General features: G+C 71.0%; 53 protein-coding genes and 2 pseudogenes (1 of these 55 running past the window's edge). 25 read left to right on the forward strand and 30 right to left on the reverse strand.

The features are described from left to right. From prpR to RTA_RS19305, 3 genes are all read left to right on the forward strand, one after another. Positions 1 to 1762: the 3' portion of a propionate catabolism operon regulatory protein PrpR gene (prpR, locus tag RTA_RS19295; protein WP_013903116.1), read on the forward strand. It extends 176 nt beyond the left edge of the window; the window shows 1762 of its 1938 coding nt (coding positions 177-1938); its start codon lies off the left edge, out of view; the stop codon is at positions 1760 to 1762. Positions 1763 to 2101: 339 nt separating this feature from the next. Beyond that, positions 2102 to 2671, forward strand: a complete 570-nt coding sequence (locus RTA_RS19300) for a hypothetical protein (protein WP_013903117.1) — start codon at positions 2102 to 2104, stop codon at positions 2669 to 2671. Between the two features lie 25 nt (positions 2672 to 2696). Further along, positions 2697 to 3278 carry a hypothetical protein gene (locus RTA_RS19305; RefSeq protein WP_013903118.1) on the forward strand — a complete coding sequence of 194 codons (582 nt, stop codon included), beginning with the start codon at positions 2697 to 2699 and terminating at the stop codon, positions 3276 to 3278. Between the two features lie 64 nt (positions 3279 to 3342). On the opposite strand, the gene gap is transcribed toward RTA_RS19305, so the two are convergent. Further along, complete coding sequence (gene gap, locus RTA_RS19310; RefSeq protein ID WP_013903119.1) at positions 3343 to 4344, reverse strand: type I glyceraldehyde-3-phosphate dehydrogenase; 1002 nt, start codon at positions 4342 to 4344, stop codon at positions 3343 to 3345. Between the two features lie 34 nt (positions 4345 to 4378). Next, complete coding sequence (gene tkt, locus RTA_RS19315; protein WP_013903120.1) at positions 4379 to 6409, reverse strand: transketolase; 2031 nt, start codon at positions 6407 to 6409, stop codon at positions 4379 to 4381. A 142-nt stretch (positions 6410 to 6551) separates the two neighbouring features. On the opposite strand from tkt, the gene RTA_RS19320 reads away from it, so the two are divergent. The 3 genes from RTA_RS19320 to RTA_RS19330 are packed head-to-tail and all read left to right on the forward strand — an operon-like array spanning position 6552 to position 9006. After that, positions 6552 to 6926, forward strand: coding sequence for an S-adenosylmethionine decarboxylase family protein (locus RTA_RS19320; protein ID WP_041675779.1), 375 nt, complete (start codon positions 6552 to 6554; stop codon positions 6924 to 6926). Beyond that, on the forward strand, positions 6923 to 7624 hold the full coding sequence (gene murU / locus RTA_RS19325; RefSeq protein ID WP_013903122.1) for an N-acetylmuramate alpha-1-phosphate uridylyltransferase MurU: 702 nt from the start codon (positions 6923 to 6925) through the stop codon (positions 7622 to 7624). The genes RTA_RS19320 and murU overlap by 4 nt, the downstream gene beginning before the upstream one ends. Next, on the forward strand, positions 7621 to 9006 hold the full coding sequence (locus tag RTA_RS19330) for an aminopeptidase P N-terminal domain-containing protein (protein ID WP_013903123.1): 1386 nt from the start codon (positions 7621 to 7623) through the stop codon (positions 9004 to 9006). Before murU ends, RTA_RS19330 begins: the two co-directional genes overlap by 4 nt. 7 nt (positions 9007 to 9013) lie before the next feature. On the opposite strand, the gene RTA_RS19335 is transcribed toward RTA_RS19330, so the two are convergent. Together RTA_RS19335 and RTA_RS19340 are read right to left on the reverse strand one after the other, a co-directional pair. Further along, on the reverse strand, positions 9014 to 9607 hold the full coding sequence (locus tag RTA_RS19335) for an ATPase (protein ID WP_013903124.1): 594 nt from the start codon (positions 9605 to 9607) through the stop codon (positions 9014 to 9016). 58 nt (positions 9608 to 9665) lie between these two features. Continuing rightward, positions 9666 to 10031: a TA system antitoxin ParD family protein gene (locus tag RTA_RS19340; protein ID WP_013903125.1), complete on the reverse strand. Its 366-nt coding sequence runs from the start codon at positions 10029 to 10031 to the stop codon at positions 9666 to 9668. Positions 10032 to 10199: 168 nt separating this feature from the next. On the opposite strand from RTA_RS19340, the gene RTA_RS19345 reads away from it, so the two are divergent. Both RTA_RS19345 and RTA_RS19350 read left to right on the forward strand, forming a co-directional pair. Continuing rightward, positions 10200 to 11711 carry a PglL family O-oligosaccharyltransferase gene (locus RTA_RS19345; protein WP_226986095.1) on the forward strand — a complete coding sequence of 504 codons (1512 nt, stop codon included), beginning with the start codon at positions 10200 to 10202 and terminating at the stop codon, positions 11709 to 11711. A gap of 93 nt (positions 11712 to 11804) precedes the next feature. After that, positions 11805 to 12077: a DUF2061 domain-containing protein gene (locus RTA_RS19350; protein WP_041675781.1), complete on the forward strand. Its 273-nt coding sequence runs from the start codon at positions 11805 to 11807 to the stop codon at positions 12075 to 12077. Here RTA_RS19350 and RTA_RS19355 read toward each other — a convergent pair. After that, a complete protein-coding gene (locus RTA_RS19355; protein ID WP_013903127.1) occupies positions 12050 to 12709 on the reverse strand; it encodes a hypothetical protein in 660 nt (219 codons plus the stop codon). The genes RTA_RS19350 and RTA_RS19355 overlap by 28 nt on opposite strands. A gap of 196 nt (positions 12710 to 12905) precedes the next feature. Here RTA_RS19355 and RTA_RS19360 point away from each other — a divergent pair, with 196 nt between their 5' ends. From RTA_RS19360 to RTA_RS20865, 4 genes are all read left to right on the forward strand, one after another. After that, positions 12906 to 15221 carry an NADP-dependent malic enzyme gene (locus RTA_RS19360; protein WP_013903128.1) on the forward strand — a complete coding sequence of 772 codons (2316 nt, stop codon included), beginning with the start codon at positions 12906 to 12908 and terminating at the stop codon, positions 15219 to 15221. A gap of 187 nt (positions 15222 to 15408) precedes the next feature. Continuing rightward, positions 15409 to 15804 carry a guanyl-specific ribonuclease gene (locus RTA_RS19365; protein WP_013903129.1) on the forward strand — a complete coding sequence of 132 codons (396 nt, stop codon included), beginning with the start codon at positions 15409 to 15411 and terminating at the stop codon, positions 15802 to 15804. A gap of 50 nt (positions 15805 to 15854) precedes the next feature. Further along, positions 15855 to 16289, forward strand: coding sequence for a barstar family protein (locus tag RTA_RS19370; RefSeq protein WP_041675783.1), 435 nt, complete (start codon positions 15855 to 15857; stop codon positions 16287 to 16289). After that, positions 16268 to 16492, forward strand: coding sequence for a hypothetical protein (locus RTA_RS20865; RefSeq protein WP_143763012.1), 225 nt, complete (start codon positions 16268 to 16270; stop codon positions 16490 to 16492). Before RTA_RS19370 ends, RTA_RS20865 begins: the two co-directional genes overlap by 22 nt. A gap of 89 nt (positions 16493 to 16581) precedes the next feature. On the opposite strand, the gene rsmA is transcribed toward RTA_RS20865, so the two are convergent. The 3 genes from rsmA to RTA_RS19385 are packed head-to-tail and all read right to left on the reverse strand — an operon-like array spanning position 16582 to position 21216. Next, complete coding sequence (rsmA, locus tag RTA_RS19375; protein ID WP_013903131.1) at positions 16582 to 17445, reverse strand: 16S rRNA (adenine(1518)-N(6)/adenine(1519)-N(6))-dimethyltransferase RsmA; 864 nt, start codon at positions 17443 to 17445, stop codon at positions 16582 to 16584. After that, complete coding sequence (locus RTA_RS19380; protein ID WP_013903132.1) at positions 17426 to 18832, reverse strand: peptidylprolyl isomerase; 1407 nt, start codon at positions 18830 to 18832, stop codon at positions 17426 to 17428. The genes rsmA and RTA_RS19380 overlap by 20 nt, the downstream gene beginning before the upstream one ends. 11 nt (positions 18833 to 18843) lie before the next feature. After that, positions 18844 to 21216, reverse strand: a complete 2373-nt coding sequence (locus RTA_RS19385; RefSeq protein WP_041675785.1) for an LPS-assembly protein LptD — start codon at positions 21214 to 21216, stop codon at positions 18844 to 18846. Between the two features lie 66 nt (positions 21217 to 21282). Here RTA_RS19385 and RTA_RS19390 point away from each other — a divergent pair, with 66 nt between their 5' ends. Genes RTA_RS19390 through RTA_RS19400 form a run of 3 tightly spaced genes read left to right on the forward strand, consistent with a single transcriptional unit; the run spans position 21283 to position 24332 of the window. Continuing rightward, on the forward strand, positions 21283 to 22404 hold the full coding sequence (locus RTA_RS19390) for an aminoglycoside phosphotransferase family protein (protein WP_013903134.1): 1122 nt from the start codon (positions 21283 to 21285) through the stop codon (positions 22402 to 22404). A gap of 45 nt (positions 22405 to 22449) precedes the next feature. Further along, positions 22450 to 23160, forward strand: a complete 711-nt coding sequence (locus tag RTA_RS19395) for a 16S rRNA (uracil(1498)-N(3))-methyltransferase (RefSeq protein WP_041675786.1) — start codon at positions 22450 to 22452, stop codon at positions 23158 to 23160. Next, positions 23157 to 24332 (forward strand): MFS transporter, encoded by a 1176-nt coding sequence (locus RTA_RS19400; protein ID WP_013903136.1) that lies wholly within the window; start codon positions 23157 to 23159, stop codon positions 24330 to 24332. Before RTA_RS19395 ends, RTA_RS19400 begins: the two co-directional genes overlap by 4 nt. Here RTA_RS19400 and RTA_RS19405 read toward each other — a convergent pair. Together RTA_RS19405 and RTA_RS19410 are read right to left on the reverse strand one after the other, a co-directional pair. Further along, the gene (locus RTA_RS19405) at positions 24298 to 25158 is read right to left on the reverse strand and encodes an alpha/beta hydrolase (protein WP_013903137.1); all 861 of its coding nucleotides are present in this window, start codon (positions 25156 to 25158) and stop codon (positions 24298 to 24300) included. The two genes, RTA_RS19400 and RTA_RS19405, sit on opposite strands and share 35 nt — an antisense overlap. Positions 25159 to 25218: 60 nt before the next feature. After that, positions 25219 to 26691: a M20 family metallopeptidase gene (locus RTA_RS19410; protein WP_013903138.1), complete on the reverse strand. Its 1473-nt coding sequence runs from the start codon at positions 26689 to 26691 to the stop codon at positions 25219 to 25221. Between the two features lie 89 nt (positions 26692 to 26780). Here RTA_RS19410 and RTA_RS19415 point away from each other — a divergent pair. From RTA_RS19415 to RTA_RS19425, 3 genes and pseudogenes are all read left to right on the forward strand, one after another. Further along, positions 26781 to 27583 (forward strand): annotated as a pseudogene (locus tag RTA_RS19415) (DUF72 domain-containing protein). Positions 27584 to 27756: 173 nt separating this feature from the next. Then, positions 27757 to 27951 carry a DUF3606 domain-containing protein gene (locus RTA_RS19420; RefSeq protein WP_013903141.1) on the forward strand — a complete coding sequence of 65 codons (195 nt, stop codon included), beginning with the start codon at positions 27757 to 27759 and terminating at the stop codon, positions 27949 to 27951. 11 nt (positions 27952 to 27962) lie between these two features. After that, positions 27963 to 28427: a DUF421 domain-containing protein gene (locus RTA_RS19425; RefSeq protein ID WP_013903142.1), complete on the forward strand. Its 465-nt coding sequence runs from the start codon at positions 27963 to 27965 to the stop codon at positions 28425 to 28427. Here RTA_RS19425 and otnI read toward each other — a convergent pair. The 9 genes from otnI to RTA_RS19470 form a co-directional block, all read right to left on the reverse strand. Then, positions 28408 to 29268, reverse strand: coding sequence for a 2-oxo-tetronate isomerase (gene otnI, locus RTA_RS19430; RefSeq protein ID WP_013903143.1), 861 nt, complete (start codon positions 29266 to 29268; stop codon positions 28408 to 28410). The two genes, RTA_RS19425 and otnI, sit on opposite strands and share 20 nt — an antisense overlap. A 10-nt stretch (positions 29269 to 29278) precedes the next feature. Beyond that, positions 29279 to 29941 carry a class II aldolase/adducin family protein gene (locus tag RTA_RS19435; protein ID WP_013903144.1) on the reverse strand — a complete coding sequence of 221 codons (663 nt, stop codon included), beginning with the start codon at positions 29939 to 29941 and terminating at the stop codon, positions 29279 to 29281. Then, positions 29938 to 31215, reverse strand: coding sequence for a 3-oxo-tetronate kinase (gene otnK / locus RTA_RS19440; protein ID WP_013903145.1), 1278 nt, complete (start codon positions 31213 to 31215; stop codon positions 29938 to 29940). The genes RTA_RS19435 and otnK overlap by 4 nt, the downstream gene beginning before the upstream one ends. Beyond that, on the reverse strand, positions 31212 to 32222 hold the full coding sequence (gene denD / locus RTA_RS19445; protein ID WP_041676618.1) for a D-erythronate dehydrogenase: 1011 nt from the start codon (positions 32220 to 32222) through the stop codon (positions 31212 to 31214). Before denD ends, otnK begins: the two co-directional genes overlap by 4 nt. Before the next feature lie 26 nt (positions 32223 to 32248). Then, positions 32249 to 33622, reverse strand: coding sequence for a chromate efflux transporter (gene chrA / locus RTA_RS19450; protein ID WP_013903147.1), 1374 nt, complete (start codon positions 33620 to 33622; stop codon positions 32249 to 32251). Then, complete coding sequence (locus RTA_RS19455) at positions 33619 to 34491, reverse strand: chromate resistance protein ChrB domain-containing protein (protein ID WP_013903148.1); 873 nt, start codon at positions 34489 to 34491, stop codon at positions 33619 to 33621. The genes chrA and RTA_RS19455 overlap by 4 nt, the downstream gene beginning before the upstream one ends. Positions 34492 to 34587: 96 nt before the next feature. Beyond that, a complete protein-coding gene (gene metW, locus RTA_RS19460; RefSeq protein ID WP_013903149.1) occupies positions 34588 to 35172 on the reverse strand; it encodes a methionine biosynthesis protein MetW in 585 nt (194 codons plus the stop codon). Then, positions 35169 to 36299, reverse strand: coding sequence for a homoserine O-succinyltransferase MetX (gene metX, locus RTA_RS19465; RefSeq protein WP_013903150.1), 1131 nt, complete (start codon positions 36297 to 36299; stop codon positions 35169 to 35171). Before metX ends, metW begins: the two co-directional genes overlap by 4 nt. Before the next feature lie 149 nt (positions 36300 to 36448). After that, positions 36449 to 37012, reverse strand: a complete 564-nt coding sequence (locus tag RTA_RS19470) for a TMEM165/GDT1 family protein (protein WP_041675788.1) — start codon at positions 37010 to 37012, stop codon at positions 36449 to 36451. A 221-nt stretch (positions 37013 to 37233) separates the two neighbouring features. On the opposite strand from RTA_RS19470, the gene rbp (RTA_RS21395) reads away from it, so the two are divergent. From rbp (RTA_RS21395) to RTA_RS19500, 6 genes are all read left to right on the forward strand, one after another. After that, a complete protein-coding gene (gene rbp / locus RTA_RS21395; protein WP_013903152.1) occupies positions 37234 to 37620 on the forward strand; it encodes an RNA-binding regulator in 387 nt (128 codons plus the stop codon). A gap of 250 nt (positions 37621 to 37870) precedes the next feature. After that, on the forward strand, positions 37871 to 38350 hold the full coding sequence (gene rbp / locus RTA_RS19480; RefSeq protein WP_013903153.1) for an RNA-binding regulator: 480 nt from the start codon (positions 37871 to 37873) through the stop codon (positions 38348 to 38350). A 282-nt stretch (positions 38351 to 38632) separates the two neighbouring features. Further along, positions 38633 to 40216, forward strand: a complete 1584-nt coding sequence (locus tag RTA_RS19485; protein ID WP_013903154.1) for a hypothetical protein — start codon at positions 38633 to 38635, stop codon at positions 40214 to 40216. Further along, complete coding sequence (locus tag RTA_RS19490) at positions 40213 to 41211, forward strand: UbiA prenyltransferase family protein (RefSeq protein ID WP_013903155.1); 999 nt, start codon at positions 40213 to 40215, stop codon at positions 41209 to 41211. The genes RTA_RS19485 and RTA_RS19490 overlap by 4 nt, the downstream gene beginning before the upstream one ends. Then, positions 41211 to 41954 (forward strand): HAD family hydrolase, encoded by a 744-nt coding sequence (locus RTA_RS19495; protein WP_013903156.1) that lies wholly within the window; start codon positions 41211 to 41213, stop codon positions 41952 to 41954. Before RTA_RS19490 ends, RTA_RS19495 begins: the two co-directional genes overlap by 1 nt. Further along, positions 41951 to 42397 (forward strand): GtrA family protein, encoded by a 447-nt coding sequence (locus RTA_RS19500; RefSeq protein ID WP_049871345.1) that lies wholly within the window; start codon positions 41951 to 41953, stop codon positions 42395 to 42397. The genes RTA_RS19495 and RTA_RS19500 overlap by 4 nt, the downstream gene beginning before the upstream one ends. A gap of 25 nt (positions 42398 to 42422) precedes the next feature. Here the strand turns inward: RTA_RS19500 and RTA_RS19505 are convergent, their stop codons facing one another. The 4 genes and pseudogenes from RTA_RS19505 to RTA_RS19515 all read right to left on the reverse strand — a co-directional run bounded on the left by RTA_RS19505 (position 42423) and on the right by RTA_RS19515 (position 45462). Beyond that, on the reverse strand, positions 42423 to 43202 hold the full coding sequence (locus tag RTA_RS19505; RefSeq protein WP_013903158.1) for an SDR family oxidoreductase: 780 nt from the start codon (positions 43200 to 43202) through the stop codon (positions 42423 to 42425). Between the two features lie 24 nt (positions 43203 to 43226). Beyond that, positions 43227 to 43862, reverse strand: a complete 636-nt coding sequence (gene lptC, locus RTA_RS20870; protein WP_041676620.1) for an LPS export ABC transporter periplasmic protein LptC — start codon at positions 43860 to 43862, stop codon at positions 43227 to 43229. Between the two features lie 23 nt (positions 43863 to 43885). Next, positions 43886 to 44429 (reverse strand): annotated as a pseudogene (locus RTA_RS20875) (KdsC family phosphatase). A 4-nt stretch (positions 44430 to 44433) separates the two neighbouring features. Further along, the gene (locus RTA_RS19515) at positions 44434 to 45462 is read right to left on the reverse strand and encodes a KpsF/GutQ family sugar-phosphate isomerase (protein WP_013903160.1); all 1029 of its coding nucleotides are present in this window, start codon (positions 45460 to 45462) and stop codon (positions 44434 to 44436) included. 42 nt (positions 45463 to 45504) lie between these two features. On the opposite strand from RTA_RS19515, the gene RTA_RS19520 reads away from it, so the two are divergent. Next, on the forward strand, positions 45505 to 47490 hold the full coding sequence (locus tag RTA_RS19520) for a monovalent cation:proton antiporter family protein (RefSeq protein ID WP_013903161.1): 1986 nt from the start codon (positions 45505 to 45507) through the stop codon (positions 47488 to 47490). On the opposite strand, the gene RTA_RS19525 is transcribed toward RTA_RS19520, so the two are convergent. The 7 genes from RTA_RS19525 to rpmH form a co-directional block, all read right to left on the reverse strand. Then, positions 47487 to 48203 carry a hypothetical protein gene (locus RTA_RS19525; RefSeq protein ID WP_013903162.1) on the reverse strand — a complete coding sequence of 239 codons (717 nt, stop codon included), beginning with the start codon at positions 48201 to 48203 and terminating at the stop codon, positions 47487 to 47489. The two genes, RTA_RS19520 and RTA_RS19525, sit on opposite strands and share 4 nt — an antisense overlap. A 141-nt stretch (positions 48204 to 48344) precedes the next feature. Beyond that, entirely contained in the window at positions 48345 to 48836 is a 492-nt protein-coding gene (locus tag RTA_RS19530) for a Crp/Fnr family transcriptional regulator (RefSeq protein ID WP_041675789.1), read from the reverse strand. 98 nt (positions 48837 to 48934) lie between these two features. Then, the gene (mnmE, locus tag RTA_RS19535) at positions 48935 to 50320 is read right to left on the reverse strand and encodes a tRNA uridine-5-carboxymethylaminomethyl(34) synthesis GTPase MnmE (RefSeq protein ID WP_041675791.1); all 1386 of its coding nucleotides are present in this window, start codon (positions 50318 to 50320) and stop codon (positions 48935 to 48937) included. Positions 50321 to 50323: 3 nt separating this feature from the next. After that, a complete protein-coding gene (gene yidC / locus RTA_RS19540; protein ID WP_013903165.1) occupies positions 50324 to 52036 on the reverse strand; it encodes a membrane protein insertase YidC in 1713 nt (570 codons plus the stop codon). After that, entirely contained in the window at positions 52033 to 52308 is a 276-nt protein-coding gene (gene yidD / locus RTA_RS19545) for a membrane protein insertion efficiency factor YidD (RefSeq protein WP_013903166.1), read from the reverse strand. Before yidD ends, yidC begins: the two co-directional genes overlap by 4 nt. Then, on the reverse strand, positions 52305 to 52709 hold the full coding sequence (locus RTA_RS19550) for a ribonuclease P protein component (protein WP_013903167.1): 405 nt from the start codon (positions 52707 to 52709) through the stop codon (positions 52305 to 52307). The genes yidD and RTA_RS19550 overlap by 4 nt, the downstream gene beginning before the upstream one ends. Positions 52710 to 52737: 28 nt before the next feature. Next, entirely contained in the window at positions 52738 to 52872 is a 135-nt protein-coding gene (gene rpmH, locus RTA_RS19555; RefSeq protein ID WP_013903168.1) for a 50S ribosomal protein L34, read from the reverse strand. Between the last annotated feature and the right edge of the window lie 130 nt (positions 52873 to 53002).

A 53002-nucleotide genomic window follows, 5' to 3' on the forward strand; every position in this document is an offset into this window, starting at 1 on the left:
GGGCCTGGTGGACGTGTTCGTCAGCGCCGGCTCCAACGCCAGCCTGCTGCGCGCGGGGCTGAACGTGCCGGTGGCCACCATCAAGCTCGGCGGCTTCGACCTGCTGCAGGCGCTGATCCGGGCGCGCGAGGTCTCGCCCCGCGTGGGCATCGTGACCTACGGCCAGACCATCCCGGAGCTCGACGCCGTCAAGGCGCTGCTGAACGTCGACATCCGCCAGTACGCCTACACCACGCCCGAGGTGGCGCGGCGGTGCGTGGCCGCCCTGCGCGCCGATGGCGTGGCGGTGGTCGTGGGCTCCAGCGTGGTGGTGGAGCTGGCGCAGAACGCCGGCCTGCACGGCCTGCTGGCCTACTCGCTGGCCAGCGTCCGCCAGGGCTTCGAGGATGCGCTCGAGCTGGCCCGCGTGGCCCGCCTGGAAGCCGGCCGCTACGAGCAGCTGAGCAGCGTGGTGCACCACCTGCGCCAAGCCGTGCTCGCGGTCAACACCGAAGCCCGGGTGATCGCCGCCAATCCGGCGATGCAGGCCATCCTGGGCCTGCAGCCGCTGGTGGGCCGGCCGCTCGCGGAACTGCCGCCCGAGCTGGCCCTGCAGCCCACGCTGGCGACCGGGCAGGGCGAACACGACACCGTGCTGCGGCTGGCCGGCCGCGACTGGCTGGCGCGCCGCACGCCCATCCTCGAGCAGGGGCTGGTCGCCGGCGCGGCGCTCACCCTGGACGATCCGCGCCAGATCCACGAGGCGGACAACCTGCTGCGCATCCAGCGGCGGCGCCAGCAGGCTACCACCCGCTACAGCTTCGGCAGCCTGCTGGGCCAGGCGCCCGCCTTCCTGGCGGCGGTGCAGACGGCGCGGCGCTACGCGCGCAGCGGCCAGGGCATCCTCATCACTGGCGAGAGCGGCGTGGGCAAGGAGCTGTTCGCCCAGGCCATCCACGACGCCGGGCCGCAGGCCAAGCGGCCGTTCGTCGCGGTGAACTGCGCCGCCTTCCCCGAGAGCCTGCTGGAGAGCGAGCTGTTCGGCCACGAGGAGGGCGCCTTCACCGGCGCGCGGCGCGGCGGCCGGCGCGGGCTGTTCGAGGCGGCCCACACCGGCACGCTGTTCCTGGACGAGATCGGCGACATGCCGCTGGCGCTGCAGTCGCGCCTGCTGCGGGTGCTGCAGGAGCGGGAGGTCACCCGCCTGGGCGGCACCGCCGCCATCCCGGTGGATGTCTGCGTCATCGCGGCGACCCACCGCGACCTGGCCGCGCTGGTGGCCGAAGGCCGCTTCCGCCAGGACCTGTATTACCGTATCAACACCCTGCCGCTGGCGCTGCCGGCGCTGCGCGAGCGCCGCCAGGACATCCTGCCGCTGGCCGAGGCCCTGCTGCGCCGCGGCCTGGGCCGGCTCGGCTCGACGGTGGAGCCGCGGCAGGTGCTGGCGCCGCTGCGCGGCGCGCTGGAGTCGCACCCCTGGCCGGGCAATATCCGCGAACTGGAGAACGCGATGGAGCGGCTGGCCGTGCACCTGCTGCAATGGTCCTCGGCCGGCGCCATCGATGCCGCGCGGCTGCGTGCCGACTTCGCCGCGCTGCTCGATGGCGTGCCGGTCCCGGCCGCGGGGACGCCACCGGGGCCGCTCTCAGGCACCCGCAGCGCGCGCGCCCGGCAGGCCCTGGCCCGCAGCAGCGGCCGGCACGGCGAGGCCGCCCGCGCGCTGGGCGTGAGCCGCTCCACCCTGTGGCGCTGGCTGCGCGAGGGCGGGGACGCGCCCGCCTAGCACACCCCGGCGGTCCCGCTGCCCACAGTGTTCGTGGAGAAGGTTGTGGACAAACCTGTGGAACCCGGCGCGCAGCGGCTCCTGCACTGGCCTGGCGCCGGGTGATGCTTTCCTGGGCAGTCGCTTGCAGAAGCTTGACGCCTGAGCGGTGGCGTGGCGCGTCGGTGACGGGGCGAGGACGAATTGCTAAATGCGCTCATCGAGGGCGAGCACGACCTTTGCTGCGCGCGCCCTTACAGCGTGGCTTCCGACACACACCTGGACTTCATCCGAGGAACTCATGCGCTTGGAAACGAATTGATACGTGCTACGCTCATGCATAAAAGAGGAGAGGTGGTCATGGCTACCAACCACGTCCGTCTATGGGCGCTCGGCGCGTTTGCCGCGCTTGCAACCGGCTGCGCTCAGTTCAAGGCTGGCCCGTACGGCAGCGACTACCAGGCACTGGACCGGCTCAAGGCGTCCAAACCGGCGACAGTCGCCATCGGTGCCGTCCAGCCCACCGACCCGCAGCACAAGGTCAACAACCTGTCGCTGCGCGGCGCGGCCCTTGTCTCGCCGAGCGGCACTTTCTCCAAGTACCTGGAGGACGCACTGGCCAGCGATCTCAAGGAAATCTCCGTGCTGGATCCTGCTTCGAAGACCCGGCTGGACGCGACCATCGCCCACAACGAGATCAATGTGGCGGGTTTCACGGTCGGCACCGGCGCCATGGAAGTCGAACTGACCGTGGCGCGCGACGGCCGCCAGCGGCTGCGCAAGAAGTACCAGGCCAACACCACCTTCGAGTCCAGCTTCGCCGGCAATGTCGCCATCCCGGCAGGCCAGGCGGCCTACGGTGGCCTGGTGCGAGAACTGCTGAAGACCGTGTATTCAGACCCGCAGTTCATCGCCGCCATCGGCAAATAAGCAATCAACAGCACAGGAGCGCCCCATGAGAGTCTTGAAAACGGCAGCTGCATTGGTGATGGCCGCCTTGGTGGGTGCCTGCGCGCACCCCATCTCGATGAGCACCCAGAACGTGCCCGAGCGTGTCGAATCCCGCCTGGTGCAGAAGAAGGTGGCTTACGTGATGAGCGATGCTGACCGCGCCAAGCAGGTCACCACGCCCGGCGGCGGCGGTGACAAGGTCAGCTACTTCCCCTACCGCGACTTGGAAAAGTCGATCCGTGACGTCCTGCGGTCGGTCTACCAGGAGGTGGTGGTGCTGAATTCGGCAGCCGACGCAAACGCGGTGAAGGAATCCGGCGCCTCTTTCGTCTTCACGCCGGAGATCAAGACGACCTCGAGTTCACCGTCCCCATTCACCTGGCCGCCTACCGTCTTCACCACGGACCTGTCATGCGTCGTGACGAATGGCAGCGGCGTCGAGGTGACGAAGCTGCGCGCGTCCGGCAACGGCGCAGCTGAGTTCAATGAATTCAAGAGCGACTTCAGCCTCGCTGCACGGCGCGCGACCGATGACCTGGCCAAGAAGCTGGCACAGGAAATCCGCAGCAACGGGCAGCTGCGATAAGAACGCCGAGTCACGGCAAAGAAAAAGCGCGCCGCGGCGCGCTTTTTCTTTGGTCAGGCCCGGCTTACCTGGCGGCCACCACGCGCGCCATCTCCAGCACCTTGTTGGAGTAGCCCCACTCGTTGTCGTACCAGCTCACCAGCTTGACGAAGGTGCCGTCCAGCGCGATGCCGGCCTCGGCGTCGAAGATCGAGGTGCGCGGGTCGCCGCGGAAATCGGTGGCCACCACCTTGTCCTCGGTGTAGCCCAGCACGCCCTTGAGCGCGCCTTCGCTCTGGGCCTTGAACTCGGCGCAGATCTCCTTGTAGCTGGCTTCCTTGTTCAGCTCTACCGTCAGGTCGACCACCGACACGTCGGAGGTCGGCACGCGGAAGGCCATGCCGGTGAGCTTCTTGTTCAGCTCGGGGATGACCACGCCCACCGCCTTGGCCGCGCCGGTGCTGGAGGGGATGATGTTCTCCAGGATGCCGCGGCCGCCGCGCCAGTCCTTGTTGCTGGGGCCGTCGACGGTCTTCTGGGTGGCGGTGGCCGCGTGCACCGTGGTCATCAGGCCGCGCTTGATGCCCCACTTGTCGTTGAGCACCTTGGCCAGCGGCGCCAGGCAGTTGGTGGTGCACGAGGCGTTGGAGATGATGGCCTCGCCCTTGTAGGTCTTGTGGTTGACGCCGAAGACGAACATGGGCGTGTCGTCCTTGCTGGGCGCCGAGATGATGACCTTCTTGGCGCCGGCGGCCAGGTGCTTGGCGGCCGAGTCCTTGTCCAGGAACAGGCCGGTGGACTCGACCACCACCTCGGCGCCGATCTCGCCCCACTTCAGGTTGGCGGGGTCGCGCTCCTGCGTCAGGCGGATCTTCTTGCCGTTGACGAGCAGGGTGTTGCCGTCCACCGCGATCTCGCCCTTGAACCGCCCGTGCACGCTGTCGTACTGCAGCATGTAGGCCAGGTAGTTCGGCTCCAGCAGGTCGTTGATGCCCACCACCTCGATGTCGCCGAAGTTCTGGACGGCGGACCTGAGGACGTTGCGGCCGATGCGGCCAAAGCCATTGATGCCGATCTTGAGGGTCATGCGTTTGCTCCCGATGCGAAGTTGATGAAACCAGTCAATGCCCGAGCACCGCGCGGACGGTGTCCGCGACGTTCTCCGGCGTGAACCCGAAATGCTTGAACAGCACGCTGGCCGGCGCCGACTCGCCGTAGCTGTCGATGCCCACCACCGCGGCGCAGCCGTACTTCCACCAGAAGTCGGTCACGCCCATCTCCACCGCCACACGCGGCACGCCGCGCGGCAGCACCTCGTTCTTGTAGGCGGCGTCCTGGCGGTCGAAGGTGGTGGTGCTGGGCATGGAGACCACGCGCACCGCCACGCCCTGGGCCGCCAGCTGCTCCTGCGCCTTGAGCGCGAGCTGCACCTCGGAGCCGGTGGCGATGATCACGGCCTGCGGCTTGCGCGCCAGGCCGACCTCGGCCGCCTCGGCCAGCACGTAGGCGCCGCGGCTGATGTCCTCCAGACCGGCCTTGGGTGCATACGGCAGGTTCTGGCGCGACAGCAGCAGCGCCGTGGGACGGTTGGCGTTCTGCAGCGCCACGGCCCAGGCCACGGCGGTCTCGGCCGTGTCGCAGGGCCGCCAGACGTCCAGCTGCGGGATCAGCCGCAGGCTGGACGCATGCTCGATGGACTGGTGCGTGGGCCCGTCCTCGCCCAGGCCGATGGAGTCGTGGGTGAACACGTGGATCACGCGCTGCTTCATCAGCGCCGCCATGCGGATGGCGTTGCGGCTGTAGTCGCTGAAGGTGAGGAAGGTGCCGCCATAGGGGATGTAGCCGCCGTGCAGCGCCACGCCGTTCATGATCGCCGCCATGCCGAACTCGCGCACGCCGTAGTTGATGTGTCGACCAATCTTGCCGTCTTCGGTCAGGACCACCTCGCCGGCCAGGTCGAAGCGCAGCGGCGGCGTCGACCTGGTGTTGGTGAGGTTGGAGCCGGTCAGGTCGGCGCTGCCGCCCAGCAGCTCGGGCAGCTGCGCGGTGAAGGCCTCCAGCGCGATCTGGGAGGCCTTGCGCGAGGCCACGGTCTCGGCCTTGGCATGGGCCGCCACGGCGGCGTCCACCGCCACCTGGGCGAAGTTCCGGGGCAGCTCGCCCCTCATGCGCCGCTCGAATTCGGCGGCCAGCCCGGGTTGCGCCTGGCGGTAGGTGGCGAAGCGGTCCTCCCACCGGGCCTGCAGCTCGCGGCCGCGCGCCCTGGCGTCCCAGTCGGCATACACCTCGGGCGGCACGGTGAAGGGCTCGTGCGGCCAGCCCAGCGCCTCGCGCGTGAGCTTGACCTCCTCCAGCCCCAGCGCCTCGCCGTGCGCCTTGGCGCTGCCGGCGCGGTTGGGGCTGCCCTTGCCGATTTCGGTCTTGGCCACGATCAGCGTGGGCTTGTCGGCGCAGCGCCGGGCGTCGGCGATGGCGCGGTCCACCGCGTCGATGTCGTGGCCGTCCACCGGACCGATCACGTTCCAGCCGTAGGCCTTGAAGCGCGCAGGCGTGTCGTCGATGAACCAGGGCGTGACCTGGCCGTCGATGGAGATGCCGTTGTCGTCGTAGATCGCGATCAGCTTGTTCAGCTTCCAGGCGCCGGCCAGCGCGCAGGCCTCGTGGCTGATGCCTTCCATCAGGCAGCCGTCGCCCATGAACACGTAGGTGAAGTGGTCCACCAGGTCCAGGCCGTCGCGGTTGAACTCGGCCGCCAGCAGCTTCTCGGCCAGCGCCATGCCTACCGCGTTGGTGACGCCCTGGCCCAGCGGGCCGGTGGTGGTCTCCACCCCGGGCGTGATGCCGACCTCGGGATGGCCGGCCGTCCTGCTGTGCAGCTGGCGGAAGTTTTTCAGCTCCTCCAGCGGCAGGTCGTAGCCCGTGAGGTGCAGCAGCGAGTAGACCAGCATGGACCCGTGCCCGTTGGACAGCACGAAGCGGTCGCGGTCGAACCACTTGGGGTCCGTGGGGTTGTGCCTCAGGTGCCGGCTCCACAGCGCCACGGCGATGTCGGCCATGCCCATGGGCGCCCCGGGGTGTCCGGAGTTGGCTTGTTGCACGGCATCCATGGACAACGCGCGGATCGCGTCGGCCATCTGTTGGGGGTTCGCCATCGAGGGCTGCTCCGGGAAAGAAAGAGAGGGGACCTAAAAAGGCGAGGGAAACCCCGGATTTTAGCGACCGTGCCCGCCGCGGCCGCGCCGGCTGGCCCCATCGGGCCATGGAAGGGTGTGGTGATGGTCTACAGTGCACCGCATGCAAGGGCTCCACCTGACCGCCGACCTCTACCGCTGCCGCTGCGACGCGGCCTGGCTGACCGACCCGCAACGTCTGGCCCCGTGGTGCGTCGAGGCCACCCGGGCCGCCGGGCTCCACCCCGTCGATCAACTCTTCCATGTCCTGCCGGCCGACGGTCCCGGCGCCGGCGGCGTCACCGCCACCGTGCTGCTGGCCGAATCGCACGTGTGCCTGCACACCTGGCCGCTCGAGCGCGCCGCCACGCTGGACGTCTACGTGTCCGATGCGGCCGCCCACGCCGCCCAGGCACGGGCGCTGATGGATGCGCTGGTGCAGCGCTTCGCCCCGGAATGGACCGAGCAGCGCTCGCTGGACCGGGGGGACGGGGAATGAGCTTCCAGGGACAGGCCATGGTGCTGGCCGCCGGCCGCGGCGAACGCATGCGGCCGCTGACCGACACCTGCCCCAAGCCGCTGCTGGCCGTGCAGGGCAAGCCGCTGATGCAGCACCACCTGGAGGCGCTGGACCGCGCGGGTTGCCGCCGGGTGGTGGTCAACACCGCCTGGCTGGGCGAGCAGATCGAGGACCGTTTTGGCACCGGACAGGAGCACCTGCGGATCGCCTACTCGCACGAAGGCCGCGATTTCGGCGGCGCGCTGGAGACCGCGGGCGGCATCGCGCGCGCGCTGCCCCTGCTTCAGGAGGTATTCTGGGTGGTGGCAGGCGACGTGTACGTGCCCGGCTTCGAGTTCAGCCGCGCGGCCAGCGAGCGCTTCGCCGCCGGCGGCGCGCTGGCCCACCTGTGGCTGGTGCCGAACCCGCCGCACAACCCCGCAGGCGACTTCGGCCTGGCGCCCGACGGCCGCGCGCTGAACGTGGCGGCCACGCGCTATACCTACTCCACCATCGGCCTGTACCGCAAGGCCCTGTTCGACGGCCTGCCGGCCGGCAACCCGCAAGGCCTGAAGGCCCCGCTGGCGCCGCTGCTGCGCGCCGCGATGGACAATGGCCAGGTTACCGCCGAGATCCATACCGGGCCGTGGACGGACGTCGGCACGCCGGAACGCCTGGCCCAACTGAACGCACCATGAGCAACACCCTGTACGCCCAGCGCCGCGCCCGCGTCGCCCAGCAGATCGGCCCCAACGGCATCGCGCTGATCCCCACCGCGCCGGAGCGGCCGCGCAACCGCGACACCGACTACATCTACCGGCACGACAGCTACTTCTACTACCTCACCGGCTTCGCCGAGCCGAACGCCTGGCTGGTGGTCGCCGGCGACGGCACCAGCACCCTGTTCTGCGCGCCCAAGGACCTGGAACGCGAGATCTGGGACGGCTTTCGCCTGGGCCCGGAGGCCGCGCCGGCGGCGCTGGAGGTGGATGCCGCGGTGTCGGTGGGCGAGCTGGAGGCGCAGCTGCCGCGCCTGCTGGAGAACCGCGACGCGGTCTGGTACCCGTTCGCCATCCACGAGGGGCTGGAGGCGCGCGTGGGCGGCTGGCTGAACAAGGTGCGCGCGCGCGTGCGCTACGGCGCGCTGTGCCCGCAGCAGCAGCGCGACCTGTGCGCCGTGCTGGACGAGATGCGCCTGGTCAAGGACGTGCACGAGCAGGACATCATGCGCCGCGCCGCGGCCATCAGCGCCCGCGCCCACGTGCGCGCCATGCAGACCAGCGCCCGCATGCTGCGCGAGGGCCGCGACGTGCGCGAGTACCACCTGGACGCCGAGCTGCTGCACGAGTTCCGCCTGGGCGGCTCGCAGTACCCGGCCTACGGCTCCATCGTCGCGGCGGGCCCCAACGCCTGCGTGCTGCACTACCGCGCCGACGCCGCCCCGGTGAAGGCCGGCGAGCTGGTGCTGATCGACGCCGGCTGCGAACTGGACGGCTATGCCAGCGACATCACCCGCACCTTCCCGGCCGACGGCCGCTTCAGCGGGCCGCAGCGCGCGCTGTACGACCTGGTGCTGGCCTCGCAGGATGCGGCCGTGGCGGCCACCCGCGCCGGCGCGCGCTTCAACGACCCGCACGACGCCACCGTGAAGGTGCTGGCCCAGGGCATGCTGGACCTGGGCCTGCTGGACCGCGACAAGGTCGGCGGCGTCGACGACGTGATCGAATCGCGCGCCTATTTCCAGTTCTACATGCACCGCACCGGCCACTGGCTGGGCATGGACGTGCACGACTGCGGCAGCTACGTGGAGCCCGGCGAGGTCGGCAGCGTCAGCGAGCGCAGGGACCCGCTGTCGGGCGAGACCATCAAGAACCGCCCCAGCCGCCTGCTGCAGCCGGGCATGGTGCTGACCATCGAGCCGGGCCTGTACGTGCGCCCGGCCGAGGGCGTGCCGGAGCGCTTCCACCACATCGGCATCCGCATCGAGGACGACGCCATCGTCACCGCCACCGGCTGCGAGCTGATCACCCGCGGCGTGCCGGTCAAGGCCGACGAGATCGAAGCGCTGATGCGCGGGTGAGCCGGCTTCAGTTTTCCGCGAAGCCCAGCACCTTCTCGGCCCAGCGCGGCCGCAGCACGGTGTGCAGCTGCATCTGGCCGGAGGTGAGGGTCGCCACCAGGCGCGGCCCGCCGTCGGCCGCGTCGCAGGCATCCAGCAAAAAGGCCAGGTCGGCCAGGAACACGGCCTGGCGCAGGTTCTCCAGGCAGCGGGCGTAGCGCTCCAGCACCTTGTGCGTGGGCACGGCGTGGCCGCCCTCGCGCACGCGCTGGCTGACGCGCTGCAGCAGGCGCCGCGGCTCGTCCAGCGCCAGGGCGTACAGCACCACCTCGAAGCCCAGGGTGCGCGCCTGCGCCATGAGGGCCAGGCGGGACGGGTGGGAGAACACGGTCTCGGTGGCGAAGGAGCGGCCCTGGCGCAGCAGCGCCTGGCGCTGCTCCTCGGCCCAGGCCCGGGCCGCCTGCGCCTGCGCCACCGGGTCCGTCACATGCTGCAGGTGGGCCGCCGCGTGGGCCTGCGCGTCGATGAAGGGCAGGCCGGGATGGCGCGGCGCGATCAGCACCTGGTGCAGCGTGGTCTTGCCCGCGCCGTTGGGCCCGGCGATCAGGTGCAGGACCGGCATGCGGCGCCGCGCGGCGTGACGGGATCCCGGTGCCGCGCACCTCGGGAGCGGCCGCCCTTCATGCGGCCTTGCGGGTCTTGCTGCGCGTGCCCTTGGCCTTGCCGGCCGCCACCGCGTCCTGGGTGCGGGCGGACAGGGCACCGGACTTGGCAAGCGCCAGGACATGCGCCTGCAGCTCGTCCAGCTCGGGCGACAAGGCCTGCGGCGCCGGCGGCGTGACGCGGTAGGCGGCCCGCTCTTGGCGCGCGATCAGGGCCTGGCTGTCCTGCGTGGTCAGGCCGGCCTGCTCCAGCGCCTTGCCCAGCGTGGCCCAGTACTCGATCTGGCTGGCGACCGAACGGCGCATGGTCTGGGCCGACTCGCGGGCCTGGTTCACCAGGGCGGCGGGCAGCTTGACGGAAACGAAGGGTGGGGCGTCGGACATGGCGGCGGCCTCCTGGTGACGCATTTTGCGCCATGGGGCGCCATTCGGTCAAACACGGCGGCAGCCGCCGTCGTCGGCCGGTGCCGCCGCGGCCGTCCTATGATGCGCGGCTCCGCCCGGGCTCATCCGCGCCGTCCAACCTCCCGATCACCTGCTTTGCCTGCCGCCGTGCCCGAGGCCTCCCTTCCGCCGCCCAGCGGCCGCTTTGCTACCACCCTCTGGCCGCCGGCCCTGTTCGGGCTGCTGATCGTCGTTCCCTGGCTCTGGCCCTGGGCGCCGGGCCCTTCGGTCCATGCCGTGCCGCTGATGGCCTCGGGGGCCTGCATGGCGGCGGCCGGCACGCTGTGGCTGCTGTCGGGCCGTGTGCGTGGCACCCTGGCGCCCACGGCCGCCGGGGCCTGGCTGGCGGCGGCGGCAGCCAGCAGCGTCATCGCCCTGCTGCAGTGGTTCGGCTGGGCCGACGGCCTGCCGGGCGTGCCGCCCTCGCGCCTGGGCGAGGCCTATGCCAACCTGCGCCAGCGCAACCTGTTCGCCAGCCTGACCAGCATCGGCCTGGTCGCCGCGCTGTGGCTGCACGCGCGCATTGGCGCAGCGGGCCGCCCCGCCGCCCTTTTCCATGCGATGGGGCTGCTGCTGGGGCTGGGCTGCGCGGCCTCGCTCTCGCGCACCGGCGCGCTGCAGTGGTGGCTGATCTGCGGCATCGCCTGGATGCGGCCGGGCTCGCGGCGGCTGGCCGGCGTGGCCCTGGGCAGCTACCTGGCCGCCCTGGCGGTGCTGCCCTGGGCCCTGTCCGCGCTGCAGGGCATGGACGCGCCCAGCCTGCTCGGCCGCCTGCAGGACGGCCCGGCCTGCGGCAGTCGCCGGGTGCTGTGGTCCAACGTGCTGCATCTGATCAGCCTGAAGCCCTGGCTGGGCTGGGGCCTGGGCGAGCTGGACTATGCCCATTACGCCACCCTCTACCCCGGTGCCAGGTTCTGCGACATCCTCGACAACGCCCACAACCTGCCCCTGCACCTGGCGGTGGAGACCGGCCTGCCGCTGGCCTTGGCAGCCTGCGGCCTGCTGGCCGGATGGGTGTGGCGGCGGCGGCCCTGGCGCGAGCGCGAGCCGGCGCGGGTGCTGGCCTGGGGCGTGCTGGGCGTGATCGCGCTGCACAGCCTGCTGGAATACCCGCTGTGGTACGGCCCGTTCCAGTTCGCGACGTTGCTGGCCCTGGTGCTGCTGGGCCGGCCGGAGGCCGCGGGCGCACAGACGCCCCCGCAGGCCCGCGTGGTCGCGCTGGTTCTGGCCGCCGGCATGGCGGCAGGCTTGGCCTGGGCCGGCGCCGCCTATGGCCGGGTCAGCCAGGCCTACCTGACGCCGGAGGCACGGCGGCCGGCGTACCGCGCCGACCCGCTGCGGGACGTGCGGCCCGGGCCTTTCGGCGGGCATGCGGCATTCGCCCGGTTGTCCCTGACGCCGCTCGGCCGGGCCTCGGCGGTACAGGTCTACGGCCTGGCCTTGCGGCTGCTGCATTTCTCGCCCGAGCCCAAGGTGATCGAGGCTGCCATCGAAAGCGCCGTGCTGCTGGGCCAGGACGAGGAGGCGATGTGGCACCTGGCGCGCTATCGGGCGGCTTTCCCGGCCGAGCACGCCGCCTGGGCCCGGCGCAACGCCGCGCCCATGCCGCAACGGCCTTGACGGCGCCGCGCTATCCATTGAGTAGATAAATCCAATTAGCGAACTCGATTGAGAATCACTATCATTTCTCCCATCGCTTGAAGGAGCTACGACATGGCCAACATCGCCCGCGCCCACCTGCCCACGCTGAAGAAGACCGCCAGCTACTACGTCATGCACGTTGCCGTGGCCGCCCTGGTGGCCTACGCCGTGACGGGCAGCCTGATGATGTCCCTCACGCTCAGCCTGCTGGAGCCCACCATCCAGGCCGTGGCCTTCTTCTTCCACGAGAAAGCCTGGGACCGCATCGGCCGGCGCAACGCCGCCGCGGCCGTCCCCGCGCTTGCCGTCGCCACGCCTCAGGTGGCCAGCAGCAGCGCCGCGTAGGCCGCCGCCCCCAGCGCGAAGGCACTGAAGCGGCTCTCGCGCTGCTCCGGCAGTTCCTCCTTCATCACGTTCAGGACCACCCCGCCGGCGAGCAGCGAGGCGGCCAGCAGCCAGCGGCCCACCCGGTCGTAGCGGGCCTTGTGGTGCTCGCGCAGGCCATGGTCGTTGACCAGGAAGTGCAGGCCCATGGCCAGACCGTAGGTCAGCAGCGGGCGCAGACCCGCGCCTTCGCGCTCGGTCAGCAGGTAGCCGATGAGGAAGTTGTAGGCCGCGAACGAGGCGATGTGCAGGGTGAACACGCCGCCGCCGGTCGCGTCGGCCTGCACCGCCCGCCGCCGCTGGTGGCGCGAGCGCAGGGCCAGGCGCTCCAGGCCGTAGAAGACGGCCAGTCCCAGCAGCGCCAGCATCCAGACGTGGTGCTCCAGGGAGGGCAGCACGCCTTCCACGCTGCGCTCCAGCAGCGCCTGTCCCTCGGCCAGCTCGGGCAGCAGGTGCATGAACACGTAGGCCACCGACACGCCGCCGGCCACCGACAGCCAGGTGCTGCGCGGGGTGACCGCGAGGAACGTCAGCCGCCGCCCCAGCAGATGCGCCAGGGCCAGGACCACCACCACGATCGCCGTCCGCCACATGCCTGAAAGTTCCTTCCCGAGAGCCTGCCGGGCCGGCCTGCCCGGCCACCGGATGATGGGCCTGAGCCACACCCCGGGCCTGTAGTCCGCCACCCAAGCCGGGGGTTTTGGAGGGCCAGGTCTACAATCGCCTCCCCGCAGAACCGAGCAGGGCCGGCCCGTCGGCCGCAGCCGTGCTCCCCGGAGACTTCCACCCATGCCCACCGTTCCCCCGAAGGCCAACCCGGAAGAAAAACGCGCCCAGCTGCGCCAGGCCGCGCTGGAGTACCACGAGTTCCCCACCCCCGGCAAGGTGGCCATCGCCGCCACCAAGCAGCTGATCAACCAGCACGACCTGGCCCTGGCCTACTCGCCCGGCGTCGCCGCGCCGTGCGAGGAGATCGTCAAGGACCCGAACAACGCCTTCCGCTACACCAGCCGCGGCAACCTGGTGGCGGTGATCACCAACGGCACGGCGGTGCTGGGCCTGGGCGACATCGGCCCGCTGGCCGCCAAGCCGGTAATGGAAGGCAAGGGCGTGCTGTTCAAGAAGTTCGCCGGCATCGACGTGTTCGACATCGAGATCAACGAGAAGGACAACCTCGACAAGCTGGTCGACGTGATCGCCGCGCTGGAGCCCACCTTCGGCGGCATCAACCTGGAGGACATCAAGGCGCCCGACTGCTTCTACGTGGAGCGCAAGCTGCGCGAACGCATGAAGATCCCGGTCTTTCACGACGACCAGCACGGCACGGCCATCGTGGTGGGCGCGGCCATCATCAACGGCCTGAAGGTGGTGGGCAAGGAGCTGTCCAAGGTCAAGCTGGTGACCTCGGGCGCCGGCGCCGCGGCGCTGGCCTGCCTGAACCTGCTGCTCAAGCTGGGCCTGCCGCGCGAGAACATCTTCGCCACCGACCTGGCCGGCGTGGTCTACAAGGGCCGCCAGGAGCTGATGGACGAGGACAAGATCCAGTTCGCGCAGGACACGCCGGCGCGCACGCTGTCCGAGGTGATCGAGGGCGCGGACATCTTCCTGGGCCTGTCGGCCGGCGGGGTGCTCAAGCCCGAGATGGTCAAGAAGATGGGCAAGAAGCCGCTGATCCTGGCGCTGGCCAACCCGAACCCGGAGATCGTGCCCGACGAGGCCAAGGCGGTGCGGCCCGACTGCGTGATCGCCACCGGCCGCACCGACTACCCGAACCAGGTCAACAACGTCCTGTGCTTCCCCTACATCTTCCGCGGCGCGCTGGACTCCGGCGCGACCACCATCACGGTGGAGATGGAGATCGCGGCGGTGCACGCCATCGCCGACCTGGCGCAGGCCGAGCAGAGCGAGGTGGTGGCCGCGGCCTACGCGGGCCAGCACCTGGCCTTCGGGCCCGAGTACCTGATCCCCAAGCCCTTCGATCCGCGGCTGATGATGAAGATCGCGCCGGCCGTGGCCCAGGCCGCGGTCGACAGCGGCGTGGCCCTGCGTCCCATCAAGGACATGGACGCCTACCGCGAGAAGCTGCAGACCTTCGTCTATGCCTCGGGCACCACGATGAAGCCCATCATCGCGGCGGCCAAGGTGGCGCCCAAGAAGCGGGTGGCCTACTGCGAAGGCGAGGAGGAGCGGGTGCTGCGCGCCGCGCAGATCGTGGTGGACGAGGGCATCGCCCGGCCTACGCTGATCGGCCGGCCGGCCATCATCGCCCAGCGCATCGAGAAGTTCGGCCTGCGCCTGCGCAGCGACATGGACTACGACGTGGTCAACGTCGAACAGGACCTGCGCTACCGCGACTTCTGGCAGACCTACCACCGCATGACCGACCGCAAGGGCGTCACGGCGCAGATGGCCAAGATCGAGATGCGCCGGCGCCTGACCCTGATCGGCGCCATGCTGCTGTACAAGGACGAGGTCGACGGCATGATCTGCGGCACATGGGGCACGACCGACATCCATCTGCGCTACCTGGACCAGGTGATCGGCCGGCGCGAGGGCGTCAACACCTACGCCTGCATGAACGGCCTGGTGCTGCCGAACCGCCAGGTGTTCCTGGTCGACACCCACGTCAACTACGATCCCACGGCCGAACAGCTGGCCGAGATCACCGTGATGGCGGCCGAGGAGATGATGCGCTTCGGCTTCAAGCCCAAAGCGGCCCTGCTGTCGCATTCCAACTTCGGCTCCAGCAACCAGGCCAGCGCCGTCAAGATGCGCCAGACGCTGGAACTGCTGCGGGCGCAGGCGCCCTGGCTGGAAGTGGACGGCGAAATGCACGGCGACGTGGCGCTGGACGGCGCCGCCCGCGCCCAGCTCATGCCCCACAGCACGCTGTCCGGCGACGCCAACCTGCTGGTGCTGCCCAACATCGACGCCGCCAACATTTCCTACAACCTGCTCAAGACGGCCGCCGGCGGCAACATCGCCATCGGGCCGGTGCTGCTGGGAGCGGCCAAACCGGTGCATATCCTGACAGCCAGCACGACCGTCCGCCGCATCGTGAACATGACGGCCTTGACGGTGGCCGATGCGAACGCTGCCCGGTAAGCGCCGGGCGACATAGCTGGCACTAACTTAGCCGGCTGTCAAACCGGCCGGCAATCCCCTTGCGGCTGCCCAAAAATTGGGCAGCCGCTTGCGTTTACGGGGTGGATCGTTCACACTAGCGGCCTTGAACTTTCCGGGTTTTCCCGGAAAGTGGCGTCCCCAAGGTCACCCCAGAAGGTCCGTTTTCATGGCGCGCATGGCAGCCATCAAGCTTGCACTCACCAGCTTCTTGTTGGCAGCCGCGCTCGGTGGTCCGGCGCAAGCCAGGACCCCGGCGGACCCGGCGCCCGGCGGTTCGGCGGCGATTTCGCTGGCCGAGCTGCCACGGCAGGGTCGTGACACCTACGAGCTGATCCGCCAGGGCGGACCGTTCCCGTATGACAAGGACGGCACGGTTTTCGGCAACCGGGAAAGGCTGCTGCCGCTGAACAAGCGCGGCTACTACCGGGAGTACACCGTCAAGACGCCGGGAGCGCGCAACCGTGGCGCCCGGCGCATCGTATGCGGCGGTCCGGTTCGGGCACCCAGTGCCTGCTACTACACCGCCGACCACTACGCCAGTTTTCGCAAGATTGTGGAGTGAGCCCTGAAATGAAGCGGGACCTGTTTTTGAACATGGAAAGACCAGCGGAGATGGACACATCCCTTCGCCCTGAAATCAACATCAACGACACGTCGCTCAAGGGCGTGCGCAGCAACATCGTGCAGTCCATCCGCGCCCACCGGGTGCAGGACCTGCAGGACGCCGCGCGCGGCCTGGGGCACCACTTCCTGTACGCCAACCTGGCCAATGCCCAGAGCAAGCAGGACGTGCTGGAGATGATCGCGCAGCAGTTCATCCTGCCGACGCATTTCGGCAAGAACTTCGACGCGCTGTACGACTGCATGACCGACCCGGTGCACAAATCGGGCCCGCAGCCGGGCTTCGTGGTGGTGCTGGAGCAGATCCCGGCCCATGCCAAGTTCGACAAGGAGGCGCGCGAGCAGCTGCTCGACATCTTCCGCGACACGGCCGACTACTGGGCCGACCGGAAGATACCGTTCCGGTGCTTCTATTCTTTTCTGTAGCCCGTTCTGCACAAGCCAGCCAAGCAGAACGGGCGAACGAGGCTACCCCGGGCACCGTCGAGGAAGGCGCCCCCACCACCGGCGCCGCGGCGCTGACCGAATCCGGCGAGAAGATGCCCACCGACAAGCTGGTGGACGTGTCGCCGCTGGCGCTGCGAATGAGCAGCCCTTTCAACGCCGGCTACTGGCTCGCTGCCGCGTAACTCACAAAACACGGCGTGTTTTGTGAGTTGTTCAGCCAGGTAAAAAAGCCCGGGAAACCCGGGCTTTTTTGTTGGTGGCGCCCTGCATGTTATTCCGGGCGAGGGGACGGGGTCCGCTCCCCCTCCTTCTGGGAGAGGGCTGGGGTGAGGGCCAGCGCCAGGTACTCGTCCACCGGCACTTCCTCCGCGCGGCGCTGCAGATCGAACGAGCCTGCGAACCCGCGCTGCTCCAGCCACTTGCCCAGCGTGTGCCGCAGCAGCTTGCGGCGCTGGCTGAAGGCGACCTGCACGATCTCCGACAGCAGGGCCGGGTCGACGGCCGCCGGCGCGGCGCGCGGGGCCATGCGCACCACGGCGCTGTCCACCCGCGGCGGTGGCTCGAAGGCTTCGGGCGGTACGAACAGGATGTCCTCCATCTCGTAGCGCCACTGCAGCATCACCGACAGGCGTCCGTAGTCCGACGTGGCCGGCGCAGCCACCATGCGGTCGATCACCTCCTTTTGCAGCATGAAGTGCTGGTCCTCGATCCGCTGCGCGAACGGCAGCAGATGGAACAGGATGGGGCTGGAGATGTTGTAGGGCAGGTTGCCCACCACCCGCAGCTTCCCCGCGCCCGGCGCGGGCGCCAGGCCGGCGAAGTCCACCTTCAGCACGTCGGCTTCGATCACCTCCAGCTGCGGATGGCGGCGCAGCCGGGCCGCCAGGTCGCGGTCCAGCTCGATCACCGTCAGGCGGCCCAGCCGCTCGGCCAGCGGCTGCGTCAGTGCCGCCAGGCCGGGGCCGATCTCCACCATCGCCTGCCCCGGGCGCGGATCGATGGCCCGCACGATGGCGTCGATGACGGACACGTCGGCCAGGAAATGCTGGCCGAAGCGCTTGCGCGGTACATGGGTGCCCCCACGCTCCCCGCTGCGCGTGGTGGTTCGCGGCCCGTCAGAGCTGCGGTGGCTCACGGTATTCGACGAAGGCGCGGCCCCGCACGTCCTGGGCCCAGCGGGTGTACGCCTCCTCCAGCTTCTTCTCGCGCAGCACGTTGCGCGCGACGTCGCGCTGCTCGCGCTGGCTCAGCTGCGCCTGGCGGCGTTCGACCAGCTGGATCAGGTGCACGCCGAAGCGCGAGACGATGGGCTCGGCGATCTGGCCGGGCGCCAGGGTGTTCATGGTTTCCTCGAACTCGGGCACGAACATGCCGGGGTTGGCCCAGCCGAGGTCGCCGCCGTTGCGGGCGCTGCCGTCCTGCGAATGCTGGCGCGCCAGCTGGGCGAACTCGGCCTGGCCGGCCTCGACCCGCCGCTTGAACTCGGCCAGCTGCGCCCGCGCCGCGCCTTCGCTCAGCTGAGGGCCGGGACGCAGCAGGATGTGCCGGGCGCGGCTTTGCACCACCGTCGCGCCGGGCAATCCGCCCTGGCGCTTTTCCACCACCTTGATGACGTGGAAGCCGGCACCCGAGCGCACCACCTCGCTGATGCCGCCCACCGGCAGGCGCTGCGTGGCCTGCACGAACAGGGGCGGGTAGCGGTCGGCGGTGCGCAGGCCCACCAGGCCGCCGTTGGTGCCGGCGCCGGGCGCGTCCGACAGCTCGCGCGCCAGCGCGGCGAAGTCGGCCCCGCTGCGCGCGCGCTCCTGCACGGCCAGCGCCTTGGCGCGCAGCTGCTGCACCTGGGCGTCGCCGGCGTTCTCGGGCACGGCCACCAGGATGTGCGCCAGGTTGAGCTCCAGCGACGACGGGTCGGCGCTGTTCTGCTGCTGTTCGCGGATGAACTGGTCCACGTCCAGGTCGGACAGGCGGACCTTGGGCTCGATCTCGCGATCCCGCAGGCGGCCCAGCAGCAGCTGGTTGCGCAGGTCCTCGCGGAACGCGGCCCGGCTGATGCCGTCCGCCTCCAGCTGGCGACGCAGCTCGGCCACGGTGAGCTGGTTCTGCCGCGCCACGTTCTGTTCGGCCTGGTCGATGATGGCCTCGTCGATGCGGATGCCCAGCTCGCGCGCCAGCTGCAGCTGGGCGCGCTCGCTGATCAGCCGCTCGAGCACCTGGCGCGCCAGCTCGGCGCGCGGCGGCATGGCCACGCCCTGCTGTGCCAGCTGCTGCTCCACGCGCGCCAGGCGGGCGCGCACCTCGTTGTTGGTGATGGGCTCGGAGTTGACCACCGCGACGATGAAGTCGGCCGCGCGCGGCGACGAGGAGGCGGCCGGCGCGGAGCCCGCAGCCGGGCCGCCGGCGCCCGGCTGCGGCGGGACGCGCAGGCCCTGGGCCGCCGCCGGCGCGGCCAGGCCCAGGGCCAGCAGGGCCAGGCCCAGCACCCGGGCGGCGGGCGAAAGGAGGTCGCTTTCGAGGGACATGTGCGTGCGCTCTAGTCGTAGTTCGTGAAGCGGCTGGGCGGGTCGACCTGCTCGCGCAGGAACTGGTAGCGCGGGATATTGTCCCTGAGCGTTCCCAGCGCATTGGTGCCCAGCCGGGTGAAGCCTATGAATTCGATCTGGAACAGGATGCGTTTGTTCGAGCTGTTCGGGCTGTACTGCAGCCGCTCCAGCAGCACGCGGCCGATCCAGCAGCAGGCGTCGTATTCCACGCCGATGATGGTGTCCACCACGCGGCGCTCGCGCAGGCTCACGTTGACGCGGCCCACGCTGTACCAGCGCCCGCCGCCCTGGCCGCGGCCGGGCCCGAGGTCGCGGCCCCGGTCGCCCCACAGGTCGTTGATCGGCCACTGCCAGCCGATGTCGACCTGCTCGCTGAAGCCGCGCTGCAGGCGGTAGGCGGCGCTGACCACGCGGTAGTTGCCGGGGTTGTAGCGCGCGCCGATGGTCGAGCGGATCGAACGGCTGGTCTTGGGGTTGTACTGCACCGTCGAATCGAACGCCCAGCGCGGGTCCCAGTTGAGGGACGCGCCCAGCAGCACGTCGGACAGCCGCTCGGTCACGGGCGGGGTGCCGGGCAGCACCACGCGCTGGTCCTTGAAGCGCAGCCGCTGGGCGATGCCGAAGCGCGCCAGCTCGGCGCCGGTCTCCTGCGCCAGGAAACGGGTGCTCACGCCCAGGGTGAGCAGGTTGTTGTCCGCGATGCGGTCGTTGCCGCCGAACGCGTTTTCCGTGTAGATGGTCGCGAAGTTGAAGTCGTTGTAGGCCGAGTCGTAGTTGGGCAGGAAGTTCTGCTCGCGAAACGGCGTGTACACGTAGAAGGCGCGCGGCTCCAGCGTCTGGATCAGGTTGCGTCCCAGCAGGGCGGTGTCGCGCTCGAACACCAGGCCGCCGTCCAGGCTGGCCGTGGGCACGCTGCGGTCGGCCGAGGTGCGGCCATTGGCCAGCAGCGGCGCGTCGAACTCGTACTGCGTGGCATGCAGCTGCAGCTTGGGGATGACGAACCAGCCCGGCGCCTGCCAGGGCCTGGACAGCTGGGCCAGGGTGTAGGCGCGCTGGGCATTGGGCTGGTTGTTGAGGACCCGGTCGGAGCGGAAATGCGTGTAGTCGGTCTCCGCATAGGCCGCGAAGCCCCCCGGCAGCTCCTGCCGCGTGTAGCGGCCCACCAGCTGCGGCAGCCGGTCGTACGGCGGCACGATCAGCGCCTGCGGATCCTGCAGGGTCTGCCACTTCAGGGCCCGCGCCGTCATGGAGAACCGTCCCGCGCCCCAGGACAGCACGCCGTCGCTGGCCAGCAGGCGCTCGGTCAGCGAGCCGGCGGTGGTGGTGCGCGAGGTGAAGTCGCGCCAGTAGTTGTCGTCGCTGACGCGGTTGAGGTTGAGGTTCAGCCCCAGGCCGGGCACGCCGGCCACGCCTGCCTGGTCGTGCCGCAGGTGGTACGACCAGCGGTCACGGTCGCGCAGCTGGTCGTCCGGCAGGTAGTTCGCATCCAGCTGGCCGCTGTAGCTGTTCTCCAGGTAGCGGAACTGGCCGCCCAGGTCCAGGCCGCGCTTGCTCATCACCGTGGGCGAGAAGGTGGCGTCGCGGTTGGGCGCGATGTTCCAGTAGTAGGGGACGGTGACCTCGGCGCCGCTGACGCTGTCCACGCCGATGGTGGGCGGCAGGAATCCGGACTTGCGCTTGTCGGTCAAAGGAAAGCTCAGCACCGGGATCGGCAGGATGGGCACGCCGAAGAAGCGCAGCGCCGCGTTGTAGGCCACCCCGGTCTCGCTCTCGTTGTCCAGGTTGAGGCGCTCCGCCGTCAGGATCCAGGCCGGGCTCCAGCCGGACTCTGGCTCGCGCTGGCAGGTGGTGTAGGTAGCGTTGCGCACCACCGACCGGTCGTTGTCGATGAAGTCGACGCGGTCGGCCTGGCCGTAGGCGCCGTTGCGCAGGAAGCGGTAGCGCGGCTGGTCGAAGAAGCCCTGGAAGGCGTCCACCTTCATCTCCAGCAGCGGCCCTTCGTAGGTGTTGCCGGCCTTGTTGATGCGCACGTTGCCGCGCGCGCGCGCCAGGTCCTCGGGCTGGTGGTACTCCAGCCGGTCGCCGCGGATGATGGTGTCGCCCCGGCGCAGCACCGCGTCGCCCTCGATGACGGTCTCCAGCCCGGTGCGCCCGCTCACGTTGCCGCCCTCGACGAAGGTGGGCAGGTCGCCGCGCACCTCGGGCGGGAAGGTCTCGCGCAGCCGCGGACTGGGCTGCAGCGCCAGCTCCGCCGGCGCCTGCTGCGCCCAGACCTGCGCCGCGGGCCCCAGGGCGCACGCGACCAGGGCCACCGGTGTCAGGGCAAAGCGGGCGCGGCGTGCCCGGGAACGAGGCGAAAGCATCAGGCGGGGGGATGGAGGCGGGCGTACGGCTGGGAAGCCTGGTTGCGTTTGTAGAATCGATTATCCATGAGCGACCGCGCGCCCTCCCCCTCGTCCACGCCCGCCTGGCCTGCGGTCAGCTGGGCCGATCCGCGGCGTGAAGCCGCCTTTGCCCAGTGGCTGGCGCAGGCGGCTCCGGCCCATGGGCTGCGGCCGGACAGCCTGCGGCCGGCCTCGGCCGATGCCAGCTTCCGCCGCTACCTGCGTCTGGACACCGGTGCCGGCGCCAGCCTGATCGTGATGGACGCGCCGCCCGACAAGGAGGACTGCCGGCCCTTCGTGAAGGTGGCGCGGCTGATGGACGAGGCCGGCCTGCTGGTGCCGCGCGTGCTGGAGTGGGACGAGGCGCAGGGCTTCATGCTGCTGCAGGACCTGGGCACGCAGACCATGATCGAGGTGGTGGACCCGGCCAATGCCGCGGCCAACCAGCCGCTGTACCTGCGCGCGATCGACGCACTGATCGCCTGGCAGCTCGCGTCCCGGCCCGGCGTGCTGCCGCCCTACGACCAGGCGCTGCTGGCGCGCGAGCTGCAGCTGTTCCCCGACTGGTACCTGGCCCGCCACAAGGGCGTGCAGGTCGAGGGCGCCGTGCGCGAGACGCTGGAGCCGGTATTCAAGCTGATCATCGAGCGCAACCTGGCAGCGCCGGCGGTCTACGTGCACCGCGACTTCATGCCGCGCAACCTGATGATGCCGGCCGACCACATCGAGCCGCGCCTGGGCGAGAAACAGGAAACACGCTTGGGCGTGTTGGATTTCCAGGACGCGGTGCACGGCCCCATCACCTACGACATCGCCAGCCTGATGCGCGATGCCTTCCTCAGCTGGGACGAGGAGTTCGTGCTCGACATCACGGTGCGCTACTGGCAGAAGGCCCGCAAGGCCGGGCTGCCGGTGCCGGCGGACTTCGGCGAGTTCTGGCGCGAGGTCGAATGGATGGGGCTGCAGCGGCACCTGAAGGTGGCGGGCATCTTCGCGCGCCTGACGCTGCGCGACGGCAAGCCCAAGTACCTGGCCGACGCGCCGCGCTTCATCGGCTACATCCGCGCCACCGCCGCGCGCTACCGCGAGCTGGCACCGCTGCTCAAGCTGGTCGACCAGGTCGAGGGCACGCAGAACGCCACCGGCTATGCCTTCGGCCGCGTCTGAGCGATCGGCGCGCGGCGGCCGCAGGCCTCCCCGTTGCTAGCTGGCATGCCGCGCTTCCACTGCCCCGAGCCGCTGGCGGCCGGGCCGCTGCTGCTGCCGCCGGGCGCGGCGCGCCATGCGCAGGTGCTCAGGCTGCAGCCCGGCGATGCGATCACGCTGTTCGACGGCCGGGGCGGCCAGTGGCAGGCGGTGATCGAACGCATGGGCCGCAGCGAGGTGGCGGTCCTGGTGGGCGCCCATCAAGCCGTCGAGCGCGAGGCGCCGCGCGAGGTGCACCTGGCGGTCGGCATCCCCGCCAACGAGCGCATGGACTGGCTGGTGGAAAAAGCCAGCGAGCTGGGGGCGGCCAGCGTGCAGCCCCTGCTGGCCGAGCGCAGCGTGCTCAAGCCCAACGGCGAGCGCGCGGCGAAGAAGCAGGCGCACTGGCAGGCCGTCGCGGTGGCGGCCTGCGAGCAGTGCGGCCGCAACCGCGTACCGGTGGTCCATGCGCCGGCGGCCCTGGAAGATTGGCAGCCCGCGGCCGGCGGCCGGCGCTGGCTGCTGTCACTGGCGGACGGCGCGCCGGGTGCCGCGACTGCCCTTTCGGCACCCGGGCCGGCCTGGGTGCTGTCGGGTCCCGAGGGCGGCCTGACCGCGCAGGAGGAGGCCCTCGCCCTGGCGCGCGGCTTCGAGCGCGTCTCGCTGGGCCAGCGGGTGCTGCGCGCCGAAACCGCGCCCCTGGCGATGCTGGCGCTGCTCACAATGGGGACAGCATGAACCGCAACCTGACCCTGCTGGCCATGTGCCAGGGCCTGTTCCTCACCAACAACGTCACCTTCATCGCCATCAACGGCCTGGTCGGCCTGGCGCTGGCGCCGCGCGGCTGGATGGCCACCCTGCCGGTGATGGGCTATGTGGTGGGCGGCGCCCTGTCCACCGGCCTCGTGGCGCGCAGCCAGCAGCGGCTGGGCCGGCAGCGCTCGTTCCAGGCCGGGCTGCTGGTGGCGCTGCTGTCGGCCCTGCTGTGCGCCTATGCGGCGGTCTCGCGCAACTTCTGGCTGCTGGTGGCGGCGACGGTGGTCGCCGGCTACTACAACGCCAACGCCGGCCTGTACCGCTTCGCCGCCGCCGAGCTCAGCGGACCGCAGGGCCGCGAGAAGGCGGTGTCGCTGGTGATGGCCGGGGGCCTGATCGGCGCCGTGCTGGGCCCCAACCTGGCGGCGCGCACGCGCGATGCGCTGGACGTGCCGTTCGCCGGCGCCTACCTGGCGTTGGCCGTCGTGGCAGCCCTGGGCATGGTGCTGATGGCCTTCCTGCGCTTTCCGCCCGTGCCGCCGCGCAGCGCCCAGGCCAGCGGCCGGCCGCTGGCGCAGATCATGCGTCAGCCGGTGTTCATCGTCGCCGCGGCGGCGGGCGCGCTCAGCTATGGCGTGATGAACCTGTTGATGGCCGCCACGCCGCTGGCCATGCAGCAGTGCGGCCTGCCCTTCTCGGACGCCGCCTTCGTGCTGGAGTGGCACGTGATCGGCATGTTCGCGCCGGGTTTCTTCACCGGCCACCTGATCAAACGCTTCGGGCCGCTGCGCATCATGGGCGCGGGCGTGCTGCTCAATGCGGGCTGCATCGCCATCGCGCTGTCGGGCGTGGCGCTGCACCAGTTCCTGGTCGCGCTGTTCCTGCTGGGAGTTGGCTGGAACTTCCTGTTCACCGGCAGCACCACGCTGTCCTTGTCGGCCTATGCGCCGGAAGAAAAGGACCGGGCCCAGGCCGCGCTCAACTTCTTCGTCTTCGCCACCCTGGCCCTGAGCTCGCTGGCTTCGGGGGTGCTGGTCACCACCCAGGGCTGGACGCTGCTGAACTGGGGTTCGCTGCTGCCGGTGGCGGCCTGCGGCGGCGCCTTGCTGTGGCTGGCGCTCAGGCGGGAAAGCGCTCGTCCAGCCACACCTTGAGCGTGGCGTAGACAGGCTCGGCCTCGCGCTCGTTGAAGATCTCGTGGTAGAGCGCGTCGAAGCGGCGCGCCGTCACAACCTCGGGGGGCGCGGTCTCGGCAAAGCGCCGGCTGCCCGTGGCGTTGACCAGCCGGTCGTCGCCGGCGTACACCAGCAGGGTCGGCAGCTTCCACTGCGGCGCGCGGGCCACCACCTGGGGACCGGCCTCGGCGACGAAACGGGCCAGGCGGCCGGAGATGCGGTCGTGCACGCGCGGGTCGGCCCGGTAGGCGGCCACCACCGCCGGGTCGTGCGACAGGAAACGGGGGTCCAGCCCATTGCCCACCGTGAGGTTGGGCGCGACGCGCGGCAGCACGGCCAGCAGCAGCTTCTGCCAGCGGGTCAGTCCGGGATCCAGCGCCGGGGAGGACAGCACCAGGCCGTCGATGGGCGGGCGGCCGCGCCGCAGCGCGAAGCAGGCGGCCACCAGCCCGCCCAGGCTGTGGCCGAACACGATCAGCGGCAGCCGCTCGGGCAGGCGGCCGCGCACGCTGCCGACGATGTCGGCCAGGTCGTCCACCAGCCGGGTGGGCGTGGGCAGGCAGCCGCGCGTGCCGCCCGACTCGCCGTGGCCGCACTGGTCGTAGCCGCGCACCGCAAAGCCCCAGGCATTGAGCCGGCGCGCCAGGCGCTCGTAGCGGCCGGCATGCTCGCCCAGGCCATGCACCAGCACCACCAGGCCGCGCACCCGCCGGCTCTCGGGCGCGGGCCAGTCCTGCACGGCCAGGTTGTCGCCGTCGGCGGCCGTGTAGGTGGACAGGGTGGAATCGCCCGGCTCGGAGCTCATGCGGCCATCATCCGTCCCGGCGCCGGGCTGCGCAAGCCCGTTGGGGACGGTGCGCCTTTTTCAGGGCATGCCGGCGATCACTTCGGCCACCGCGGCCGTCAGCCGCTTGGCGTAGGGCACGTGCAGGAACTCGTTGGGGCCGTGGGCGTTGCTGCGGGGCCCCAGCACGCCGCACACCATCATCTGCGCGGTGGGAAAGCCGCTGCTGAGCATGTTCATCAGCGGGATGGTTCCGCCCTGGCCGATGTAGCCGCAGGGCGCGCCGAAGTGCGCCTGGGAGGCACTGTTGAGCGCCTGCTCGAACCAGGGCGCCGTGGAAGGCGCATTCCAGCCGGTCGCGCCGCCGCTGCTCTCGAAGGTCACCCGGGCCTGGTAGGGGGCGTTGTCCTCCAGCAGGGCCTTGAGTTCCTGCACCGCCGCGGCCGCATCCACCAGGGGCGGCAGGCGCAGCGAGAGCTTGAAGGCGGTGTAGGGCCGCAGCACGTTGCCGGCATCCTGCAGCGCGGGAAAGCCCTCGGCGCCGGTCACCGACAGCGTGGGCGTCCACGTGCGGTTGAGCAGCGCCTGCACCGGGTCGGTGGTGGTGGGCAGGGCAAAGGCGGTGGAGCCGCCGCAGTCGTAGTGCGCCCAGGGAAAGCGCTTGTACACCTCTTCGCCCAGGATGGCGGCGGTGGCCCTGGCCTGCCCGACGCGCTCGGCCGGGATTTCGCAGTGGAAGCTTTGCGGCAGCAGGCGGCCGGTCTTGCTGTCCTCCAGCCGGTCCAGCACCTGGCGCATGATGCGGAAGCTCGAGGGCACCAGGCCGGAGGCGTCGCCCGAGTGCACGCCCTCGGTCAGGATCTGCACCTTCAGCGTGCCCGAGGCCATGCCGCGCAGCGAGGTGGTCAGCCACAGCTGGTCGTAGTTGCCGGCACCCGAATCCAGGCAGATCACCAGGCCCACTTGCCCCAGGCGCGGGCGCAGGGCGTCCACGTAGGGCAGCAGGTCGTAGGAGCCCGATTCCTCGCAGGTTTCCACCAGGCCCACGATGCGCGGGTGCGGCACCTTCTGCGCCTTGAGCGCCTGCACCGCGGCGATGCTGGCGTACACCGCGTAGCCGTCGTCGGCGCCGCCGCGGCCATACAGCTTGCCGTCCTCGTACTTGGGCGTCCAGGGACCCAGGTCGTTGCGCCAGCCGCTGAACTCGGGCTGCTTGTCCAGGTGGCCGTACATCAGGACGGTCTGCGTGCTGTCCGGCCGGGTGGCGGGCACCTCGAAGAACAGCACCGGCGTGCGGCCTTCCAGGCGCACGATCTCGAGCTTGAGGCCCTCCACCTTCTGCGCCTCCACCCACGCGGCGGCGTTGCGCAGCACGGTCTCGATGTGGCCGTGCGCCACCCAGTCCTTGTCGAAGCCGGGCGACTTGGCCGGGATGGCGATGTAGTCGGAGATCTGGCGCACGATGTCGCCGTCCCACTGGCGGCTGACCTGTTGCAGGGCCAGGGCCGCGTCCAGCGTGCCGGCGGGGAGTTCACGGTGCAGGGGAGCGTTCATGGAAGGACTTCTTTCGGGTACGCGGAGAGAGCGCCACACTTTACGCCCACGCCGATGGCCGCGCTAGAGTGGGGCATGGAGGCCGCACCATGAACCCTGCAGAAACCGCTTCCGGCGGCGCCGGCCAAGGCGGGCGCATCCACGTTGGCATCGGCGGCTGGACCTACGAGCCCTGGCGCGGCGGCAACTTCTACCCCGACGGCCTGCCGCATGCGCAGGAGCTGCACCACGCCAGCCGCCGGCTCACCGCCATCGAGGTCAACGGCACCTACTACAGCACCTTCAAGCCGGCCACCTTCGCCAGGTGGCGCGACGAGACGCCCGAGGGCTTCGTGTTCTCGCTCAAGGCCACGCGCTTCGCCACCCACCGGCGCGAGCTCGCCGGCGCGGGCGACTCGATCCGGCGCTTCGTCGACAGCGGCATCGCCGAGCTGGGCGACAAGCTGGGCCCCATCGTCTGGCAGTTCATGCCGACCCAGGTGTTCGACCCGTGGACTTCGAGGCCTTCCTGGCTTTGCTGCCGGCGGCGGTGGGCGACCGGCCCCTGCGCCACGTGCTCGACGTGCGGCACGAGAGCTTCGCCACGCCCCATTACCTGGCGCTGGCGCGGCGCCATGGCTACGTGACGGTGCACACCGATTCGCCCAAGTTCCCGGCCATCGCCGACGCGGACGCACCGTTCGCGTACCTGAGGTTGATGCGCAGCGAGGCGCATCGGGCCAGCGGCTACCCGCGCGAGGCGCTGGACGCCTGGGCGGCCGGGGCGCAGGCCTGGGCGCGCGGCGATGCGCCCCTGCCGGGTCCGCGCGACGTGTTCGTGTTCTTCATCAACGGCGCCAAGGAGCGCGCGCCGGCCGCCGCGCTGGAGCTCATCAGGCGCTTTAGCGGCTGAGCCAGCTTGTCGAAGAAAAGGGCTGCAGCCCACGCCACGGCTCGCATCTCGCTCCCGAAACAGGAGCTTGCAGTAGGAGAGGGATGACATCTGGTTTCGTCCTGTTCGGTCATGGCACGCACATGCTTTGCCTTCCAATGCGATCCATACAACGCACACCGGGAGTCATCACCATGGCCTTTGTCTTCGAATCCATCCCCGCACAGCGCAACGTCATCGAACTCGAAAACCCGCGTGAAGTGAGCTGGTGGATCAAACGGTTCGGCTGCAGCGAGGAACAGCTGCGCAACGCCGTGGCAGAGGTCGGCACCTGCGCCGCCAAGGTCGAGCAGCTTCTCGACGGCAGCGACATCATCGTCACGGTCTGATCCGGCGTCCCATGCTGGACCTGCAGCTTCCCTGGTGGGAGTTCGTGGTCCGCGCAGCCGCGGTGTATGCGGCGCTGATGGTCATGGTGCGGCTGACCGGCAAGCGCACGGTCGGGCAGTTCACGCCGTTCGACCTGCTGGTGGTGATGCTGCTGTCCGAGGCGGTGAGCGACGCGCTCAGCGGCGGCGACGAGTCCCTGCTGGGCGGCCTGATCGTCGCTGCCACGCTGGTGGTGCTGAACATGGTGATGGCGGTGGTCACCTCGCGCAGCGACAAGGCCGACCGGTTGCTGCAGGGCGCGCCGGTGCTGGTGGGCCGCGACGGGGTGATCTACGAGGACGTGCTCAAGCGCCAGCGGGTGCCGGTGGCCGACGTGGAAAAGGCGCTGCGATCGGCCGATTGCGACGTCCAGGACATGCGCATGGCCATCCTGGAGGCCGACGGCAGCATCAACGTCATGAAGAAGCCGGGCTAGCCGCCCGCGCGGCGCGCAGCCAGCCCAGCCCGGCCGTGGTGCCACCGGCGACCGCGCCGCGCGCCGGCCGGTACTCGCAGCCCACCCAGCCCTGCCAGCCGCACTGCGTGGCCACCTCGTCGATCACGCCGAACAGGTAGGGGTGGTGGAGTTCGCCCAGGTCCGGCTCGTGGCGCTGCGGCACGCCGGCGATCTGGAAATGGCCGACCCGGCCGGTGGGCAGGTACTGGCGGATCTTCATCGCCACATCGCCCTCAACGATCTGGCAGTGGTACAGGTCCATCTGCACCTGCACGTTGGGCTCGCCGATCTCCCCGATGAGCTCGTGCGCATGGTCCTGGCGGTTGAGAAAGAAGCCCGGGATGTCGCGCGTGTTGATGGGCTCGACCAGCAGCGCCACGCCGGCCTGGGCCGCCTGGCGGGCGGCCCGGCGCAGGTTGGCCACGTAGGTGGCGCGCACGCCCTCGCGCGTGTCGCCGGCCGGCACCAGCCCGGCCATGACGTGGACGCGCGGGCAGGCCAGGGCCTGGGCATAGCGCAGCGCCAGCGCCAGCCCCTCGCGGAACTCGGCTTCGCGTCCCGGCACGCAGGCCAGCCCCTTGTCGCCGGCGGCCCAGGCCTGGGCGATGGCCTCGCGCCGGCCGCCGCCGCCCGGCGGCGCGTTGAACAGCACCTGCTGCAGCCCGTGCGCCTCCAGCCGCGCCGCCAGTTCGGCCGGCTCCCAGTCGTAGGGGAACAGGTACTCCACCCCCTCGAAGCCGTCGCGCGCGGCGGCCTCGAAGCGGTCCAGGAAGGCCAGCTCGGGGTAGAGCATGGACAGGTTGGCGGCGAAGCGGGGCATGGGTCGGTCCTTACCAGCGCGCGCCAAAGCGTTGGCGCAATTCCTCGATCTGCGGCTCGTCCAGCGGCACGGTGCCGGGCGCCAGCAGCGCCAGCCGCGCGGTCTCCTCCAGCTCCTCCAGCACCGCCATGGCGGCGGCCGGGCTGGCCTGCCACACGTTGGGGCCCAGCCGCGCCAGCATCACGGCGCGCAGCGGCCGGCCGGCGCGGCCGTAGCGCTCGATCGCCCGGGCCACGGCCTCGGCCGCCTCGGGCGCACCGGGGCGATGGTAGGGGATGACCGGCACGCGGCCGACCTTCATCACGAAGTAAGGGGTCAGCGCGGGCAGCAGCTCTTCGCCCGCAGCGCGCAGGCTCAGGGCCACGCAGTGCGTGCTGTGGGTGTGGATGACGCAGCGGGTGCCGGGATCGAAGCCGCCCGCGGCCCGGTGGATGCGTGTGTGCAGCGCCGCCGTCTTGCTGGCCGGCAGGCCGCCGGTCTGCCGGCCGTCGGCGTCCAGGCGCGCCAGCTGCGCTGGGTCGAGCCAGCCCAGGCAGGCGTCGGTGGGCGTGATCAGCAGGCCGCCGTCGTCCAGCCGCATGCTGATGTTGCCGGCCGTGCCATGCACATAGCCGCGCGCGAACAGGCTCTGGCCGACACGGCAGATCTCCTCGCGCGCCAGCGACTCGTTCACCGCAGCCCCTGGAAGGCGCGGCTGAAGAAATCCTCGCCGCCGAAGTTGCCGGACTTCAGCGCCAGGTGCAGGCCCGTGTCCCGCGCGGCACCCGTCCAGGCGTGGCACCAGGGCACGCCGGTGTCGATCTGCGGGCCGATGCGCATCTGGGCCACCCCCAGCGCCTGCACGCAGGCGCCCGAGGTCTCGCCGCCCGCCACCACCAGCTGGCCCACGCCGCGCTCCACCAGGCCGCGGGCGACGGCGGCCAGCGCGCCTTCGATGCGCTCGCCGGCCTGCGCCGTGCCGAAGCGGGACTGCACCGCCCTCACCTGCTCGGCCGCGGCGGTGGAATAGACCAGCACCGGCCCCTGCGGCAGGCACGGCGCGGCCCAGGCCAGCGCCTCGCCGGCCACGTCCTCGCCGGCGGCGATGCGCAGCGGGTCGACGGCGAACGCGGGACGGCCGGCGGCGATGAAGTGCGCCACCTGCCGCTGGGTGGCCAGCGAGCAGCTGCCCGACACCACCGCCTGCAGCCCCTGCGCGGGCGGCAGCGCGCTGGCCTGGCCCGAGGGCGCCAGGCCGTGGTTGGCGGGCAGGCCGATGGCCAGGCCGGAGCCGGCGGTCACCAGCGGCAGCCCGGCCACCGCGGCGCCCAGGCGCAGCAGGTCGTCGTTGGACAGGGCGTCGGCGATGGCGATGCCCACGCCCTGGGCGCGCAGTTCGGCCATGCGATCGCGGATGGCTTGCGGGCCGCGCGCCACCACGCGGTGGTCGATCAGGCCGACCCGGCGGGGGCACTGGGCCTGCAGCACCCGCACCAGGTTGGCATCGGTCATGGGGGTGAGCGGGTGGTTCTGCATGCCGGACTCGTTCAGCAGCGCGTCGCCCACGAACAGATGCCCCTTGACCACCGTGCGGCCGTTGTCGGGGAAGGCCGGCGTGGCGATGGTGAAGCCGCAGCCCAGCGCGTCCATCAGCGCCTCGGTCACCGGGCCGATGTTGCCGGCCGGCGTGCTGTCGAAGGTGGAGCAGATCTTGAAGTAGACCTGGCCGGCGCCCTGGGCCTGCAGCCAGCGCAGCGCCGCCAGCGACTGCGCCACGGCGTCGGCGGCCGGGATGGTGCGCGACTTCAGCGCCACCACCACGGCATCGACCTCGCCTTCCAGGGGCTGCGCCGGCACGCCGTTGGCCTGCAGCACGCGCATGCCGGCGCGCACCAGGTTGTTGGCCAGGTCGGTGGCGCCGGTGAAGTCGTCGGCGATACAGCCGAGTTTCAGGGCCCCCGCGCTCATTTCACCGGCAGCTTCACGGCCTGCGGGTTCTCGCGGATGTAGTCGCGCACCACCGCCTCGAAGCTCGCGTCGGCCCGCAGACCCAGGGCGCGGGCGCGGTCCCACTGGATGTCACCGGGCCAGGTGCTGACCAGGCGCCCGATGGCGGCGTCGGGCGTCCAGTCCAGCAGCGCCGTGGCCTCGCGCCCGGCCACCGTCTCCAGCGCCGCCGCCATCTCGCCCACGCTGGTGCGCAGCGACGGCAGGTTCAGCGCGATGAGCGGGCCCCAGTCGGCGTCCGGGGCCTCGGCGGCGCGCAGCAGGCCTTCCACGGTGCGGGCCGGCGAGGCCAGGGCCACCGGCGTGGCTGCGGGCACCGGCACGGCCGCCTTCAGCCCGGCCAGCGGCTCGCGGATCATCCCGGACAGGAAGCCCGAGGCCGCGCCGTTGGGCCGGCCCGGCCGCACGCTCACCGTCATCAGCCGCACGCTGCGGCCGAAGAAGAAGCCTTTGCGCGCGTAATCGGCCACCAGCTGCTCGCAGACGAACTTCTGGATGCCGTAGCTGCTTTGCGGCGTGGGCAGGGTCTGGTCCTCGATCGGCTCGGGCAACGGCTGGCCCGGCAGCTTGCCGAACACCGCCAGCGAGCTGGCGAACACCAGCACCGGCCGGCTGCCGAGGGCGCGGCAGGCCTCCAGCAGCGCCTGGGTGGCCGCCAGGTTGCTGCGCATGCCCAGGTCGAAATCGGCCTCGCACTCGCCGCTCACGGCGGCGGCCAGGTGGAACACGGCATCCGTGCCCGCTCCAGGCAAGCGCCGCGCCGCCAGCAGCTCCAGCAGGTCGCCGCCCACGTGCGTGACGCGGGCGTCGGCCGCCAGGTCGGCCGGTGGCGGCGCGATGTCGGTCAGGGTGATGCGCTCGATGCGCCGGGCCGGCGCGCCGCGCAGGGACAGCGAGCCTTGCTGCAGCAGGGTGCGGGCGAGCCGGGCGCCCAGGAAGCCGCTGCCGCCGGTGATCAGGATGTTCATGGCGGCAAGCATAGCCGCGCACGCGCCTACGCCCAGCCCAGCAGTCGCAGCGCCAGCCCCGCCAGCGCGCAGCCCAGGATCACCGGGATGACGCCGGCCTTGAAGCGGAACAGCGCCACCGCGGCCAGCAGCGCCAGCCCCAGCGCCGCCAGGTCCACGCCCCCGCCGCCCTGCGGCCGGGCGATGTGCGCGAGGAAGAACAGGGCCAGCGTGGCGATCACGCCCACCACCGCGGCGGTGATGGCGGTCAGGGGCGCGGTGAACTTCAGCTGCCCGTGCGTGGACTCCACCAGCGGCCCGCCGGCCAGGATGAACAGGAAGGACGGCAGGAAGGTGAACCAGGTGGCCACGCAGGCGGCCAGCGCCGCGCCCAGGAACAGCGCCTCCGGCCCCAGCACCTGCTTGGCCCAGCCGCCGACGAAACCGACGAAGGCCACCACCATGATCAGCGGGCCCGGCGTGGTCTCGCCCAGTGCCAGGCCGTCGATCATCTGCGGGCCGGTCAGCCACTGGAAGTGCTCGACCGCGCCCTGGTACACGTAGGGCAGCACCGCATAGGCGCCGCCGAAGGTCAGCAGCGCGGCCTTGGTGAAGAACCAGCCCATCTGCGCCAGCGTGCCCTGCGCTCCCTGGGCCGCCACCAGCAGCCCCATCGGAGCCGCCCACAGCACGGCGCCGGCCACGACCACGGTACCTAGGCGGGCGCGGCTGAAGCGCGCATGTGGCGGCGTGGGCGTGTCGTCGTCGATCAGCGCCGGGCCCCAGGTCTTTCCCGCGGCCGGTCCGCCGTGCGCGCCGCCGATGCTGAACTGCCCGGGCGCCCAGCGCGCGCCCGCCCAGCCCGCCAGCGCCGCGCCCAGCACCACCCAGGGGAAGGGGATCCCCAGCACCGCGATGGCGAGGAAACTCAGGAGCGCGATGGCCCACAGCGCCGGCGTGCGCCGCGGCGAGCGCAGCGTGCGGCTGCCGATGCGCCACACCGCGTGCAGCACGATGGCCGCCACCGCCGGCTTGATGCCGTAGAACAGGCCGGCCACCAGCGGCACGTCGCCGAAGCGCAGGTAGACCCAGCTCAGCGCGATCAGGATGAACAGCGAGGGCAGCACGAACAGCGCGCCGGCCGCGACGCCGCCCCAGGTGCGGTGCATCAGCCAGCCGATGTAGGTGGCCAGCTGCTGCGCCTCGGGGCCGGGCAGCAGCATGCAGTAGTTGAGGGAATGCAGGAAGCGCCGCTCGGAGATCCAGCGCCGCTGCTCCACCAGCTCGCGGTGCATGATCGCGATCTGCCCGGCCGGCCCGCCGAAGCTGATGAAGCCCAGCCTGAGCCAGAAGCGCAGGGCCTGCGCGAAGGGCACCGCGGGCGGCGGTGACTGCGTTTCGGTCGCCGCGACCGCGCTCATGCCGCCGCCACCGCGTGGGCCTGCCAGCTGTGGCGCTCGTCCTGGCCGGCACGGCACCATTCGTACAAGGCGTCGTACAGCGGCTCGGCGGCCGCCCGCATCGCCTGGTCGTCCTGCGCGTGCAGGCGCGACAGGCCCAGCGACAGCGCCAGCAGGCCGGCCGACTGCGGCGCCAGCGCCGGGCGGCTGGTGTCGGCGCCGCGCACGATGGCGGCCAGCGTGTCCAGCCCCGGCGCCTGCAGCTCGAAGGCGCGCAGCAGGGCGTCGAAGCTGCAGCGTTCCCACTCGTGGCTGATGGGCGCGCCCTCGATGTCGAAGGCCACGGCGCCCAGCTGCCGCGCCTGCCCGAACACCTGGTCTTCGGGCACGTAGAAGAACTGCGCACCGGGATCGATGAAGCGCCGGATCAGCCAGGGACAGGCGGCGCGGTCGATCTTGGGCCGGGCCCGGGTGATCCAGCGCGACGGCCGCTCGCCGGTGACGCCCAGGTCGGGGCGCTTGCGCAGGCGCGGCGGCGCCTTACTGCGCCACCGGACGATGTCCTGCGGCGCGTCCACGCCGTCCTGGCCGCCTTCGAAACCGCCGGCCAGGTAGCGCGCGTTCCAGCCGGCGTCGCGCAGCGCCTGGGCGGCGTCACGGCTCACTTCGTGGCCGTACACGCAGTAGACGACCGCCTCGCGCGGCGCATGCTCCCGCGCGAACGCGGGGAGATCCACAGGGTCGCAGCGCTGCGTGCCGGCGACCAGCCGGTCGCCGGCCGCGAAGGCGGCCGCGCGGCGCACGTCCAGCACCAGCGGCGCATCGGCGCGGCCCAGCCGGGCGGCGAGTTCTGCGGGAGAAATGGATGGGTCAGGTGAAACGGTGTCCATGAGCGCAATTCCCAAGTCGAGTTGCCAGCGCTTGGACGGGACACCGTCTATCCGAGGGGACCGGGAGGCTGAATTCCCGTTGCCGCGGATGCTACCTCAACCCCGCTCGAAGCGGAACACCGCGGTGCCGGCGCGCAGGTTGGGCAGCAGGCGCACCTCGCGTCCCTCCTGCATGCCGAAGGCGTCCAGCAGCGACAGGCGGTTGCGGGTGGCCAGCACCTCGAAGTCCTTGTAGGTGCCCACGCGGATGTTGGGCGTGTCGTACCACTGGTAGGGCAGGCGCTTGGTCACCGGCATGCGGCCGCGGGCAACGGCCAGCCGGTTGGGCCAGTGGGCGAAATTGGGGAAGGCCACGATGCCCACCTTGCCCACCCGGGCCGTCTCGCGCAGCATGGTCTCGGCATTGCGCAGGTGCTGCAGGGTGTCGATCTGCAGCACCACGTCGAACGAGTCGTCGTCGAACATGGCCAGGCCCTCTTCCAGGTTCAGCTGGATCACGTCGACCCCGCGCCTGACGCAGGCCAGCACGTTGGCGTCGGCGATCTCCACGCCGTAGCCGCTGCAGCCGCGCTCGCGCTGCAGCAGATGGAGCAGGGCGCCGTCGCCGCAGCCCAGGTCCAGCACGCGCGAGCCCGGCGGCACCATGCGGGCGATGGTCTGCATCAAGGGACGGTCGCTCATGCACTGAACTCCGCGGCGATGCGGTCGAAGTACGCGCGCACCACGGCCAGGTAGCGCGCGTCCTCCAGCAGGAAGGCGTCGTGGCCGTGGGGTGCGTCGATCTCGGCGTAGCTGACGCGCCGCCGGTTGTCCAGCAGCGCCTTGGCGATCTCGCGGCTGCGCGCCGGCGGGAAGCGCCAGTCGGTGGTGAAGCTCACCAGCAGGAAGTCGGCGGTGGCGGTGGCCAGGGCCTTGGCCAGGCTGCCGCCGTGCGCGCGCGCCGGGTCGAAGTAGTCCAGCGCGCGCGTGATCAGCAGGTAGGTGTTGGCGTCGAAGTACTCGCTGAACTTGTCGCCCTGGTAGCGCAGGTAGCTCTCGATCTGGAACTCGATGTCCTGCGTGGTGTACCGCAGGTCGATGCCGTCCCTGAGCTGTCTTCCGAACTTCTCGTTCATCACGTCGTCACTCAGGTACGTGATGTGGCCGATCATGCGGGCGATGCGCAGGCCGCGCTTGGGCACCACGCCGTGCCGGTAGAAGTGGCCGCCGTGGAAATCCGGGTCGGTGACGATGGCCCGGCGCGCCACCTCGTTGAAGGCGATGTTCTCGGCCGTGAGGTTGGGCGCGCTGGCGATCACCGCCGCGTGCCGCACGCGACGCGGGTACTGCAGCGTCCAGGACAACGCCTGCATGCCGCCCAGGCTGCCGCCCATCACGGCGGCCAGGCTGGCTATGCCCAGGGCGTCCAGCAGGCGTGCCTGGGCATCGACCCAGTCCTCCACGGTCACCACCGGGAAGTCGGCGCCCCAGGGCCGGCCGGTGGCGGGGTTGGCGTGCATGGGCCCGGTGGAGCCGAAGCACGAACCCAGGTTGTTGACGCCGATGACGAAGAAGCGCTCGGTATCCAGCGGCTTGCCCGGGCCGATCATGGTGTCCCACCAGCCTTCGGAGCCGGGCTGGCCCTCGTACACCCCGGCCACATGGTGCGAGGCGTTGAGCGCGTGGCACACCAGCACCGCGTTGCTGCGGTCGGCGTTGAGCCTGCCGTAGGTCTCGTAGGCCAGGTCGTAGCCGGCCATGGACGCGCCGCTTTGCAGGGCCAGCGGCGCGTCGAAGTGCATGGACTGCGGGACGGCGTTCAGGGTCATGGGCGATGGGTCGGCGGCAACAAAAAACCCGGCTCGCTAAACACGAGGCCGGGCTGCTGCAGGCGCTTCGTCTTTAGCTGAACTTGGTTAAGCGCCCGCAAGCGGAAGCAAATCGGCGCTGGGCGGCAGTATAGCCGCGCCGCCGGGCTTCAGCTCCAGCCCAGCAGCACTCCCACGCCCAGCGCCAGGAAGATCAGGGCCGAGACCACGTGCACCGCCCGCACCGGCACGCGCCGCATCACGCGCTCGCCGAACCAGACCACCGGCGCGTTGGCCAGCATCATGCCCAGCGTGGTGCCCACCACCACCGCGGTCCAGCCGGTGTACTGCGCGGCCAGCATCACGGTGGCGATCTGCGTCTTGTCGCCCATCTCCGCCAGGAAGAACGCCACCAGGGTGGCGACGAACACGCTACCGCGCGGCGACCGCGGCGCGTCGTCGGCATCGAGCTTGTCGGGCACCAGCATCCACACCGCCATGCCGACGAAGGAGGCGGCCAGCAGCCAGCGCAGCAGCTGGGGCCCCAGCCAGGTGGTGACCCAGGCGCCGGCCGCGCCGGCCAGGGCGTGGTTGGCCAGGGTGGCGGTCAGGATGCCGCCCAGGATGGGCCAGGGGCGGCGAAAGCGGGCGGCCAGCACCAGGGACAGCAGCTGCGTCTTGTCGCCCATCTCGGCAAGGGCCACGATGCCGGTGGAAAGGAGGAAGGCTTCCATGGGGGGCGCCATGGTACCCGCGGCCCGGGCCTGCTCGGCAGCGGGTCGCCCGCCGCCGGAGCCCTGGCAGCGCGAAGCCCGCTCATGGCCCATAATCACGGGGCCGCGCAAGCGGCACCGTTTGCGGTGTTTGGTCAGTTTCGCGTCTTCGAATGAAGTTTTGAGTTTGTGATTGCGTCCCGGCTCCATCGCTATTTCCGCGTTTTTTCCTAGGAGCCTTCATGGGCAACAAACTTTACGTGGGCAACCTGCCCTATTCCTACCGCGACAGTGACATGGAGCAGGCGTTCAGCCAGTTCGGCACCGTCTCCAGCGCCAAGGTCATGATGGAGCGCGACACCGGCCGCTCCAAGGGCTTCGGCTTCGTCGAGATGAGCAGCCCGGCCGAGGCGCAGGCCGCCATCGAAGGCATGAACGGCCAGCAGATCGGCGGCCGCGGCCTGGTCGTCAACGAGGCCCGTCCGATGGAGCCGCGCACCGGCGGCGGCGGTGGTGGTTTCGGCGGCGGCGGTGGCCGCAGCGGTGGTGGCGGCGGCTATGGTGGCGGTGGTGGCCGCAGCGGCGGCGGCGGTGGCGGCGGCTACGGTGGTGGCCGCGGCGGCTACTGATCCATGGACAGGCCGCGCACCGCGCGGTGACTCAACCAAAGGGCCTACATGGCCCTTTTTTCATGGGCGCGGCGGCCGCAAAGGTCTTGCATACCCCCCGGATATCTGTTTCATAATTACCGGGCGTGGGTTAAGCAGTGTCACGCAGGATTGCGGTGAACAGGTCACTTTTCGCGTCGCTGGTTGGTCGAATGCGCTTTCGGGACTCCATCGCTTAAGGTCTTAGTGTTTCTTTAGGAGTCCCTATTTCATGGGCAACAAACTTTACGTGGGCAACCTGCCCTACTCGGTGCGCGACAGTGACCTGGAGCAGGCCTTCAGCCAGTTCGGCGCGGTGTCCAGCGCCAAGGTCATGATGGAGCGCGACACCGGCCGCTCCAAGGGCTTCGGCTTCGTCGAGATGGGCAGCGATGCCGAGGCCCAGGCCGCCATCAACGGCATGAACGGCCAGCCGCTGGGCGGCCGCAGCGTGGTGGTCAATGAAGCCCGCCCGATGGAATCGCGTCCGCGCACCGGCGGCTACGGTGGCGGTGGCAGCGGTGGTGGTTACGGCGGCGGCGGTGGTGGCGGCTACGGTGGTGGTGGTAGTGGCGGTGGCGGTGGCGGCCGCAGCGGTGGCGGCGGCGGTTACGGCGGCGGTGGCGGTGGCCGCGGTGGCAATGACGGCGGCTTCCGCAGCCCCTACGGCTCGGGTCCGCGCGGCGGCGGCCGCGGCGGCAACAGCTACTGATCAGCGACCGTACAAAGATCAGCATCAAAGCGGGGCAAAGCCCCGCTTTTTCTTTGGGAGCGTCGGGGAGCAACGGGCTCCGCCGCCCCAGAAACCGCCGCTATCAAAAGCGCAGCACAAGCAGGCGCTTCCTACGTACGTCATCCGCATCGTCTGACATCGCCGCGGCTGAGAGTGGATAGATTGTTCCAACTCGAAACAATCTGTCCCAAACCCCCTGATGTGCAGCCCTTCCTTCACGACCTCAGCACGGGCGGCTGCTAACCCACGGGTTCGCATCGCATGAGCCTGCGCCTGCACTCCCGGATCGCCGGCGGGTGGGCCGTGCTGGCGGCCGCCTGCCTGCTGTGCCTGGCGGCCGTGTGGAATGGCCAGCCCCTGCTGTATCCCGACACGCCGACTTACCTGCGCGGCGCTGAAATGGGCGCGGGCAAGGCGCTGGGCGGACGGGTGGCACCCTGGCTGCCTGCCGAGCCGGCGCCCGCCGCCGATGCGCCGGCATCCACCCCGCAGGCCGCCGACGCCGCCAGGCCCAAGGGCCTGACCTCGGTGGAGGACAAGGTGGTGCTGGCCGGCCGCTCGGTCTATTACGGCGCCCTGCTGTACGCCAGCCACCTGGCGGGCAGCCTGTGGCTGACCGTGGCGCTGCAGGCGCTGTGCGTGGCCTACCTGCTGCAGCTGCTGATGGTGCGGCTGTGGGGGCTGGGGACGCGGCACCTGCTGGGCACGGTGGCGGCCCTGGGGCTGCTCACGCCGCTGGCGGCCTACACCGGTTTCCTGATGCCGGACATCTTCGCCGGGCTGGGCATCCTGGCCATGGCCACACTGGCCGCCTACTGGCAGCGCCTGGGACGGGCCGACCGCATCGCGCTGTCGCTGCTGCTGCTGTTCGGCCTGTGCGCGCACGCCAGCCATGTCGTCATCGCCGCGGCCCTGCTGGGGGTGGGGCTGCTGGCGCGGCTGTCCACCCGCCGCTGGAAGCACCTGCCCGGGGCGGCCTTCGCGGTGGCGGGCGCCTGCATCGTCGCGGCGGTGGCGGCCGAGTGGGTGTTCAACCAGGCCGTGACCCGGGCAGTGGGTGCGCCGCCGCTGCGCATGCCGCACCCCATGGCGCGCCTGGTCGACATGGGCCCCGGCACCGATTACCTGCGGCGCAACTGCCCGCGGGCCGGCTACGAGGCCTGCGCCTTCCTGGCCAACTACCCGACCGCCTGGGACGATTTCCTGTTCTCCACCGACCCGAACAAGGGCGCCTTCGCGCTCGCCGACGCCGCCGGCAAGCGCCGCATGGCGGCCGAGCAGCTGCGCTTCGTGGCCGACGTGGTGCGCCACGACCCGGCAGGCGTGGCGGCGGGCGTGGCGGCGGACGTGCTGCGACAGCTTGCGCTGTTCCGGGTGGACATCTGGGGTTACGGCCCGCGCGAGCTGGCCATGTACGAAGGCCGCGTGCCGCCCTCGCTGTACGCCGGCATGCGCGCCAGCCGCGGCGCCTACAACCCCCGCTACAACCAGTGGCTGAGCGCGGCCACCTACCTGAGCACGGCCGCGGCCGTGCTGGCGCTGCTGTGGTGGTGGCGCCGCGCGTCCTCGGCCGGGGCGCTGTCCCCGGCAGCCGAGCCGCGGCGCTTTGCCGATTTCCTCTGGATCACGCTGGCCGGTATCGCCCTCAACGCCCTCGTGTGCGCCAGCCTGGCCTCGTCGGCGGACCGCTTCCAGGCGCGCGTGATCTGGCTGCTGCCTTTCCTGGCGCTGTCGGCGCTGGCGCTGGCCTATGCGCGCCGCCCGACCGAGACCACCGCCGCGGCTTCCCCGCCGCCTTCCCTCAACCCCTCTTCGACCACTTCACTTCAAGGATCCGCTTCATGAGCAGTGCCATCCCTTCATCCACCGCGGCGCCGGACACGCGCGCCCGCTTCAGCGACTACCTGAAGATGGCCCGGCTGGACCACATGACCAAGCACGTCTTCATCCTGCCCGGCCTGGTGCTGGCGTGGGTGCTGCGCGACCCGTCGCTGGAAGGCGTCTGGCTGAACATCCTGCTGGGCTTCGGCAGCGCGGTGCTGATCGCCTCGGCCAACTACATCATCAACGAGTGGCTGGACCGTGAGTTCGACGCCTTCCATCCCGACAAGTCCAAGCGCCCCGCGGTCAACATGGAGATGTCGGCGCTGCCGGTGTATGGCGGCTATGCCTTCTGCAGCCTCGCCGGCATCGCGCTCGGCTGGCTGGTGGGACCGGTGTTCTTCGTCACCACCCTGCTGTTCTGGCTGTCGGGCGTGATCTACAACGTCCGGCCGATCCGCTCCAAGGACAAGGCCTACCTGGACGTGCTGTCCGAGTCGCTGAACAACCCGATCCGGCTGATGCTGGGCTGGGGCATGATCGAGCATGGCTCGGTGGCGCCCGCCTCCCTGCTGCTGGCCTACTGGATGGGCGGCGCCTTCCTGATGGGCGCCAAGCGCCTGTCCGAGTACCGCGAGATCGCGGCCGGCCCCGGCGTGGGCGTGCTGCACCGCTATCGCCGCTCGTTCCAGCACTACACCGAGGAGCGGCTGACCATCTCGGTGTTCGTCTATGCGCTGCTGGCCCTGCTGCTGATCGGCTTCTTCCTGGTCAAGTACCGCATCGAGTACCTGATCGCCTGCCCGCTGATCATCGCCATGTTCGCTCACTACCTGGGCCTGTCCATGCGCAGCGGTTCGGTGGCGCAGAAGCCCGAGAAGCTGTTCCGCGAGAAGCGCCTGATGGTGATCAGCGGCGCCACCGTGGTGGCCCTGGTGGTGCTGAGCTTCGTCAACATCCCCGCGCTGCAGGGCTTCACCGAGCCGCACTACATCACCGTGACCGAGAACCGCCGCTGATGCAGGACACCGCTTCTTCTTCGCAAGGGGCGGCGCCGGCGCGCATCGACTGGTCCGGGGTGGACCTCGTCGTCTTCGACGTGGACGGCACGCTGTACGACCAGCGCCGGCTGCGCCTGGCGATGCTGCGGCGCCTGCTCGGCCACACGTTGCGCACGCGCAGCCTGCAGACGCTGCGCGTCCTGCGCAGCTTCCGCCGGGTGCGCGAGCAGCTGGGCGAGGAGGCCGGCGTCAACTTCCTGGTGGAGCAGTACAGCCGCACCGCACGGCTGCACGGCTGCGCGCCCGAGCAGGTCGAGCGGCTGGCCACCGACTGGATGGAGACGCGCCCGCTCGACCTGCTGGCCGCCGCGCGCTACCCGCACGTGGACGCCGTGTTCGCCGGCCTGCGCGCCGCGGGCAAGCAGGTGGCGGTGTTCTCGGACTACCCGGCCGTCGCCAAGCTGCAGGCGCTGGGCCTGGCGGCCCAGCCGGTGGTGAGCGCCTGCGACGCGGCGGTGGCCAGGCTCAAGCCCGACCCCACCGGACTGCTGGCCATCCTGCGCGCCACCGGCGTGGCGCCGTCGCGCACGCTGATGGTGGGCGATCGCTTCGACCGCGACGCTGCCGTGGCCGATCGGGCCGGCGTGCGCGCGCTGATCCGATCGCGCGAGCCGCACCCCACGGTCCCCACCTTCCGCCGCTACGACGATCCGGTGTTCCAGCCGCTGCTGGCGTCATCGCCGGTGCCCGCCGCGGCATGAAGGCCACGGCCCCCACCGGCGGCCCGGCGGCCATGCCCCCCATGGGCGGCGGCCTGCCGCGGCTGGCGCGCCAGGCGCTGGGCTACCTCATGACCGGCGGGCTGGCCGCCGTGGTGGACATCGGCGGCTTCCACCTGCTCGCGCCGCAGTTCTCCGGTGTGCTGTGGCCCGCCGTGCTGAGCTTCCTGGTGGCGGCGGTGGTGAACTACACGCTGTCGTCGCTGTGGGTCTACCGGCGCCAATGGCGCTCGTTGCGGCGCGCGGCGCTGTTCCTGCTGTTCGCCTGCGTGGGGCTGGCGATCAACGCCGGCGTCACCTGGGCCATCGCGGGCGCGCTGCCGGTGCACCCCACGCTGGCCAAGGTGGGCGGGGTGGGCATCGCCTTCGTCGCCAACTTCCTGATGAACACCTTCATCGTGTTCCGCGCCGGCGACGACCGCTGACGCCGCGGGGAGAGCAGCGGAGAAGTCAGCCCGCCTCGCCGCGGCGGTGCTTGCGCGGGCGGCCGGCCAGCAGCCGGTCGAACACCGGGTTGGGCAGCAGGCGCAGCAGCCGGGCCACCACGCCCATCTGCCAGGGGATGAAGCGGTGGCTGGCGCCCGCCGCGATGGCGCGGAACGCCCGGTCGGCAAAGGCGTCCGCCGGCATCAGGAAGGGCATGGCGTAGCGGTTCTGCCGCGTCAGCGGCGTGTCGATGTAGCCGGGGCTGATCGTCACCACCCGCACGCCGCTGGCGCGCAGCTCGCCGCGCAGGCTCTCGCAGTAGCTGATCACCGCGGCCTTGCTGGCGCAGTAGGCGCCATGGCCCGGCAGGCCGCGCATGCCGGCCACGCTGGCGATGCCCACCAGGGTGCCGCTGCCGCGCCGCGCCATCGGTTCGACAAAGGGGTGGAAGGTGGCGGCCAGGCCGATGTTGTTGGTGGCGTAGGTCTGGGCGATGACCTCCAGGTCCTCGCGCACCGCGGTGTCCACGCCGATGCTGATGCCGGCGTTGGCGACCACCACGTCGGGCAGGCCCTGCGCGGCGATGCAGGCCTGGCCGGCCGCCACGATGCCGGCGGTGTCGGCCACGTCCGCGCCGTAGACGGCGCAGCGGTCCGCGCCCAGCCCCTGCGCCAGGGCCCAGGCCTGCATCTCGCCGGTGCGGCGCGCCGCCAGGGCCAGCCGCCAGCCGGCCTGCGCATAGCGCGCCGCCAGCGCCTGGCCGATGCCGCTGGAGGCCCCGGTGATGAAGACCAGCCGGCTCACCGCAGGCCCTTCATCCAGGGCCCTTCACCGCGCATCGCCGCCCGCCGCCGCGCCGCCCGGCTGCAGCGTGCCGCGCACCCGGCCGCGCAGCTCCATCACGCGGTCCAGGTTGTCGTAGTCCAGGCTGTCGGCGGTGAACTGGTCGCTGCCGCGCACCAGCACCACCGGCTTGGGCGAGGTGACGCGCTCGGTATCCAGGAAGGCGTGCAGGAACTCGCCGCGCACCTGCATGCGCGGCTGCGGACTGCCGCCGGGGCCCGTGCCCGCCTCGCGCGTGACCACCGCGTCGCCGACCAGCTGCACCTCGGTGCCGTCGCCGTTGGAGATGCCGCGCCGGGCGGTGGCGGTGGTCAGCTCGCCCTGCTCGTTGAAGAAGCGGATGCGCGGCTGGTCGATCTCCAGCGTGTCGGTGTCCGGGTAGTGGCGCCCCTCGGTACCGAAGATCTCGCTCTTGAGGCGGCCGCCGGCGTCGAAGGTGCGCAGGGAGAAGCGCCGCATGAAGTAGTCGGGCTCGTGCGTGAGGGGGCGCTGCGCGGCCGGCGCCTGGAAGGTGGGCGTGTTGCGCGCCAGCCAGTAGGTGCCCAGCGCCATCATGCCCATGATCACGGCCGGCAGGTACAGCGCGGCGCGGTCCCAGGCCGTGCGCAGGCGCCCGGCCAGGCCGGCGGGGCGCAGGGCCGCCCTCACGCGTAGCGCTCCAGCAGGCCGGCATAGCGCCCGCTGGCCACCAGCAGCAGGTCGCAGAACTCGCGCGCCGCGCCGCCGCCGCCGGCGGCCGCCGTCACGTAGCGCACCGCGGCGCGGACCTCCGCGTGGGCGTTGGCCGGCGCGGCCGCGAACGCGCAGCGCCGCAGCACCGGCAGGTCGGGCCAGTGCGTCGCCGATGGCGGCCGCCTCGTGCCAGCCCAGGCTCAGCGCCGCCAGCGTCTGCTCGGCGGCTGGCGCCTTGTCCTCGGTGCCGTAGTGCACGCGGGTGATGCCCAGGGCGGCCAGCCGGGCGCGCAGCGCGGGCGAGTCGCGCCCGGTGATGACCACCGGCGTGATGCCCGCCTGCTGCAGCAGCTTGAGCCCCAGGCCGTCAAGGATGTTGAAGCGCTTGAGGGCCTCGCCCTCGGCCGACAGGTACAGGCCGCCGTCGGTCAGCACGCCGTCCACGTCGAAGAAGGCCACGCGCACGCCCTGCGCGGCGAGCAGCAGGGCCGGGTCGAACTGCAGGGCGGGGGTCATGTTCTCAAATGACTTTCGCGCGCATCAGGTCGTTGCTGCTCACGGCGCCGCACAGCCGGCCCTGGTCGTCGATCACCAGCACGCTGTTGATGCGGTGCTTTTCCATCAGTTCCGCCGCCTCCACCGCCAGCACGTCGTCGCGGATGACGCCGCGGGGGTTGGGATGCATCACCTCGCGCGCCGTCAGCCCGCGCAGGTCCCGGCCCTTCTCGACCAGGCGGCGCAGGTCGCCGTCGGTGAAGATGCCCAGCACGCGGCCCTCGCCGTCCACCACGGCCGAGGCGCCCAGGCCCTTGGCGCTCATCTCGCGCATCAGCTCGGTGAAAGGCGTGTCCGCGCCCACGCGCGGCACGGCGCCGCCCGCGCGCATCACGTCGCGCAGGTGCGTCAGCAGCTTGCGACCCAGGGCGCCTCCGGGGTGCGAGCGCGCGAAATCCTCGGTGCGAAAGCCGCGCGCGTCCAGCAGCGCGACGGCCAGCGCGTCGCCCAGCGCGAGCTGGGCGGTGGTGCTGGCCGTGGGCGCCAGGTTGAGCGGGCAGGCCTCCTTCGCGACGCCGCTGTCCAGCACGATGTCGGCGTGGCGCGCCAGGGTGGACTGCGCGTTGCCGGTCATGGCCACCAGGGGCGCGCCCAGGCGCTTGAGCACCGGCAGGATGGCGGTGATCTCGTCGCTCTCGCCGCCGTTGGAGATGGCCAGCACCAGGTCCGCCGGCTTGATCATGCCGAGGTCGCCGTGGCTGGCCTCGGCCGGGTGCACGAACATCGCCGCCGTGCCGGTGGAGGCCAGCGTGGCCGCCACCTTGCGGCCGATGTGGCCGCTCTTGCCCATGCCCATCACGACCACGCGGCCGGTCACGGCCAGCATGGCCTCGACGGCCCGGGCGAAGGCGGCGCCGGTGCGCGCCTTGAGCCCCAGCACGGCGGCGGCCTCGATGTCAAAGGTTTCCTGCGCGAGCGCGAGGGCGCGGGCGGCGTCGAAGGCCGGTGCCGTGCCCGTCGCCGCGGCCTGTCCGAAGGCTGTCGATGCGGTCATCCGCGGGATTCTACGGTTGGGGCTTCGCTTAGCATCCACCCCATGTCCACGCTGGAGCTCACGCTGCTGTACCTGCTGGCCGCGGTGCTCGGCGTGGTGGCCTGCCGCTCGCTCAGGCTGCCGCCCATGCTGGGCTACCTGGCGGTGGGGGTGCTGATCGGCCCCAACGCCCTGGGCCTGAGCCAGGACGCCGAGGCGGTGCGCCACCTGGGCGAGTTCGGCGTGGTGTTCCTGATGTTCGTGATCGGGCTGGAATTCAACCTGCCCAAGCTGCGCGCCATGCGCGGCCACGTGTTCGGGCTGGGCCTGTTCCAGGTGGTGCTGACCATCCTGCTGGGGACCGTCGGCAGCCTGGTGCTCGCATGGCTGCTGCCCTCGTTCTGGCGCATGAGCTGGCAGACGGCGCTGGCCCTGTCCGGCGCGCTGACCATGAGCAGCACCGCCATCGTGATCAAGCTCATGGCCGAGCGGCTGGAGCTGGAGTCCGAGCACGGCAAGCGCGTGATGGGCGTGCTGCTGTTCCAGGACCTGGCCGTCGTGCCGCTGCTGGTGCTGATCCCGGCCCTGGGCAGCAAGCCCGAGACGCTGCTGGCGGCGCTGGGCCTGGCCACGCTCAAGGCGGCCGGCCTGGTGCTGCTGCTGCTGGTGGGCGGGCAGCGGCTGATGCGCTGGTGGCTCACCCTGGTGGCGCGGCGCAAGAGCGAGGAGCTGTTCGTGCTGAACCTGCTGCTGATCACGCTGGGCCTGGCCTGGCTGACCGAGCTGGCGGGGCTGTCGCTGGCGCTGGGCGCCTTCATCGCCGGCATGCTGATCTCGGAGACCGAGTACAAGCACCAGGTGGAGACCGACATCCGGCCGTTCCACGACGTGCTGCTGGGCCTGTTCTTCATCACCATCGGCATGATGCTGGACTGGCGCCTGGTGGGCCAGCGCTGGGGCCTGGTGCTGCTGCTGCTGTCGGCACCGCTGCTGTTCAAGCTGGCCCTGGTGACCCTGCTGGCGCGCGGCTTCGGCGCCTCCATGGGCGTGTCGCTGCGCACCGGGCTGTACCTGGCGCAGGCCGGCGAGTTCGGCTTCGTGCTGCTGACCCTGGCGGCGCAGAACGGCCTGGTGCGGCCGGAGCTGCTCAACCCGGTGCTGGCCAGCATGGTGATCTCCATGCTGGCCACGCCCTTCATCATCATGTGGAGCAACCGCATCGTGATGAAGCTGGTGGCCGGCGAATGGCTGCAGCAGTCGCTGCAGATGACCACCATCGCGCGCAAGTCCATCAACGCCAACAAGCACGTGATCATCTGCGGCTACGGCCGCTGCGGCCAGAACCTGGCGCGCATGCTCGAGCGCGAGGGCATCCCCTACATGGCGCTGGACCTGGACCCCGACCGGGTGCGCCACGCCGCCGCCGCCGGCGACTCGGTGGTGTTCGGCGACGCGGCGCGGCTGCAGTCGCTGGCGGCCGCGGGCCTGGCGCGTGCCAGCGCGGTGGTGGTGACCTACCTGGACACCGCCGGGGCCATGAAGGTGCTGGCCCACACCCGCGCGCACGCGCCCCAGGTGCCGGTGATCGTGCGCACCAGCGACGACCACGACCTGGAGAAGCTGCAGGCCGCCGGCGCCACCGAGGTGGTGCCCGAGGCGCTGGAGGGCTCGCTGATGCTGGCCAGCCACGCGCTGGCGCTGGTGGGCGTGCCCATGCGCCGCGTCATCCGCATCGTGCAGGAGCAGCGCGACGCCCGCTACAACCTGCTGCGCGGCTACTTCCACGGCGCCGACGACGACACGGCGGACGAGCTGGAAGCCGAGCGCCTGTCCACCGTCACGCTGCCCCTGGGCGCGCGCGCGGCCGGCCGCGCGCTGGGGCATTTCGCGCTGCACGCCATGGGCGTGCGGGTGGTGAGCCTGCGCCGGCAGGAAGGCGGCACGGTGCTGCCGGAGGCCGACCCGGTGCTGGCCGACGGCGACACGCTGGTGCTGTGCGGCCGCGCCGAGTCGCTGGCGCTGGCGGAGGAGAAGCTGCTGCGCGGCTAGCGCAGGTCGCCGTACTGGGTTCCGCTCAGGGACGAGCCGAGCAGCTTGGGATCGCCCAGCTCGGTGTCCTCGAAGCCGGTGAGCAGGGTGTAGTTCTGCGCGGCCTGCCTGGGCGCGGCGGGCCGGGCGACGCCCGAGGCCAGGGCCTGCTTGAAGGCGGCGACCTCGTCTTCGGCGATGGGCTCGAAGCGCGACGAGGCCTTGCGGGCCGGCGCGGCGGCGGCGGTGGCGGCAGCAGCAGCGGGAGCAGGCGCATCGGCCTGCAGCGGGACCGGGCCCGAGGGCGGCGTCGAATCCAGCGGCATGGGCCGCGAGGACGGTTCGCGCGGCGTGCGCGGGCCCGGCGTGCCGACGCCGGCCGGCTCGCCGGCGCGCCAGTAGACCGCGGTAACGGCGATGTCGTGCCGCGTCCGGGCGCCCTGGACGATGGCGGATTCCACCTTGGCCAGCCGGGCCATGTCGTCCACGGCGCCGTGCGCCAGGTCCACCATCACCAGGAACTGCCGGCCGCGCCCGTCCAGCGACAGCACCTTGAACTTGTAGCTGGCCGAAAGCACGGCGGCGCGCATCATGGCGTCGCGCACCACCAGGTACAGCAGCTCGCGCCGGGCCGAGCGCTCGCCCTTGCGGCTGGAAGCGCGGCGGCCGTCTCCGAGCATGCTGTCGCCGGCATCGGCATTCTTGGACCTGGTCAACCAGCTGAACAAGGACATCGTGAACCTTCCCTCAGCGCACGGGGCGCAATTCGTCATCTTTTTTGTCGCGCTCGTCCTGCCAGGGCCCTGCGTCAGCAGCGAACCTGCGCAAACGGCGCGAACACCGTTGCGTGTGCAAGAAGAAGGCCTGACTGCGGCTCAGGTGACCGCCACCCGCTTGGGCTTGTTGATCAGCCGGCGCGAGATCAGCGAACCCAGCGCCATCGCGATCTCCAGCGCGATCGCGGGGTTGCGGTTGGACAGCTCGGTGAAGCGCAGGGGCGTCAGGCTCCAGATCTTGCAGGCATCGGCCGCCTGCACGGTCGCGTTGCGCGGCAGCCCGGTGAAGAAAGCGCCTTCGCCCACGGCCGAGCCGGCGCTCACTACCGCCAGGCGTACCCGGCCCTTCTCGTCCTCGAGGTGGACGGTCAGCGAGCCGCTCTCGACCATGTACAGCGTGCGGTCCACCGAGCCTTGATCGATCAGCTTCTGCGCCCGGGTCAGGCCGAAGGGCTGCAGGTAGCTGCCCAGCACCTCCCATTGCATGGGCTTGAGCGCTGGCGTGAACGCGTCGCGGGTCCCGTTGCGCATGATGGCCTGGACCAGGCCGTTCACGTCGAACCGGAGGGGACTGCGCAACGGAGCGTTCATGGGCCGACACTAAAAGACCGCTGAGACGCCCACAAGCGGCACTTACCGGCGTTTACATCTGAAACTCCGGCTGAGCAACCTGTAACCGCGCGTCCGCGCTACTTGCCGATGCAGAAGCTGGAGAAGATGACGCCCAGCAGGTCGTCCGCGGTGAATTCGCCGGTGATGGCCGCCAGCGCGCTCTGCGCCAGGCGCAGCTCCTCGGCCAGCAGCTCCAGGGCCAGGGCCTGCGGCGCCAGATGCGCCTCGGCCAGCGCCAGGTGCTGCCCGACCTGGCGCAGGGCCTGGACGTGGCGCTGGCGGGCGATGAACAGGCCTTCGGGGGCGGATTGCCAGCCGGCCACCTCGAGCAGGCGCCGGCGCAGGAGGTCCAGGCCGGCGCCGGTCTTGGCGGAGAGGGTGAGTGAGGTGGCGGGGGGGGAGGGAGGAACCGCCGCGTCGGCCTTGTTCCAGACGTCGATCACCGGCACCGCCTGCGGCAGCTTCTCGCGCAGGCTGTGCGCGATCGCCTCGTCGGCGGCCCGGTAGTCGGCGAGGGCCGTCCGCGTCAGGTCGTGCAGGAACACCACCGCGTCGGCCTGCGCGATGCGGCCCCAGGCCCGTTCGATGCCGATCCGCTCCACCGGGTCGGCGCCTTCGCCCTGGGGGCGGATGCCGGCGGTATCCACCACGTGCACCGGCACGCCCTCGATCTGGAGGGTCTGGCTGACCACGTCACGCGTGGTGCCGGGAATGGGCGTGACGATGGCCAGCTCGGCGCCGGCCAGGGCGTTGAGCAGCGAGCTCTTGCCGGCGTTGGGCTGGCCGGCGATCACCACCTGGATGCCCTCGCGCAGCAGCGCGCCCTGGCGGGTGCGCGCCAGCACCTGGTCCAGCCGGTCCCGCAGCCGGTCCAGCTGGCCCTGGGCGTCGGACTGCTTCAGGAAGTCGATCTCCTCCTCGGGGAAGTCCAGCGTCGCCTCCACCAGCATGCGCAGCTGGACCAGCGCGTCGCGCAGCTGGTGCACCTCGCGCGAGAACTCGCCGGCCAGCGAGCGGCTGGCGCTGCGCGCCGCGGCCTCGGTGCTGGCGTCGATCAGGTCGGCGATGGCCTCGGCCTGGGCCAGGTCGATCTTGTCGTTGAGGAAGGCGCGCTGGGTGAACTCGCCGGGCTCGGCCACGCGCAGGCCCATGGCCTGGCCGGCCTCCAGGCAGCGCGCCAGCAGCAGCTGCAGCACCACCGGCCCGCCGTGCGCCTGCAGCTCCAGCACGTCCTCGCCGGTGTAGGAATGCGGCGCCGGGAAGTGGATGGCCAGGCCGTGGTCGATGGGCGTGCCGTCGGCGGCGCGGAACGCCAGGTAGGTCGCCTCGCGCGGTTTCAGCGCCCGGCCGCACAGCGCGGCGATGACCGGCTGCACGCTTTGGCCCGACACGCGCACGATGCCCACCGCGCCGCGGCCGGGAGCCGTGGCGATGGCGGCGATGGGCTGGTCGCGTGGCGCCAGCGTTCAACTCCCTCCGAACTTCGGCAGGTTGAACTCCGGCGGCACCCCCATGCGCGTGTTGATCAGCCACTGCTGGGCGATCGACAGCACGTTGTTGGTGATCCAGTACAGCACCAGGCCGGCCGGGAAGAAGAAGAACATCACCGAGAAGATCAGCGGCATGAACCACATCAGCCTGGCCTGCATCGGGTCCGGCGGGGCCGGGTTCAGCGCGGTCTGCAGCAGCGTGGTCAGCGTCATCACGACCGGCAGGATGAAGTACGGGTCGGGCGAGGACAGGTCGCGGATCCAGCCGATCCAGGGCGCGTTGCGCATCTCCACCGACGACAGCAGCACCCAGTACAGCGCGATGAACACCGGGATCTGCACCAGGATGGGCAGGCAGCCGCCCAGCGGGTTGACCTTCTCCTCGCGGTAGATGCGCATCATCTCCTGCTGCATCTGCTGCGGGTTGTCCTTGTAGCGCTCGCGCAGCTGCATCACGCGCGGGTTGATGGCCTTCATCTTGGCCATGCTCTCGTAGCCCTTGGCCTGCAGCCAGTAGAAGGCGATCTTGATCACCAGCACCAGGGCGACGATGGACCAGCCCCAGTTGCCCAGGACCGAGTGCAGCTTGTCCAGCAGCCAGTACAGCGGCTTGGCCAGGATGGTGAAGATGCCGTAGTCCTTGACCAGGTCGAGCCCGGGCGCCACGCGCTCGAGCATCTTCTCCTCCTGCGGGCCGGCGAAGAACTTGGCCTCGACGACCTGCGCGGCGCCCGGCGCCACGGGCTGCGGCGGCGTGATCATGCCCACCGCGTACAGGCTGTTGTCGAGCTTGCGCACGAAGTTCTCGCGCGCGGTGCCCTCGGGCAGGATCCAGGCGCTGGCGAAGTAGTGCTGCACCATGGCCACCCAGCCGCTGGTAGCCTCCTTCTGGAACTCGGCCTTGTTCTTGTCGATCTCCTCGAACTCCACCTTCTGGTACTTCTGCGCCTCGGTGTAGACGGCCGGGCCGGTGAAGGTGCCGGCGGGGTTGGTGAGGAACGAGCCGCCCGAACTGCCGGCGCCGCGCACCAGCTGCACGTAGAGCTGCGGCGACACCGGGGCCGTGCCCTGGTTGATCACCTCGTGCCGCACCGGCACGTCGTAGTTGCCGCGCGTGAGGGTGTAGGTCTTGACCAGCTTCACGCCGCCCTGCGGGACGGATTCGAAGCGCGCCACCAGCTGGTTGGCGCCATCCTTGAGCTCGCGCTCGCCGCTGAAGGTCATGGGCGTCAGGTGGTTGGGCAGGTCGCCGCCCACCAGGCCGCTTTGCGCCACGTGCACGCGCTCGGGGCTCTGTTCCAGCAGCACGAAGTTGCCGGCCTTCTTGTCGGCCACGGAATCGGACGCGTGCTGCAGCAGCTCGGTGCGCACGATCGATCCGCCCTGGGTGTCGAAGGTGATGCGCATCACGTCGGTGGTCACGGTCACCTGCTCGCGCGGTGCGGCGGGCGCGGGCGCCGCGGCACCGGGGGGAGCGGCGCCGGCACCCGGCGCCTGGGCCGCCGCGGGTGCGGGCACGGGCACAGCACCCGGCGTGCCGCCCGCGGGTGCCGGCGCGGTGGCGGCCGGCGGCGTGGGCTTGGGGAAGAAGGTGGCCTGGCGGCCGTTGTGGACCTGCCATTGGTCCCACAGCAGCACCATGGAGAAGCCGAAGATCACCCACAGGATGGTGCGGCGAATGTCGTTCATGAAGAAGACTTGTTGTGTTGGAAGGGTGAGACCAGATGGGTGAACAGCCGCGGTTTCTCAACCGGTACTTCATCGATGCCGCCATCGCACCAGGGGTGGCAGCGTGCGATGCGGGCGGCCGCCAGATAAGTGCCGGCCAGCGCACCGTGGCGCTCCAGCGCGCCCAGCGCATAGGCCGAGCAGGTGGGCCAGAAGCGGCAGGCCGACCCCAGCCAGGGCGACAGCAGCAGCCGGTAGCCCTTGACCAGGGCGATGAGCGCGGCGCGGATCATGCCCGCGCCCCCGCCAGCAGCCGCTGGAGCTCGGCGCGCACGGCGCGCTTGAGCGCGTCGGAGGTGGCGCTCGGGTACAGGTCGCGGTCGAACGCCGCGCGCAGCCGCACCACGTGGGCGGCGGCAGGCAGTTCGCTCTGGAAATCCTGGGCCACGGTGTAGATCTGGCGTTTGATGGCGTTGCGGGTGACGGCGCGCTTGGCCCAGCGCTTGGGGATCAGCGCGCCGATCCAGGCCTGGTCGCGCACGGCAAACAGGGTCTGGGACCTTTCCGGGGACCCAGACCCTGTGATCGGTGGTGCGTCGAGCGCGACGCGGTGCAGGGCGAAGTGCGGGCTGCGCGAGACGGTGGCGCCGGCCATCACGGCCTGGAACTGGGCCCGGGTCTTGAGCCGCTGCACTGGCGGGGTTGCCCGCTCGGTGGCGGGGTCAGACCGCCAGGCGCTTGCGGCCCTTGGCGCGGCGGGCGTTGATGACGGCGCGGCCACCGCGGGTCTTCATGCGGACCAGGAAGCCGTGGGTACGCGCACGGCGCACTTTGGAGGGTTGGAAGGTGCGTTTCATTGTGGTGATCTCGGGAAAGCCCGCGATTATCGTCCAATCGGCCAGGCCCAGCAAGGCAAGGGGCCGGTCGCGGGCCCGGGAGCCCGGGTCGGCCGGGGCGAAAAGGCCGGTGTGGATAAGGGTTTGATAA

This window comes from Ramlibacter tataouinensis TTB310 (assembly GCF_000215705.1).
GTDB lineage: Bacteria > Pseudomonadota > Gammaproteobacteria > Burkholderiales > Burkholderiaceae_C > Ramlibacter > Ramlibacter tataouinensis.

Bases quoted from the DNA above. Each gene is read 5' to 3' on its own strand.
- RTA_RS19300 (WP_013903117.1), top strand. From the start codon at position 2,102: ATGGCTACCAACCACGTCCGTCTATGGGCGCTCGGCGCGTTTGCCGCG.
- RTA_RS19305 (WP_013903118.1), top strand. From the start codon at position 2,697: ATGAGAGTCTTGAAAACGGCAGCTGCATTGGTGATGGCCGCCTTGGTG.
- gap (WP_013903119.1), bottom strand. From the start codon at position 4,344: ATGACCCTCAAGATCGGCATCAATGGCTTTGGCCGCATCGGCCGCAAC.
- tkt (WP_013903120.1), bottom strand. From the start codon at position 6,409: ATGGCGAACCCCCAACAGATGGCCGACGCGATCCGCGCGTTGTCCATG.
- RTA_RS19320 (WP_041675779.1), top strand. From the start codon at position 6,552: ATGCAAGGGCTCCACCTGACCGCCGACCTCTACCGCTGCCGCTGCGAC.
- murU (WP_013903122.1), top strand. From the start codon at position 6,923: ATGAGCTTCCAGGGACAGGCCATGGTGCTGGCCGCCGGCCGCGGCGAA.
- RTA_RS19330 (WP_013903123.1), top strand. From the start codon at position 7,621: ATGAGCAACACCCTGTACGCCCAGCGCCGCGCCCGCGTCGCCCAGCAG.
- RTA_RS19335 (WP_013903124.1), bottom strand. From the start codon at position 9,607: ATGCCGGTCCTGCACCTGATCGCCGGGCCCAACGGCGCGGGCAAGACC.
- RTA_RS19340 (WP_013903125.1), bottom strand. From the start codon at position 10,031: ATGTCCGACGCCCCACCCTTCGTTTCCGTCAAGCTGCCCGCCGCCCTG.
- RTA_RS19350 (WP_041675781.1), top strand. From the start codon at position 11,805: ATGGCCAACATCGCCCGCGCCCACCTGCCCACGCTGAAGAAGACCGCC.
- RTA_RS19355 (WP_013903127.1), bottom strand. From the start codon at position 12,709: ATGTGGCGGACGGCGATCGTGGTGGTGGTCCTGGCCCTGGCGCATCTG.
- RTA_RS19360 (WP_013903128.1), top strand. From the start codon at position 12,906: ATGCCCACCGTTCCCCCGAAGGCCAACCCGGAAGAAAAACGCGCCCAG.
- RTA_RS19365 (WP_013903129.1), top strand. From the start codon at position 15,409: ATGGCGCGCATGGCAGCCATCAAGCTTGCACTCACCAGCTTCTTGTTG.
- RTA_RS19370 (WP_041675783.1), top strand. From the start codon at position 15,855: ATGGACACATCCCTTCGCCCTGAAATCAACATCAACGACACGTCGCTC.
- RTA_RS19380 (WP_013903132.1), bottom strand. From the start codon at position 18,832: ATGTCCCTCGAAAGCGACCTCCTTTCGCCCGCCGCCCGGGTGCTGGGC.
- RTA_RS19385 (WP_041675785.1), bottom strand. From the start codon at position 21,216: ATGCTTTCGCCTCGTTCCCGGGCACGCCGCGCCCGCTTTGCCCTGACA.
- RTA_RS19390 (WP_013903134.1), top strand. From the start codon at position 21,283: ATGAGCGACCGCGCGCCCTCCCCCTCGTCCACGCCCGCCTGGCCTGCG.
- RTA_RS19395 (WP_041675786.1), top strand. From the start codon at position 22,450: ATGCCGCGCTTCCACTGCCCCGAGCCGCTGGCGGCCGGGCCGCTGCTG.
- RTA_RS19400 (WP_013903136.1), top strand. From the start codon at position 23,157: ATGAACCGCAACCTGACCCTGCTGGCCATGTGCCAGGGCCTGTTCCTC.
- RTA_RS19405 (WP_013903137.1), bottom strand. From the start codon at position 25,158: ATGAGCTCCGAGCCGGGCGATTCCACCCTGTCCACCTACACGGCCGCC.
- RTA_RS19410 (WP_013903138.1), bottom strand. From the start codon at position 26,691: ATGAACGCTCCCCTGCACCGTGAACTCCCCGCCGGCACGCTGGACGCG.
- RTA_RS19420 (WP_013903141.1), top strand. From the start codon at position 27,757: ATGGCCTTTGTCTTCGAATCCATCCCCGCACAGCGCAACGTCATCGAA.
- RTA_RS19425 (WP_013903142.1), top strand. From the start codon at position 27,963: ATGCTGGACCTGCAGCTTCCCTGGTGGGAGTTCGTGGTCCGCGCAGCC.
- otnI (WP_013903143.1), bottom strand. From the start codon at position 29,268: ATGCCCCGCTTCGCCGCCAACCTGTCCATGCTCTACCCCGAGCTGGCC.
- otnK (WP_013903145.1), bottom strand. From the start codon at position 31,215: ATGAGCGCGGGGGCCCTGAAACTCGGCTGTATCGCCGACGACTTCACC.
- denD (WP_041676618.1), bottom strand. From the start codon at position 32,222: ATGAACATCCTGATCACCGGCGGCAGCGGCTTCCTGGGCGCCCGGCTC.
- chrA (WP_013903147.1), bottom strand. From the start codon at position 33,622: ATGAGCGCGGTCGCGGCGACCGAAACGCAGTCACCGCCGCCCGCGGTG.
- RTA_RS19455 (WP_013903148.1), bottom strand. From the start codon at position 34,491: ATGGACACCGTTTCACCTGACCCATCCATTTCTCCCGCAGAACTCGCC.
- metW (WP_013903149.1), bottom strand. From the start codon at position 35,172: ATGAGCGACCGTCCCTTGATGCAGACCATCGCCCGCATGGTGCCGCCG.
- metX (WP_013903150.1), bottom strand. From the start codon at position 36,299: ATGACCCTGAACGCCGTCCCGCAGTCCATGCACTTCGACGCGCCGCTG.
- RTA_RS19470 (WP_041675788.1), bottom strand. From the start codon at position 37,012: ATGGAAGCCTTCCTCCTTTCCACCGGCATCGTGGCCCTTGCCGAGATG.
- rbp (WP_013903152.1), top strand. From the start codon at position 37,234: ATGGGCAACAAACTTTACGTGGGCAACCTGCCCTATTCCTACCGCGAC.
- rbp (WP_013903153.1), top strand. From the start codon at position 37,871: ATGGGCAACAAACTTTACGTGGGCAACCTGCCCTACTCGGTGCGCGAC.
- RTA_RS19485 (WP_013903154.1), top strand. From the start codon at position 38,633: ATGAGCCTGCGCCTGCACTCCCGGATCGCCGGCGGGTGGGCCGTGCTG.
- RTA_RS19490 (WP_013903155.1), top strand. From the start codon at position 40,213: ATGAGCAGTGCCATCCCTTCATCCACCGCGGCGCCGGACACGCGCGCC.
- RTA_RS19495 (WP_013903156.1), top strand. From the start codon at position 41,211: ATGCAGGACACCGCTTCTTCTTCGCAAGGGGCGGCGCCGGCGCGCATC.
- RTA_RS19500 (WP_049871345.1), top strand. From the start codon at position 41,951: ATGAAGGCCACGGCCCCCACCGGCGGCCCGGCGGCCATGCCCCCCATG.
- RTA_RS19515 (WP_013903160.1), bottom strand. From the start codon at position 45,462: ATGACCGCATCGACAGCCTTCGGACAGGCCGCGGCGACGGGCACGGCA.
- RTA_RS19520 (WP_013903161.1), top strand. From the start codon at position 45,505: ATGTCCACGCTGGAGCTCACGCTGCTGTACCTGCTGGCCGCGGTGCTC.
- RTA_RS19525 (WP_013903162.1), bottom strand. From the start codon at position 48,203: ATGTCCTTGTTCAGCTGGTTGACCAGGTCCAAGAATGCCGATGCCGGC.
- RTA_RS19530 (WP_041675789.1), bottom strand. From the start codon at position 48,836: ATGAACGCTCCGTTGCGCAGTCCCCTCCGGTTCGACGTGAACGGCCTG.
- yidC (WP_013903165.1), bottom strand. From the start codon at position 52,036: ATGAACGACATTCGCCGCACCATCCTGTGGGTGATCTTCGGCTTCTCC.
- yidD (WP_013903166.1), bottom strand. From the start codon at position 52,308: ATGATCCGCGCCGCGCTCATCGCCCTGGTCAAGGGCTACCGGCTGCTG.
- rpmH (WP_013903168.1), bottom strand. From the start codon at position 52,872: ATGAAACGCACCTTCCAACCCTCCAAAGTGCGCCGTGCGCGTACCCAC.